Below are 57,412 nucleotides of genomic sequence, written 5' to 3'. Positions count from 1 at the left end.
GTGTCCGGGCGGGTGCTGCGGATGCGCGACTACGGCGGCGTGCTGTTCGCGCAGCTGCGCGACTGGTCGGGTGAAGTGCAGCTGCTGCTGGACAATTCGGTTCTGTCGGAGTTCGGCGAGGCCCGCGCCGCGGACTTCAGCGCGGCGGCCGACCTGGGCGATCTGATCGAGGCGACCGGCCGGATGGGACACAGCCGCAACGGGACACCGTCACTGCTGGTGCAGCACTGGCGGCTGGTCGGCAAGTGCCTGCGGCCGCTGCCCGACAAGTGGAAGGGACTGACCGACCCAGAGGCGCGGGTGCGGACCCGTTATGTGGACCTGGCGATCAACCTCGAGGCGCGGGAGCTCATCACCGCCCGCAGCAACGTGCTGCGCTCCATCCGGGACACCCTGTTCGCCAAGGGTTTCCTGGAGGTCGAGACCCCGATCCTGCAGCAGCTGCACGGCGGGGCCAACGCGCGGCCGTTCGTCACCCACATCAACGCCTACGACCTCGACCTGTACCTGCGAATCGCGCCGGAGCTCTACCTCAAACGACTCTGTGTGGGCGGGGTGGAGCGCGTGTTCGAGCTGGGCCGGGCGTTTCGCAACGAAGGCGTCGACTTCAGCCACAACCCGGAGTTCACCCTGCTGGAGGCCTACCAGGCCCATGCCGACTACCAGGCCTGGATCGACGGGGCGCGCGAGCTGATCCAGAACGCCGCGGTGGCGGCCAACGGCGCGCCGGTGGTGCTGCGGCCGGGACCCGACGGACAGCTGGAAGCGGTGGACATCTCCGGGCAGTGGCCGGTACGTACCGTGCACGACGCGGTGTCGGAGGCCCTCGGCGAACAGGTCGACGCCGCCACCGACCTGGGCACCCTGCGCCGGTTGTGCGACGTCGCCGGGGTCCACTACCTGCGGCAGTGGGATGCCGGGGCGGTGGTGCTCGAACTCTACGAGCACCTCGTCGAAGCCCGCACCGAGCGACCCACCTTCTACACCGACTTCCCCACGTCGGTGTCGCCGCTGACCCGCCCGCACCGCTGCAAGCCCGGGGTGGCCGAGCGGTGGGATCTGGTGGCCTGGGGTGTCGAGCTGGGCACCGCTTACAGCGAGCTCACCGATCCGGTGGAACAACGCCGCCGGCTGCATCAGCAGTCGCTGCTGGCCGCCGGCGGCGACGTCGAAGCCATGGAACTCGACGAGGACTTCCTGCAGGCCATGGAGTACGCGATGGCCCCGACCGGCGGCCTGGGCATGGGCATCGACCGGGTCGTCATGCTCGTCACCGGCCACAGCATCCGGGACACCTTGCCCTTCCCGCTGGCCAAACCACGCTGAGCGCAGGTGAGGTCCATCATGGTGGAGTGATCCTGTCCGCCAGTGAGCACACCTCGCTGATGCACGGCTGGGTTCCGGTGACGGTGCAGGCATTGGCCGCCGTGGTGCTGATGCTGGCCCTCGGCCGGAGCGGCCGCCGCTGGCTGCTGCGGCTGGCGCTGGGCGGCGCGCTGGGGTTGGCGACGGCGGTCTGCGCCTACTGGTTTATCAACGCCGAGGGCCTCTCCGCTGACCCGGCACCAGCGACGCTGTGGATCTGGATCGCCCTAGCCGGAGCCGCGGCGGCGATCCTGATCCTGGGTTGGCGGAGTGCGGCCTGGTGGCGCCGCGGCGCGTCCGTCGTGGCGGTGCCGCTGTGTGTGCTCAGCGCCGGGTTGGCGCTCAACGCCTGGGTCGGCTACTTCCCGACCGTGCAGAACGCCTGGGATCAGCTGACCTCGGGCCCGCTGCCCGACCAGAGCGATCTGGCCGCGGTGAACGCGATGGCTACCGAGGGCAGACCACCCGAACGGGGCCGCGTGGTGCCGGTGACGATTCCGGCCGACGCTTCGCACTTCAAGCACCGCGGCGAGCTGGTGTACCTGCCGCCGGCGTGGTTCAGCCAGAGCCCGCCACCGGCGCTGCCCGCGGTGATGATGATCGGCGGCGAATTCAACACCCCCGCCGATTGGTTGCGGGCTGGCAATGCGATCAATTCCGTCGACGACTTCGCGGCAGCGCACGGCGGCAACGCGCCGGTGCTGATGTTCGTCGACTCCGGCGGCGCGTTCAACACCGACACCGAATGCGTCAACGGCCCGCGCGGCAACGCCGCCGACCACCTGACCGACGACGTGGTGCCCTACGTGATTTCGCACTTCGGGGTCAGTGCCGAACCGTCGCACTGGGGTGTCGCCGGCTGGTCGATGGGCGGTACCTGCGCGCTCGACCTGACCACGATGCACCCCGAGAAGTTCAGCACCTTCGTCGACATCGCCGGAGACCTGGGACCGAACGCTGGAACCCGGGCCCAGACCATCGCGCGACTGTTCGGCGGCAGCGTCGAGGCGTGGGCGGCGTTCGATCCGGCCACGGTGATCACCAGACACGGCCGCTATAGCGGGGTTTCGGGCTGGTTCGCGGTCAACGGCAGTGCCGAGACGTCGGATGCCGGCGGTCAACTCGCCGCCGCGAAGTCGCTGTGCGCCTTGGGTCAGCGCAACGGCATCGACTGCGCCGTGGTGACCGAACCGGGCCGGCATGACTGGCCGTTCGCCGGGCAGGCCTTCGCGACCGCCCTGCCCTGGCTGGCCGGCCGACTGGGCACACAGGGAGTGCCACCCGTTCCGTTTCCCGCGGCGCCGGTCCGGGCCACCGCGGCGGCCCCAACCATGACCTCCGTCCACCCCGCGGGAAGGTGATTGTGGATCACCGACCGGCCCCGAGACACCGCATTACTTCGGCCGCCGCCGGTAACGTGCCGAGCATGGGTGACGATCCGACCGACCCCGGGTTCGACGACTCCGGCGTGCCGACGTTCGACTCGATGCGCGAGAAGATCGAGAACCGGTATCAGACCTCGATCGGCGCGCAGGAACTGGATGCCGAGACGCCCGAGGGCCGCAGCGTCGAGAAGCAGTACGAGCACCGGCAGCGCGCGGCCGCCGATCGACTAGAGCAGATCCGCAAGTCCATGCACGACGGTGAGCACTGACCGGTGCGCAGCTTCACCATCGCCGAACGGCGAAACCGTTTGGCGCGCAGGCATTTTTTGGCCTCTGAAGCCGCAACCGAGCCGATAACTCAGGTGGCGGCCGCGCTGATCGGCCTGCACGCCACCGACCCGGCCACCCCGTATCTGTCCCTGTGGGCGCGATCGTTGCCGTTCGCCGTCGCCGACCTGGACAGTGCGTTGTATGAAAAACGTTCGCTGGTCAAGCATCTGGCGATGCGCCGCACGCTGTGGGTGATCGATCCCGCCGATCTGCCCGGGGTGCAGGCCGCCGCCAGCGACCGGGTGGCCGCCACCGAGCGGCGCCGGCTCATCGCCGATGTCGCCAAAGCCGGTGTGGCGGCCGACGGGGAGCGCTGGCTCGACCGGGCCGGTGCGGCGGTGCTGCGGCACCTCGGAGAACACGGCGCGGCGAGCAGCGCCGAGCTGCGCGCGGCCCTGCCGGAACTGGCCGGGACCTACGATCCGGCGCCCGGCAAGTCCTACGGCGGCCAGACGCACCTGGCTCCGCGGGCGCTGACCGTACTCGGGGTGCAAGGCGACATCGTGCGCGGCCCCAACGACGGCGCGTGGACGTCCTCGCGGCCGCGGTGGGTGACCGCGGCGGATTGGCTCGGCGAACCGGGCGCGCCGATGGCCGCCGAGGCGGCGCAGGCGCACCTGATCACCACCTGGCTGCGGGCCTTCGGTCCCGCCACCGCCGACGACATCAAGTGGTGGTTCGGCACCACCAAGACCGCGGTCCGAAAAGCGTTGAGCGACATGGGCGCCGTCGACGTCGACCTGCACGGCACCCCCGGCTATGCGTTGCCCGATGACCTGGAGCCCGAGCCGGAACCCGCGGTGTGGGGCGCGCTGCTGCCCGGTCTCGACGTCACCACCATGGGCTGGTATCACCGCGACTGGTATCTCGGCGAGCACCGCGGCGAGCTCTTCGACAACAACGGCAACGCCGGCCCCACGGTGTGGTGGAACGGGCGGATCGTGGGCGGCTGGTATCAGAACGCCGCCGCCGAGGTCCAGTTGCAGCTCCTGGAAGACCCCGGCCGCCCGGCGCGCCAGGCGCTGGAGAAGCGGGCCCGCGAACTTACCGAGTGGCTGGACGGCGTACGGGTACCGCCGCGATTCCCGTCACCGCTGGTGCGAGCCGCCCCACGCTGAGACGACAGGCAGTCGCCGGCCGTCAGGCACTCGCCTTGCGCCGCCGTTTGGCGGGTTTGGCCGGTGCGCCGAGGATTTCGGCGAGGAACTTGCCGGTATAGCTCTCCGGCACCGCCACCACGTCCTCGGGTGTGCCGGTGGCCACCACCGTGCCGCCGCCGGCCCCGCCCTCGGGGCCCATGTCGATGATCCAGTCCGCGGTCTTGATCACGTCCAGGTTGTGCTCGATAACGATCACCGTATTGCCTTTGTCGACAAGGCCGTTGATGACACCGAGCAGTTTGGCGATGTCCTCGAAGTGCAGACCGGTGGTGGGCTCGTCGAGGATGTAGACCGTCCGCCCGGTGGAGCGCTTCTGCAGCTCCGAGGCCAGCTTCACCCGCTGCGCCTCACCGCCGGACAGCGTCGGCGCCGGCTGACCGAGTCGCACGTAGCCGAGCCCGACGTCGACCAGGGTGCGCAGGTAGCGGTGGATGCCGGTGATCGGCTCGAAGAACTCCGCCGCCTCCTCGATCGACATGTCGAGCACCTCGGCGATGGTCTTGCCCTTGTAGTGCACCTCGAGGGTCTCCCGGTTGTAGCGGGCGCCGTGGCAGACCTCACAGGGCACGTAGACGTCGGGCAGGAAGTTCATCTCGATCTTGATGGTGCCGTCGCCGGTACACGCCTCACAGCGGCCACCTTTGACGTTGAACGAGAATCGGCCCGGCAGGTAGCCACGCACCTTGGCCTCGGTGGTGGCGGCGAACAGGGTGCGGATCTTGTCGAACACCCCGGTGTAGGTGGCCGGGTTGGACCGCGGGGTGCGCCCGATCGGTGACTGGTCGACCCGCACCAGCTTGTCCAAGTGGTCCAGGCCGGTGATCCGGGTGTGCCGGCCGGGCACCAGCCGGGCGCCGTTGAGCTTGTTGGCCAGCACCGACGCCAGGATGTCGTTGACCAGCGTCGATTTGCCCGACCCGGACACCCCGGTCACCGCGGTGAGCACGCCGAGCGGGAACGCCACGTCGACGCCGGTCAGGTTGTGCTCGCGGGCACCGACCACCCCGAGCTGGCGTTTGGCATCGACTTTCCGCCGAACCACCGGCACCGCAATGCTTTTCGCGCCGGACAGGTAGGCGCCGGTGATCGAGTCGGGGTTGGCCAGCAGTTCGGCGTACGGCCCGCTGTGCACGATCCGCCCGCCGTGCTCCCCGGCGGCCGGGCCGATGTCGACGATCCAGTCGGCGTGGGCGATGGTGTCCAGATCGTGCTCGACCACGATCAGGGTGTTGCCCAGGTCGCGCAGCCGCACCAGGGTTTCGATCAGCCGCCGGTTGTCACGCTGGTGCAGCCCGATCGACGGCTCGTCGAGCACGTAGAGCACCCCGACCAGACCCGAGCCGATCTGGGTGGCCAGCCGGATGCGTTGCGCCTCACCGCCGGACAGCGTTCCGGCGGCGCGCGACAGGGTCAGGTACTCCAGGCCCACGTCGAGCAGAAAGCTCAGCCGCGACTGGATCTCCTTGAGCACCTGGCCGGCGATGGCCTGCTCGCGCGGGCCCAGCGTCAGCGCGTTGAGGAAGTCCGAACATTCCGCGATCGACAGATCGCTCACCTGCGCAATGGATTTGCTGCCGTAGTCTCCGGCGGCCAGCGTCACCGCCAGGATCTCCGGCTTCAGGCGGGTGCCGGCGCATTCCGGGCACGGGACGTCGCGCATGAAGCCGGCGTAGCGTTCCTTCATCTGCTCGGACTCGGTCTGCTCCATCTTGCGCTGCAGGAACGCCATCACACCTTCGAAATCGGTGTAGTAGGAGCGGGTCCGGCCGTAGCGGTTGCGGTAACGCACGTGGACCTGTTCGTCGGAGCCCTCCAAGATCGCCCGCCGTGCCTTGGCCGGCAGCTTGCGCCACGGGGTGTCGACGTCGAAGCCCATCGCCGCACCCAGGCTGGCCATCATCCGGGTGAAGTACTCGCTGGTGGGCCCCATCGACCACGGCGCCACCGCGCCCTCGGCCAGGGTGCGGTCCGGGTCGGGAACCACCAGGTCGGCGTCGACCTCCTTGCGGATGCCCAGCCCGGCGCATTCCGGGCAGGCTCCGTAGGGCGAGTTGAACGAGAACGACCGCGGCTCCAGGTCGTCGACGGACAGCGCGTGGCCGTTGGGGCAGGCCAGTTTCTCGGAGAACCGCTGCTCCCGGTGCGGGTGGTCGTCGTCGCGGTCGACGAACTCGAGCACCACGATGCCATCGGCCAGGCCCAGCGCGGTTTCGATCGAATCGGTGAGCCGCTGCTTGGCGCTGGCCTTAACGGTCAACCGGTCGACGACGACCTCAATGTCGTGCTTCTCCTGCTTCTTGAGCTTGGGCGGATCGGTCAGCGAATGCACCACACCGTCGACCCGGACCCGGCTGTAACCCTGGGTGTTGAGCTTCTCGAACAGGTCGGCGAACTCCCCCTTGCGGGTGCGCACCACCGGGGCCAGCACCTGAAACCGCAGGCCTTCGTCCATGGCCAGCACCTGATCAACGATCTGCTGCGGGGTCTGGCGGGCGATGCGCTCACCACAGACCGGGCAGTGCGGGGTGCCGGCCCGCGCATACAGCAGCCGCAGGTAGTCGTAGACCTCGGTGATGGTGCCGACCGTCGAACGCGGGTTGCGGTTGGTCGACTTCTGGTCGATGGACACCGCCGGCGACAGGCCCTCGATGAAGTCGACGTCGGGCTTGTCCATCTGGCCCAGGAACTGCCGGGCGTAGGCCGACAGCGATTCGACGTAACGACGCTGGCCCTCGGCGAAGATCGTATCGAAGGCCAGCGAGGACTTGCCCGAACCCGACAGCCCGGTGAAGACGATCAGCGCATCGCGAGGCAGCTCCAGGTCCACACTGCGCAGGTTGTGTTCACGCGCGCCCTTGACGATCAGCCGGTCAGCCACCCGTCCATGCTAGGTGGCGCTACCGACACCCAGCTCAGGGCCAGTACGGTGGCGGTTATGACGCCTTCGATCTCGGTTGACGACAGCTACACCGGGCACGTCGAGCCCGGCACCGCGGCCCGCCGCACCCTGCCGGGGGTGTCGATCATCAAGACCTCGGTGGGCCCGATGGACAACAACGCCTACCTGGTGACCTGCACCAATACCGGCAAGACGCTGCTGATCGATGCGGCCAACGACGCCGACAACCTGGTGGCGCTGGTGCGCGAGCACGCCCCGGAGGTGGCGTTGATCGTGACCAGCCACCAGCACTTCGACCACTGGCAGGCCCTCGAAGCGCTCGCCGAGGCGACCGGGGCGCCCACCGCGGCGCACGCCCTGGACGCCGAGCCGCTGCCGGTGACGCCGGATCGGCTGCTGGCCGACGGCGACACCGTAAACGTGGGCGACCTGACCTTCGACGTCATCCACCTGCAGGGCCACACCGAGGGCTCGGTGGCGCTGGCGCTGGACGGCACGGCCACCGGCGGCGTGACGCAGTTGTTCACTGGCGACTGCCTGTTCCCGGGCGGGGTCGGCAAGACCTGGCAGCCCGGGGATTTCGAGCGGCTGCTCGGCGATGTGAGCCGCAAGGTGTTCGACCGGTTCGGCGACGACACCGTGGTCTACCCCGGCCACGGTGACGACACCACGCTGGGCACCGAGCGCCCGCATCTGGCCGAGTGGCGCGAACGAGGCTGGTGACCCCGCAAAACCCCTTGTCAGCTGGTAAAGGCCGCCTATACTAAGGCCCTTCGGGGGTGGGAGGCTGCGGAGGGTCGGGTGACGGCCATACCGGTGTGTGCGACGTGCGGGACCGAGCCGCGGCAGGGTGCGCGGTTCTGCGATGGCTGCGGTTCGCTGATCGTGACGGCCACCGACCACGCCGAGTACAAGCAGGTGACGGTGCTCTTCGCCGACGTGGTGCAGTCGATGCAGCTCGCGGCGACGGTCGGCACCGAGCGGCTGCGCGAAATCATGACCGAGCTGGTGACTCGGGCGGCGGCGGTGGTTCAGCGGTTCGGCGGCACCGTCGACAAGTTCACGGGTGATGGCCTCATGGCGATCTTCGGAGCGCCGGTGGCGTTGGAGGACCACGCGGTGCGAGCCTGTCGCGCCGCCCTGGTAATGCAAGAGCAGGCCGGCGGGCTCGCCGAGCAGCTGCGCCGCCGCGACGGCGTCGACCTGCAGGTGCGCGTCGGGATCAACTCCGGCGAGGTGATCGTCGGCGACATCGGCTCGGGAACACTGGGGTACACCGCGATCGGTGAGCAGGTGGGGCTGGCCCAGCGGATGGAGTCCGTGTCTCCGCCGGGCGGGGTGATGCTCAGCGCGGCCACCGCCCAACTGGTGGCCGCGGTGTCGGTGCTCGGGGAACCGGAGCTGGTGCGCATCAAGGGCGTTGAGGATGCGGTGCCGGCACGGCGGCTGCTGAGCATGATCCCGCGCCGACAGCAGGACAGGTCCGTGGAGTCGGTGTTGGTGGGCCGTGAGTCGCAGTTGGCCACGCTCGAGGCGATGCTGGCCCGGGCCACCACCGGGCACGGGGCGGCGGTGTGCGTGGTCGGCTCTGCCGGGATCGGCAAGACGCGTCTGGTCGACGAGGTCGTGCAGTGCGCGAAAGACCATGGCGTCGAGGTGTTTTCCGCGTTCTGCGAGGCGCACACCACCGATGTCGCGTTCCATGTGGTCGCCGGCCTGCTGGGCGCCGCGGCCCGGGTCGGTGGTCTCGACGACGCGAATATGCGGGCAACGGTGCGGGCCCGGGTACCCGACGCCGACCCCGAAGACATGCTGCTGCTGGACGACCTGCTCGGCATCGTCGAACCCGGGGTGGAGCTGCCGAAAATCGATCCGGACGCGCGGCGACGGCGGCTGACCGCGCTGGTCAACACCGCCCAAGTGGCCCGCATCCATCCCGCGGTCTTCGTCGTCGAGGACGTGCACTGGATCGACGAGGTCAGCGAATCCATGCTCGCGGACTTTCTGACGGTGATCGCCGACACCTGCTCGCTGGTGCTGATCACCTGCCGCCCCGAGTATCAGGGGACGCTGCAGCAGGTGCCCGGGGTTGAGACGATGACCCTGGAGCCGCTGAGCACCCCGGAGACCTCCCTGCTGGTGACCGATTTGGTGGGCACCGACCCCTCGGCGTTCGAGGTCGCCGGGATCATCACCGATCACTCGGCGGGGAACCCGCTGTTCGCCGAGGAGATCACCCGCGAACTCGCCCAGCGCGGCGTGCTGATCGGTGAACGCGGCAGCTATGTGTGCCGCACCGCCGCAGCCCAGATCCATGTGCCGGCCACCCTGCAGGCGACGCTGGCCGCGCGCATCGACCGGCTCGGCGCAAAGGCCAAACATGCCCTGGCAGCAGCCGCGGTCATCGGGTCCCGCTTCAGCGCCGAACTGCTGGCCGGGCTGGGGGTCGATCCGTGCATCGAGGAACTGGTCAGCGCCGAACTGATCGAACCGCTGTCGCCGCCGAACCCGGACGCCGACTACGCGTTTCAGCATCCGCTGATCCGGATGGTCGCCTATGAAGCACAGCTGAAGTCCGGTCGCGCCGACGTACACCGCAGGCTTGCCGCCGCCATCGAATCGCGCGATAAGGCATCGGCCGACTCCAATGCCGCCCTGATCGCCGGACATTGGGAAGCCGCCGGGGAGAGACACGTCGCTTACGGATGGCATCTGCGCGCGGCGGCCTGGGCATTGAACCGCGACATCATCGCGGCACGAATGAGTTGGGAGCGCGCCCAGAAGATCGCCGACACGCTACCCGCCGATGACCCCGACCGGACCGCAATGCGGATCGCCCCGCGCACCATGCTGTGCGGAATCGCTTGGCGCGCAGGCTTGGACGACATACCGTCCCGGTTCGAGGAACTGCGCGAGCTGTGCGACGCCGGCGGGGACAAGCCGTCGTTGGCGATCGCTATGGCCGGTCTGGTGATCGGATATGTGTATCAAGACCGGGTACACGAAGCCTCCGAGCTGGCCTCCGAAACCATGGCGCTGCTGGATTCCATCGGCGACCCGTCCCTGACCGTGGGGCTGTCGTTCGCGGCCATCTACGCCAAGACCGAACTGGACGGTTGGGATGACGTGGCGGAGTGGTCACAACGCGTCATCGACCTGGCCGACGGTGATCCCACGAAGGGCAGTTTCCTGCTCGGCTCGCCGCTGGCGGTCGTGTTGGCCGAGCGCTCCATCGCACGCTGGCGCCTGGGGCATCCCGGGTGGCGCGACGACCAGGAGCGCGCCCTCGCCATGGCCCGCGACACCGACCCGTTGTCCTTTGTCGTTGCGGTGGCATTCACCTACCAGGCCGCGATCGCCTATGGCGTGTTGCGCGCCGACGACGCGGCCGTGCGCACCATCGAAGAAGCCGTGCGGCACGCCGAACGCTTGGGTGACGACTACACCCTGGACAAGGCGCGACAAAGCTTGGGCTTTGCGCTCCTACACCGCCCCACCATCGCCGAGCGCGATCGCGGGCAGCAGATCTTGACCGAAGTCGGCCAGGTGGGCGAGTTCCCGATCACCCTGGTTTTCCTGGCCCGCGAAAGAGCCCGGTGCGGAGACCGCGAGCACGCCCTGGCGCTCATCCGCACCATCGCCGACCAACTGGTCCGCGAGGGCCAGCTGCTGGGGTGGGGCTTTCACGCGACCAACGTGCTGGTGGAGACCCTGCTGGACGGGGCCACCGAAGCCGATCTGGCCGAAGCCGAAGCCGCGATCGAGTCCCTGGCGACCGCCCCTGCCGAAGAGAATCTGGCGATCCGGGATATCTGGCTGCTGCGGCTGCGGGCCCTGCTGGCCAGGGCGCGCGACGACGCAGCCGGGTATGCCTGCTACCGCGATCGCTGCCGCGAGATGGCCGAAACGCTGGGCTTCGGCGGGCATCTCGCCTGGGCCGAGGCGATGCCGTAAGGGCTAGCCGGTGGTGTGCACGATCAGCACGTCGACCTTGGCGCGCCGCGACACGTTGGCCGGCACCGACCCGAGCAGCCGCCCGGCGATCGTGCTCAACCCGACGTTGCCGACCACCAGCAGATCGGCCTTGACCGACTCGGCCAGCTCCACGAGCGCATCGACCGGGGCGCCGACCACAGCCTTCTCCTCCACCTCGTAGGCCCCGGCGGCGATAGCGCGCTCCTTGGCCTCCTTGAGGATGGCGTAGATCGGAGCGTTGCCCGAGGCGATGTAGCCCTCGTCCTTGAGGACGTCGGCGGCCCGCGGGTCGTCCGCGTGCGGCAGGTAAGCGGTGGCGATGACGACCTTCGCGCCCTCCCCAGACGCCAGGTGACCGGCGCGGTCGACGGCACGCAGCGAAGAGTCCGAGCCGTCCGTGCCCACCACCACGGTCTTGTAGCCGCTCATCCGTTAGCCCTCTCGGTGAAAAGTTGCCATGTTCTAAGCCATGGCGACATTAACGCGTCAACGGCCCCGATGGGGGCGATTGGCGTCACATGTCGCCTGCGTGCCTGCCCACACATCCGCCCTGACCGGGCCCGAAACCGGTTTCCGCGGCTGTCGTGACGTAGCTGACACCGCGTTCTGAGCGGTAGCGTGAGAAGTCATTCTCCTCATCCCCGGGCGATAGGGCACGCCGTTGAGCCAGGTATTGACCCGAGTCCCGGTGAGCACGACAGCGGCTCCGCTCCGCCGGCGGCGCCGGCCCTCCGATGCGGTGCTGATCGCGGTGCTGGCCGCGGTCATCAGCGGTATCGGGGCGAGCCGGCCGTCGCTGTGGTTCGACGAGGCGGCCACGATCTCCGCGTCGACGCATCGCTCGCTGCCCGAACTGTGGCACCTGCTGAGCCACATCGATGCGGTGCACGGTCTGTACTACCTGTTCATGCACGGCTGGTTCGCTGTCTTCCCCGCCACCGAATTCTGGGCGCGGGTGCCGAGCTGCCTGGCGGTCGGGGCCGGCGCCGCCGGCGTGGTGGTCTTGTCGCGCCGATTCGCCGGCCGGCGACTGTCGGTGTGCGCAGGCGTGCTGTATGCGGTGCTGCCACGGGTGACGTGGGCCGGCGTCGAAACCCGCCCGTACGCGTTCGCGGCGATGGCCGCGGTCTGGCTCACCGTGCTGTGGGTGAGCGCGGCTCGCCGCGACACGGGCGCCCGGTGGGCGGCTTACGGCGTGGCGGTGGTGGCGTCGACGCTGTTGAACACCTTCACCGTGCTCATGGTGGCGGTGCACGCGGTGTTGTTGTGGGCATCCGGATGCGGACGCTCGGCGAGACGGCGCTTTGCCGCCGCGGCCGGCATCGCGATGGCGGTGCTGGCCCCGTTCCTATGGTTCAGTCAGCGGCAGATCTGGCAGGTCGCGTGGATCGACCCGCTGAGCGGGCACACCGTCATCGAAATCGCGCAGCAGCAGTTCTTCGACAAAAGCGTGCCGTTCGCGATCCTGGCCTGGCTGCTGCTCGCCGGCGCGGCCATCGCTGTGCGGACCGGAGCCCGGCCGGCTCCCGCCGATGGGGTACGACAGCTGCTGATCCTTTGCGCCGCTTGGCTGATCATCCCCACCGCGGTGACCGTGGTCTATTCGGCGATCGGCGAACCCGTCTACTACCCGCGCTATCTGATCAGCACGGGACCCGCGATGGCGATCGCGTTAGCCTTGGCGGTCACCACGATCGCCGAGTCGCGGCGTGCCGTCATCGCTGTCGTCGCCACGCTGGCGGTTGCCGCGGCACCCAATTACGTTGCCAACCAGCGTGATCGGTACACCAAGGAGGGCTGGGACTACAGCGCGGTGGCCGACGTGATCGACGCACATGCCCGGCCCGGGGACTGCCTGCTCATCGACAACACCACCCGCTGGGCACCCGGCCCGATCCGGGCGCTGCCGGCCGGGCGGCCCGAGACGTTCGCGAAGCTGCGGGACCCGGGCCTGGGGCCGCGCCGGCAGGCCCTGGGCCGGCTCTGGGACGGCCACCTGGCGGTCTGGGCAGTGACCGATCAGCTGGCCGACTGCCCGACGATCTGGACGATCACCGATCACGACCGCGCCCTGCCGGCCCATCAGGTCGCCGTGATGCTGCCGATGGGGTCGCGGTTCGCCCGCACCCCCGACGGCCAGGCGTTGCACCAGCTGGGCTTCCGCGTCGTCGAACGCTGGCAGTTCACCTACTCGCAGGTCATCAAGTCGACCGGCGGTTCAGCGAGGCTCGACGAAGGAGAGGCGAAGCTGGAACCGCCGCATGAACCTTGATAAGCCCCTCAGGCGTGGGCGCCGACCAGCGGATCGGCGCCGCGGGCGGCCCGATAGGCCACCACGCACCCCAGGGCGGCCATCACCGCGAAGATCGCGAACAGCCAGCGGGCCGCCGGAAGGCCGGAACTCATCGCGGTGTTGACCACCAGGCCGGCGATACCCGCGCCGAACGCCCCGCCGATCAGCGCGACGGTGTTGATCGCCGCTGCGGCCGTCCCGCCCTCGGCGGGGTCGTCGACGCAGCTCATGGCCCACGCCGACAGGTGTGGCCAGCCGGCACCGACACCGATACCGACCACCAGCAGCGCCAGCGCCCAGATCGCGCCGACCGCAGTGGGGTTATAGCTGCTCATCCGGGCGAACGCGACCACCGCCAGGCCGCCCGACATCACCAGGGGCCCACTGATCACCAGCCCGATGACCACCCGCACCTTGCTGACCGAGGCGCTGGCGATCTCGCTGATCGTCCAGCCGGTCGACAGGGCGGCGCCCAGGAATCCGGCCATCACCGGCGGCAGGTGCGCCAGCCGCTGCCCGAGCAGCGGGATGTACAGGTTGGCCTTGGTGGTGGCCATCAGCAGGCCCAGCGTCAGGTAAATCCACTTCTCCCGGCCCGGGTGGAACGCGCTGGGGGGCAGTACCGCCGCCGACGAGCGCCGGTCCACCACCAGGAACACCCCCAGCAGGGCTGCGCCCGCGATCAGCAGACTGGCGGCACCGAGGAGACTGCGCGGTAGCTGGGCGGTGCTCACCACCAGCGCGGCGCCTCCGAGCAACAGCAGCGAACGCACCGGGACCTTCATCGCATCGTCCTGCTGGCCGCCGCGGCTGGCCCGCAGCACCACGCTCACCGCCACGGCCATCACTCCGGACAGCACCGCCATGATCGCGAACGCCCACCGCCAGATGCCGAACTGGGCGAACAGGCCGCCGGCCGCCGGGCCCACCAGGGTGCCGACACCCCACATCGCCGACACCAGCCCCGACGCGCGGGTCCACAGCCAGCTGGGCAGGACCGCATTGATCAGCGCATACCCGAGCCCGGCCAAGAGACCGCCGCCCATGCCCTGCAGGGTGCGGCCGACCAGCAGGATCTCCATGTGCGGCGCCATGGCGCACACCGTGCCGCCGACGCCGAACGCCAGCAGGCCCAATAGGTAGGCGAACCGGGAACCGATGCGAACCAGCACCGGGTTGGCCGCGGCGGCGGCGATCACCGACCCGACCAGGTACAGCGTGGTGGCCCAGGCGTAATACCGCTCGCCGCCGATCTCTTTGATCGTGCTCGGCAGCAGGCTGATGGTCAGGAATTCGTTGGTGGCGTAGAGGGCCACGCCCCCAGCCAGCACGGCCGAGGTACCTAAGTAGCGCCTTCCGAGCAGCTCATGCCAGCTGCCAGTGTTTACAGCGGCGTCGGTCGGCACCGCTTCAGTCAGATCCACCACCGGTTGCAGTCAATCACGGATCGCCACAACACGCGAAAACGCCCCGCGTGCTGGCGGTCACTTGATTCCGGCCGCGTCCATACCCCGCAATTCCTTCTTCAGGTCGGCGATCTCATCGCGAATCCGCGCGGCAAGCTCGAATTGCAGGTCGCGGGCGGCGTTCATCATCTGCTCGGTGAGTTCTTTGACCAGGTCAGCCAGTTCGGCGCGGGGCATGCTTTTGGTGTCGCGGCCCTCGAACACGCCGGCGCTAACCGCCCGGCCGGGCTCGCCCTGCGCGCGGCGCCCACGCGAGGCGTTGCGCCCCGAACCGGCGACCTCGACACTCTCGCTGTCGGCCGCTTCCCGATACACCTGGTCGAGGATGTCGGCGATCTTCTTGCGCAGCGGCTGCGGGTCGATGCCGTTGGCCTCGTTGTAGGCGATCTGTTTGGCCCGGCGGCGTTCGGTCTCGTCGATGGCCTCTTTCATCGAGTCGGTGATCTTGTCGGCGTACATGTGCACTTCGCCGGAGACGTTGCGGGCGGCGCGGCCGATGGTTTGGATCAGGCTGCGGGTGGACCGCAGGAAGCCCTCTTTGTCGGCGTCGAGGATCGAGACCAGCGACACTTCCGGCAGGTCCAGACCCTCCCGCAGCAGATTGATGCCGATCAGCACGTCATAGTCACCGAGCCTCAGCTGACGCAGCAGCTCCACCCGGCGCAGCGTGTCGACCTCGGAGTGCAGGTAGCGCACCCGGATCCCCATCTCCAGCAGGTAGTCGGTGAGGTCTTCGGCCATCTTCTTGGTCAGCGTGGTGACCAGCACCCGCTCATCGGCCTCGGCGCGCTGCCGGATTTCCCCGATCAGGTCGTCGATCTGACCCTTGGTGGGCTTGACCACGACTTTCGGGTCCACCAGGCCGGTCGGGCGGATCACCTGCTCGACGAACTCACCGCCGGCCTGGCTGAGCTCATAGGGGCCCGGGGTGGCCGACATATAGACCGTCTGCCCGATCCGGTCGGCGAACTCCTCCCAGGTCAGCGGGCGGTTGTCGCAGGCCGACGGCAACCGGAAACCGAACTCCACCAGGTTGCGTTTGCGCGACATGTCGCCCTCGTACATGCCGCCAACCTGCGGCACGGTGACGTGCGACTCGTCGATGATGAGCAGGAAGTCCTCCGGGAAGTAGTCCAGCAGGGTGGCCGGAGGCGTGCCGGCGCCGCGGCCGTCGATGTGCCGTGAATAGTTCTCGATCCCCGAGCAGAACCCGACCTGGCGCATCATCTCGATGTCGTAGTTGGTGCGCATCCGCAGCCGCTGGGCTTCCAGCAGCTTGCCGTGATTCTCCAGCTCGTCGAGCCGGGCGGCCAGTTCCTCCTCGATGGTGGAGATCGCCTGCGTCATCCGTTCTGGGCCGGCCACATAGTGGGTGGCCGGGAAGATCCGCAGCGAGTCGACCTTGCGGACCACGTCGCCGGTGAGCGGATGCAGGTAATACAGCGCCTCGATCTCGTCGCCGAAGTACTCGATGCGGACGGCCAGCTCCTCATAGGACGGGATGATCTCGACGGTGTCGCCGCGCACCCGGAAGGAGCCGCGGGTGAACGCCATGTCGTTGCGGGTGTACTGGACATCAACCAGCAACCTCAGCAGTCCATCCCGCGGCACCTCGGAGCCGACCTGCAGCTCGACGGAGCGGTCCAGGTAGGACTGCGGGGTGCCCAGGCCGTAGATGCACGACACCGACGCCACCACCACCACGTCGCGCCGGGACAGCAGGCTCGATGTCGCCGAATGGCGCAGCCGCTCCACGTCGTCGTTGATGGAGCTGTCCTTCTCGATGTAGGTGTCGGTCTGCGCGATGTACGCTTCTGGCTGGTAGTAGTCGTAGTAGGAGACGAAGTACTCGACGGCGTTGTGCGGCAACATCTCTCGCAACTCGTTGGCGAGCTGCGCGGCCAGCGTCTTGTTCGGCGCCATCACCAGGGTGGGCCGCTGCAGCCGTTCGATGAGCCAGGCCGCGGTGGCCGACTTCCCGGTGCCGGTGGCGCCCAGCAGCACCACGTCCTTCTCCCCCGCCTTGATCCGCCGTTCCAGGTCCTCGATGGCGGCCGGCTGGTCGCCGGCCGGCTGATACTCGCTGACGACATCGAAACGGCCGCCGGTCCGCACGATGCCTTCGACAGCGTCGGCAGGCGGCCGGTACTCCGAATGCGCGACGACAGGGTGTTCCGTTGCGAAAGCCACGAACCCAGGGTAAGCCGGGTGTCTGACACGGAGAGGCGGTCAGCGGTGCATCCACCCAAGCACGAGACCTTTGACCTGGTCGCGTACACCAACACCGACCCGAAAGGGGTGGTGCGCGCCGTCGACATCTATACCGTGCAGCCGTGGGGCCTCTACCTGGCCCGGCCCACCCCGGGCCGGGCCCAGTTCCACTACTTGGAATCGTGGCTGCTGCCCGCGCTGGGGCTGCGCGCGACCGTCTTCCACTTCAATCCGGGCCACGAACGTGACCAGGACTTCTACCTCGACGTCGGTGAGTACACGCCGGGACCGGCGCTGTGGCGCTCCCGGGACCACTACCTGGACCTGGTGGTGCGTACCGGGCGCGACGTCGCTCTCACCGACCTCGACGAGCTGATGGTCGCGGTGCGAGAGGGCCTGCTCAGCCAGGACGACGCCGAACTGGCGGTGGCCCGGTCCGTCGCCGCCGTCGACGGCCTGGCCAGCAACGGCTATGACCTGCAGCGCTGGCTGGCCGGCCAGGGTATGGCGGTGTCCTGGCCGGTCAGCGACGGTATTCCCGGGTCGGCCCCGGAAAGTTAGGTAATCTCGTGAACATGAACGCCAACCTGCGAATCGGTGTCGCCACCGCGACCACCGCGGCCCTGCTCGGGTGCGGTCAGCTGATCCCAGCGCCGGCGGCGGCATCCCAAGAGTTGCACAACGTCACCTACATCGCGCGGGTTGACGCCTGGACCCAAGGCAGTGTCGTCACCTTCATGCTCAACGACACCCAGACCGCCAGCGGCGACATCGACGGCTTCGGCTCGCCGTTCGAGGCCAACGCGGTGTTGTCGGATCCGAGCAAGGCGGGCATGGTGATCCGGCTGCGCTGGCCGTCGTCGGCCAACGTGCACTGCGAGATCCACGTGGATGACATCGTCGCGGTCAAGAGCGACCGCTTCGTCAGCACCTGGAAGGACAGCAGCGATCCGCGCAACGGCGCGATGCTGTGCGGCGCCTTGATCAGCAGCATGGCCTGATCGGCGTTACGGGCGCTACCCGGTCTCGTCGACCCGGAGGTGGACGCCGGTGGGCCGACCCGGGTCGGCGGTGGCGTGAAACCTCTTCTCGCCCAGAGACGCGACCCGCGGATAGCCAGCGGCCAGCAGCGGCTCGGCGAGTTCGTCGGCCACCGACAGGGATTCCACGATGACCTGGACGTCGATGACGTCTAGGGCGTCTGGGGTCTCCGGCCCCTGCACCGCGGTGGGTCCGACGTGCTCGACGCGCAAGGCGCGGTGGCCGCAGGTGGTGCGCAGCCGGGCGATGATCCGCTGGGCCTGGTCGGGCCAGGTCGGGTCGGCCGGCACCGGCTGCGTCGGGAACGGCGCGGGCCGCCGAGCCGCGAGGTTGTCCGCGAACGGCTGGATGCGGTGTTGCCACAGCCGCAGCGCCTGCGCCGCCAGGTCGTCCGGGTCACCGGAGTTGTCCAGCCAGACATCGGCGACCGCGCGCCGCTGCGGCTCGGTGGCCTGGGCGGCCACCCGCGCCCGCGCGTCTTCTTCGGCCATGCCGCGGTACTGCAGGAGTCGGGTTACTCGTGTCTCCACGTCCGCGTGCACCACGATCACCAGCGGGAACATCGGCGCCATCTGCGACTCGACCAGCAGCGGGATGTCCTCGACGATGATGGCGTCCTGACCGGCCGCGGCGATCAGTTCGCTGCGGCGCCGCGCCACCAGCGGGTGCACGATGCCGTTGAGGGTGGCCCGCTTGTCGTCGTCGCTGAAGGCGATCGCGGCCAGCGCCGGACGGTCCAGCGCCCCGTCTTCCAGCAGGATCCCCGGCCCGAAGGCCTCGACCAGTGCGGTCAGGCCTTCGGTGCCGGGTTCCACGACTTCACGGGCGATGACGTCACCGTCGACGACGATGGCGCCGTACCGGCTGAAGGTGGCCGACACCGTCGACTTACCGGCGCCGATCCCGCCGGTCAGACCGATACGCAGCATCGAGCCCCTTCAACGCGCCCGGGAGCGACTAAGCGCTGTTACCGGCGAGCTTCTCCCGCAGCGCGGCGAGCTGCTCGTCGCTGGCCAGCGAACCACCGGCCGGTGCCTCGTCGCGGTGCGACCCGTTGGCCCGGGCGGGCTCGGCGTGCTCGGCAGCGGCGAACTTCTCCATCTGCGCGGTGTGCATCTTGTGACGACGCTCGGCCTCGGCGTAGCGGGCCTCCCACTCGGTGCGCTGCTTGTCGAAACCTTCGATCCACTCGTTGGTCTCGGCGTCGAAGCCCTCGGGGAAGATGTAGTTGCCCTGCTCGTCGTAGCTGTCGGCCATGCCGTACTTCGAGGGGTCGAACTCCTCGGTGTAGTCCTCGTTGGCCTGCTTGAGGCTCAGCGAGATCCGGCGCCGGTCCAAGTCGATGTCGATGACCTTGACCATCGCGTCGTCGCCGACCGCGACCACCTGGTCGGGCACCTCGACGTGCTGCTCAGCCAGCTCGGAGATGTGCACCAGGCCCTCGATGCCCTCCTCGACGCGGACGAACGCACCGAACGGCACCAGCTTGGTGACCTTGCCCGGCACGATCTGGCCGATGGCGTGGGTGCGAGCGAAGTGCCGCCACGGGTCTTCCTGGGTAGCCTTGAGGCTCAACGACACCCGCTCGCGGTCCATGTCGACGTCGAGCACCTCGACGGTGACCTCGTCGCCCACCTGGACCACCTCGGACGGGTGGTCGATGTGCTTCCAGGACAGCTCGGAGACGTGCACCAGGCCGTCCACCCCGCCCAGGTCGACGAACGCGCCGAAGTTGACGATCGAGGAGACGACACCCTTGCGGACGGCGCCCTTCTGCAGCTGGTTGAGGAACTCGCTGCGCACCTCGGACTGGGTCTGCTCCAGCCAGGCGCGGCGGGACAGCACCACGTTGTTGCGGTTCTTGTCCAGCTCGATGATCTTGGCTTCGATCTCGCGACCGATGTAGGGCTGCAGGTCGCGGACCCGGCGCATCTCCACCAGCGAGGCGGGCAGGAAGCCGCGCAGCCCGATGTCGAGGATCAGGCCGCCCTTGACGACCTCGATGACGGTGCCCTTGACGGCCTCGTCCTTCTCCTTGAGCTCCTCGATCGTGCCCCAGGCGCGCTCGTACTGGGCGCGCTTCTTGGACAGGATCAGCCGACCCTCTTTGTCCTCTTTGGTCAGGACCAGGGCCTCGACCTCGTCACCGACGGACACCACCTCGTGGGGGTCGACGTCGTGCTTGATGGACAGCTCGCGGCTCGGGATGACGCCTTCGGTCTTGTAGCCGATGTCGAGCAGGACCTCGTCCCGGTCAACCTTGACGATCGTCCCTTCCACGATGTCGCCATCGTTGAAGTACTTGATCGTTTTGTCGATGGCGGCGAGAAAATCCTCGGCCGAGCCGATGTCGTTGACGGCTACTTGCGGCGAGGTGACGGTGGGACTTGGCATGTGTTGGGTTGCTCCGGACAAGTTGAGGTAGTAGGGACTGGTGTTGTCACGCATGCTGGGCATGCGGTGGCCCACGACTTGGTCTTGTACTAGTCGAGGACTACCTGTCGAGGCTACTCGACGTGTTGCACGCTGGACAAACCGGTGGTCTACGCTGCGTCGCTATGCCTGCGATGCGGAACCGCCGAAAGGTCGGAGCGCCGCTGATCGTCATCGTCCTGCTCAGCATCCTCACCGCGCTGCTGCTCCTGGTGTTCACCGCGGCCAATCCGGCCGGCACGCTGACCGCGCTGGTGCTGGCCAGCCTGTCGATGCTGGTGGTGCTGTTCTGCTACCGGTGGCTGGACCGCTGGGAGCCCGAGCCCCGTCGGCTGCTACAGCTGGCCTTCCTCTGGGGCGCCTCGATCGCGGTGCTGCTGGCCGTGGGCCTGGAGACCTTCGGGTCCTCGGTGGCCACCGTGCGGCCGCTGGTGTCGAAGACCTTCGACATGGCCGCGATCCAGGCGCCGTTCATCGAAGAGGCCGCTAAGGGCCTGTTTCTGCTGATCATGCTGACCGGCCGGCGGCGCCATGAGCTGAACTCGCTGACCGACTGCATGGTGTATGCGGGCATCACGGCGGTCGGGTTCGCCTGGATGGAGGACATCGTCTACATCGCGCCCGCGGAGTCGCCGGCCCAGATGGCTGCGGTGGCCGTCGCGCGGCTGATTTTCGGGCCGTTCGCCCACCCGCTGTTCACCACCATGACCGCGATCGGGGTGTTCGTCGCGCTGCGCCGCCGCACCTTCTGGTCGAAGGCTTTCGTGATCCTGCTGGGCTATCTGGCGGCGGTAATCATGCACGCCTCGTGGAACGCCTCACTGGCCGTCGGCGGCGCCCAGTTCTTCCTGGCGACTTACCTGTTCTGGATGGTTCCGGTGTTCCTGCTGATGGTATTGCTGGGCATCTTGAGCCGCCGGCACGAACAGCAGCTGGTCGCCGGCAAGCTGCCCGCGATGGTGGTCGGTGGCCTGATCAGCCCGAATGAAGAGACCTGGCTGGGATCGATCCGGGCCCGCAAGCAGGCGATCCGCGAGGCGCGGCGGATCGGCGGGCAGCCCGCGGCCCGCAGCGTCAAGAAGTTCGCCGCCCAGGTGGTCGAGCTGGCGTTCGTGCGGGATCGCATCGACCGCGGCTTCGGCGATCCGGAGGTGTTCGCGATGCAGCACGAGGACGCCTACGGGGTGGTGGCCGCCCGAGCGGCGGCACCGGTGCTGCACACGATGGCGGGTTATCGGTCGCCGGCGCTGGTGCGGCGGTAGAAATCCCACTGGGTGTGCGATTTCGTACGCGACGCGCCGGTGTGGGCGTATGGAACCGCACACTCGACGGCTAAGGGCTAGTGCGGGTCGCCGTCAGTGGCGGTAGGGCGGTCGCGCACGTTGTTACCGTTGTTGTGATGACTGGTAGCACCCGCCCGACACTGAACGGCGGCTTCGAGTTCGTCACCGTGGAACCCGGCGTCGACCTCGCGGTGCGCCGATCCGGCCAAGGCCCTCCCGTGCTGCTGATCGGCGGGCTCGGCATGCCGAGCATCACCTGGGACGTCTGTGGCCTTCCGCAGTCCCTCGCCGACGCGGGATTCGAGGTCATCGCCTACAACGCCCGCGGCATCGCGCCGTCCTCGGCGCCGGCCCCGCCGTACTCGGTGGCTGGTTTGGCCCGCGACGCCGCCGCCGTTCTCGACCACTTCGACGTGGGAGAGGCGATCGTCGTGGGCTACTCGATGGGCTGCTACACCGCCCAGACGCTGTACCGCGAGCAGCCTGAGCGAGTGCGCGCGCTGGTCTTGTTCGCCGGGCTGCAACCGTCGCCGATTTCAGAAATTGTCGGTGAAATGGAACTCGGACTGATCGACCGCTACGGCGCAGTGCCGCGCGACGTTTTGGTACTCGAACAGCTGCTGACCAGCCTGCATCCCTCGATGCTGCAAGACCCGGCCACCGTGCGGGCGTGGCATCAGGTGCTATCAGCCGGCTACGACAACGAGCCGGCCCCCCAGCAGGGGTTCATCGGACAACTGACCGCATCGCAGCAATGGATCGCCGCCGGCGAACCCACCGCAGCGCAACTGGCCACGATCGACGTGCCGACGCTGGTGTTGGCCTTCGAATACGACCTGTTCTTTCCGCCGACCATCTGCGAAGCGACGGCCCGGTTCATCCCTACCGCCGAGTTCGCGCAGATCGACGGTGTCGGCCACGGCGGCATCTTCACCGGACCCGGCGACAGCGTCGACCGGATCACCCAGTTCTGCCGCAAACACCGCGCACCCTGATCGCCGACCGGTGGGCCGGCTCAAGAGCCGTCGTCGCCATCCCAATCGTGGTCGTGCAGGAACGCCTCGGGAATGCTCACGCGATACCGTGCGGCAGCGACGAGGATATTTCCCATCGCCAACGGCAGCGCCAAGCTTGGAACCGGGTCGCGGCGGCTGAAGATGATCCCGTCCGTCCGCCGGTAGGTGCGCAGGAAGCGGCGCAACGTATTGCCCTCCAGCGATGATTTGCGCCACCCGTACATCAGCATCCCCGGGCCGATCATCTTGGCCGCACCCGGTGCGGGCGTGATGATGTCGTCGTTGGCGCCGAAAAACGCACGGTCAACCCGTGTTTCCGGGTCGAACAGCAGAATGCCGCTGGTTGTTCGCGGATTGCATTCGACGGTGAAGAGGCCGCGATCGGGCACCTCGATGAAATCGAATGCGATTTGCCCGGTGAAGTTGAATGCCTTGACGAATGTGCGGACCCAGGCGTCGATGGCCTCGTGCTCGATGGAGTCGAAAAGCAGACATGACTGGCCGCCGATGGCGTAGCTCACCGGGTAAGCGACGTGCGCCTTCACTTCGCCGTTGTGACACACCGAATATGAGCAATAGCTGCTGCCGTCGGCCCACTCCTGGGCGATCCAGGGATTTGTCGCGTCGAAACTCAGACCGCGCGGGAGCTCTCCTGGATGCACCTTGTGTACGTCTTGAGAACCGCGCGAAAAGACCCGTTTGAGCGCGAACGGCTTGTCGAAATCCAAGGCCTCCAGCTCTCGATGACTACGGACCAGCGCAAAGTCGAGAGTCGGCATGCCCAGCTCCTGCACGGCGACCTGAAACTCGTACTTGTTCTCCAGTTGGGCCTCCAGATCGAAATGCGGGAAGAACAAGACGCAGTCGCTCGCGAACAGTTCGGGGCGCTGTTTGATCGTGTTCCCCAGGATGGCGCTCCCCTCGTGGATGGGCACGATTAGGTCCACGCCCTCGTCGCGGACGATGTCTGACAAAGCCTGCGCCCACTCGATCGGCTCATACCTGGGCCTTGGCGTGCGGAACGTCCTTGTGACCGATGTGGAGAATTTCGTGATCGGAAAGAGCATCGAGTCCGCGGTCAACACACGGTGACCGGCAGCGCTCAGCAAGCGAGCCAAATGCAGCGCCAGAAAGGACCTGCCGAAGGTGATCAGCACGGTCTTGCCGTGAATTTCGGACATCACGCCTCCCCTCCGGCTTCGACGCCCCTGGGCGTCGCCGACGGCGTCTCCGATAACACCGGTCGCTGCATCACTCCTGCGCGTTTACCCGACGCGGTACCGGTTCACACCGGGGTCAATGCGCGGCGGCGTCCCAGGACCGCCCGTAGCCGACCGCGACCTCCAGCGGGACGCTGAGCTCATAGGCGCCGCCCATCTTGTCGCGCACCAGCTTTTCCAGCGGCTCGCGTTCGCCGTCGGCCACCTCGAACAGCAGCTCGTCGTGCACCTGCAGCAGCATCCGGGACCGCAGGCCGGAGGCCTTCAATGCCTGGTCGACGTTGATCATCGCCACCTTGATGATGTCGGCGGCGCTGCCCTGGATCGGGGCGTTGAGGGCGGCCCGCTCGGCGGACTCGCGGACCTGACGGTTGCTGCTGTCCAGCTCCGGCAGGTAGCGCCGCCGGCCCAGCACCGTCGAGGTGTAGCCGTCCTTGCGGGCCTGCTCGACGACCTGGTGCAGGTAGTCCCGCACCCCGCCGAACCTGTCGAAGTAGGCGTCCATCTGCTCTTTGGCCTCTTCGGTGGAGATCTTGAGCTGCTGGGCCAGCCCGTAGGCGCTCAGCCCGTAGGCCAGGCCGTAGGACATCGCCTTGACCCGCCGCCGCATATCCGCGGTCACCTCGTCGATCGGCACGCCGAATGCCCGCGACCCGACGAACGAGTGCAGGTCCTCGCCGGTGTTGAAGGCCTCGATCAGGCCGGCATCGCCGGACAGGTGCGCCATGATGCGCATCTCGATCTGGCTGTAGTCGACGGTCATCAGCTCGCTGTAGCCATCCCCGACCACGAACGCGTCCCGGATCTGCCGGCCGGCGTCGGTGCGGATCGGGATGTTCTGCAGGTTGGGCTCGGTAGAAGAAAGCCTGCCAGTCGCAGCGATGGTCTGGTTCAGCGTGGTGTGGATACGGCCATCGGAGGCAACGGATTTCAGCAGGCCATCGACGGTCACCTTGAGGCGGGTGACGTCGCGGTGGGTCAGCAGGTGCTCCAGGAACGGGTGGCCGGTCTTGTCGAAGAGCGACTGCAGCGCGTCGGCGTCGGTGGTGTAGCCGGTCTTGGTCTTCTTGGTCTTGGGCATGCCCAGCTCATCGAAGAGCACCACCTGCAGCTGCTTGGGTGAGCCGAGGTTGATCTGCTTGCCGATCACCGCGTAGGCGGCTTCAGCGGCGTCGCGGATCTCGTCGCCGAAGCGGCTCTGCAGCTGGCTGAGGTGATCGAGGTCAACCCCGATCCCGGCGGTCTCCAGGTCGGCCAGCACCCGCTGCAACGGCAACTCGATGTCGTCGAGCAGCCCGCCCGAGTCGATGCGGGCCAGTTCGGCGTCGAGGGCCTCGGCCAGGTCCGTGACGGCGCGGGCCCGCAGCAGTGCGGTCGCGACGGCCTGGTCGTCGACGCCGTCGGTGTCGTCGAGCAGCGAGAGTTGTTGTTGCTCATCTGATTCGGCGCGCAGCTCGCGGCGCAGGTAGCGCACCGACAGGTCGTCGAGGCTGAAGCTGCGCTGCCCGGGCCGGACCAGGTAGGCGGCCAGGGCGGTGTCGGAGGTGACGCCGTCGAGGGCCCAGCCGCGGCCGGCGAGGTCATGCATCGCCAGCTTGGCTTCGTGCAGCGCCTTGGGTTTGTCCGGGTCGGCCAGCCAGGCGGCCAGCGCGGCCTCGTCCTCGGCGGTCAGCGTCGCGGTCTCGAGGTAGCCGCCGTCACCGTCTCCGGCGGCGATCGCCAGCGCGGTGGTGTCACTGTCGAAGCTGCGGTGGCTGCCGATGACGGCCAGCCCGGCACGACGTCCGTCGGCGGCATGGTCTGCCAGCCAGGCTCCGACCGTGCCGGGTTCGAGTGCCCCACCGCGCACCTCGAAGCCCTCGTCCACCTCGGGCTCGGCGGTGGCCAAGGTCTCGAACAGCCGGTCGCGCAGCACCCGGAACTCGAGGTCGTCGAAGAGCTGGTGGATCTGCTCGCGATCCCATGGCACCAGCCGCAGCGTGTCCGGGGTTTGAGCCAGCGGCACATTGCGCACCAGGTCGGTGAGTTCGCGGTTGAGGATCACGGCGGAAAGGTTGGCGCGCAACGCGTCTCCGACCTTGCCCTTGACCGTGTCGACCTTGTCGACCAGCCCCTGCAGCGAGCCGTACTCAACGATCCACTTCGAGGCGGTCTTCTCCCCCACCCCCGGGATGCCGGGCAGGTTGTCGCTGGGGTCGCCGCGCAGTGCCGCGAAGTCCGGATACTGCGCCGGGGTCAGGCCGTACTTGTCCACCACGGCCTCGGGGGTGAACCGGGTCAGGTCGCTGACGCCTTTGCGGGGGTAGAGCACGGTCACGTTGTCGTTGACCAACTGCAGCGCATCGCGGTCACCGGTGACCACCAGTACCCGGTAGCCCTCGGCGTCGGCCTGGGTGGCCAGGGTGGCGATCAGGTCGTCGGCCTCATAGCCGGCCTCGGACAGGGTGGTGATGCCCAGCGCGTTGAGGACTTCCTTGGTGATGTCGATCTGGCCGCGGAACTCGTCGGGAGTGCTCGAGCGGGTCGCCTTGTACTCGGGGAAACGCTCGGAGCGGAAGGTCTGCCGCGAGACGTCGAACGCGGCGGCGACGTGGGTGGGGGTTTCGTCGCGCAGCAGGTTGATCAGCATGGCGGTGAACCCGTAGACGGCGTTGGTGGTCAGACCGCTGCGGGTCTTGAAGTTCTCCGCAGGCAGGGCGTAGAAGGCCCGGTAGGCCAGCGAGTTTCCGTCCAGCAGCAGCAACGTCGGTGTGGTCTGGGTGTCTTGCGCAGCGTCGGTCGGGGCGGTCTTGGCTGGGCTCACGGACCCAACTCTATGCACCCGGCACCGACACCCGTCGGCGCCGGTGGAATTGCAACACGTTTCAGTTTTGCCACCGGGGTTGGGTAGGCTGACCGGGTGCCAGATGTAGCCTCGCAACCGGCCATCGACGGGTGGTACGCCACCGACGACGCCGGCCTTCCCCACCTGATCGGCGCCAAGTGTCCGCAGTGCGCCACCTATGTCTTCCCGCCGCGGGAGAACAACTGCCCCAATCCCGCCTGCGATGGCGACGTGCTGGAGCCGGTTGCCCTGTCGCGGCGCGGCACGATTTGGAGCTACACCGAGAACCGGTACCTGCCTCCGGCGCCGTATCCGCCCAGCGATCCGTTCGAGCCGTTCGCGATCGCCGCGGTCGAGCTGGCTGACGAGGGCCTGATCGTGCTGGGCAAGGTCGTCGAGGGCACGCTGGCCGCGGATCTGAAGGTCGGTATGGAGATGGAGCTGACCACGATGCCGCTCTACACCGACGACGACGGCGCGCAGCGCACCGTTTACGCGTGGAAGAAGGTGGACGCATAATGCCACGTGCCGCGACGATGCAGAGCGGAGCTTGCGGAGCGATGAGGAGGAGCGGCACCAATGGCTGAACCGCTGTACATCCTGGGTGCGGGCATGCACCCGTGGGGCAAGTGGGGCCGCGACTTCACCGAGTACGGCGTGGTCGCCGCCCGTGCCGCGCTGGCCGACGCCGGCCTGAACGCCACGCAGATCCAGTTCATCGCCGGCGCGGACACCATCCGCAACGGCTACCCGGGTTTCATCGCCGGTTCGACGTTCGCTCAGAAGCTGGGCTGGAACGGGGTCCCGGTGTCGTCTTCGTATGCCGCCTGCGCGTCGGGTTCGCAGGCGCTGCAGAGCGCGCGCGCCCAGATCCTGGCCGGGTTCTGCGACGTGGCGCTGGTGATCGGCGCCGACACCACCCCCAAGGGCGCGTTCGCCCCGGTCGGCGGTGAACGCAAGAACGACCCGGACTGGCAGCGCTTCCACTTGATCGGGGCGATGAACCCGGTGTACTTCGCGCTGCTGGCGCGCCGCCGCATGGACCTCTACGGCGCCACCTCCGAGGACTTCGCTCAGGTGAAGGTGAAGAACTCCCGGCACGGTCTGTCCAACCCGAATGCCCGCTACCGCAAGGAATCCGCGGTCGAAGACGTGCTGGCCAGCCCGGTGGTCTCTGACCCGCTGCGCCAGCTCGACATCTGCGCCACCTCCGACGGCGCCGCCGCGCTGATCGTGGCCAGTGCCGAGTTCGCGAAGAAGCACCTGGGCTCGCTGGAGGGTGTGCCGTCGGTGCGCGCGGTGTCCACCGTGACCCCCCGCTACCCGCAGCACCTGCCCGAATTACCGGACATCGCAACGGATTCCACCGCGGTGGTGGCGGCCCCCGAGCGGGTGTTCAAGGACCAGATCCTGGACGCGGCCTACGCCGAGGCCGGGATCGGCCCGGAGGACGTCAGCCTGGCCGAGGTCTACGACCTGTCCACCGCGCTGGAGATCGACTGGTACGAGCACCTGGGGCTGTGCGCCAAGGGCGAGGGCGAGCAGCTGCTGCGCAGCGGCGCCACCACCATCGGCGGCAAGGTGCCGGTGAACCCGTCCGGCGGGCTGGCCTGCTTCGGTGAGGCGATCCCGGCGCAGGCGATCGCCCAGGTGTGCGAGCTGACCTGGCAGCTGCGGGGTCAGGCCGCGGGCCGGCAGGTCGAGGGCGCCACAGTGGGTGTGACGGCCAACCAGGGCCTGTTCGGGCACGGCTCCTCGGTGATCGTCGCCCGGTAGTTTTTCCGCGATGGCAGAAACCGTCGTCGTCAAGGTCAAGCCGGGCAGCCGCAAAGGCCCCCTGGTCGAGACCGACGACGGCCAGCTGACGGTCTACGTGCGCGAGCCTGCGGTGGACGGCAAGGCCAACGCGGCGGTGATCCGGCTGCTGGCCGCGCATTTCGGGCTGCCGCCCAGCCGTGTCGAGCTCGCGTCGGGCGCCGGGGCGCGGGTCAAGCAGTTCCGGATCACCCGCTGACGCCGCTGCCCGCCCGCGAGATTGCGCTCACGCAGGAGCCCACTCGCACTTCTCCTGGTTGCAATCTCGGCGCAGGGCCAGGCCGTCAATCGAGAACCCGCACCGTCCCCTGCGAGCCGTCGATCTCCACCAGCGCGCCATCCGGGATCACCTGGGTGCCGTTGCCGGTCCCGATCACACAGGGGATTCCGAGCTCGCGGGCGATGATCGCCGCGTGTGACATCGTGGCACCCACATCGAGCACCATGCCGGCCACCGTCATGAATGTCGTCACCCAGGACGGGTCGGTGGTCCGGGCGATGAGCACGTCGTCGGCGCCGAGGACGACATTCGTACCTGGACTGATCACCACACGCGCCCGCCCGCGCGCACAACCCGGACTCGCCGCGATACCGGTGATGGCCGAGTGAGGTCCTTCAGCGCCGCCGGGTACCGGCTCGTCCCGTCCCTCGATGATCGACAGGGGCGGCTCTACCGCCGCGAACTGCGACCGAACCCGCTGGCGGACAAGGACCTCCGACGCTGTAAGACACGTCTTGGTCTTGAGCTCGTCGAGCGTGTACCAGACCGCGTCCTCATCGAGGAACGACATCGCATGGCGGACGACATCAAGGTCTTGCAGGAATGCCACTTTGCCCACCTCGCGTCCGACCACAGCTCGGCGGGCCGTGGCGATCAGCTGCGCGACCACCCGTCGGCGCGAACGCGGCCACGATGCAGTCAGTCGCATTTGCGCTGCGCGTCGGTCCGCGCGCCGATTGTCCAATGCCGCACGGGGATCGCGGGAATCGCCCCGGCCGGCCAATGCGCGCGCTACCTGCAGCACCGGCTCGGGATCCTGCCGCCACGATGACGCCGCGACCTCTCCTTCGTCGGGTCCGTGAAATCCGTGCCGGTGGAGGAAGCATTCCAAGGAGATTTGACCGTGGGCCAGCTGCCACAGATCGGTGGCCAGGTGCGCTTCGGGAAGGTCGCCATCCGCCGAGACGAGGTCTATCGCGCGGCCTCCGGCAACGCGCTCGACGGCCTGGTAGAGGTTCTGGCACACATTCGTCTGCATCGAGTGCACGACCATGGTCTCGCCGAATCGCGCCGCGGCCTCGAGCAGAAGCGCCATCGGATCGGCGACGGGCCGCCAGACGTCCCGCTCCCACGACCGGCGTGAGGCCTCGCTCACCGCGCGCAGGCGCCGTTGCAGCAGAGCCAGATTGATCGGTGCCCGGCGCGCCATCCGCAGCGCAGTCGCGATGCGCACCCGTACCGCTGCCGAGTCCACATCTTCTGCCTCACCGAAAAACTGCTCACTGAAAGCACCCGCGTCCATCCCGGGGATCTGGGCGACCTGGCTCACCAGCAGGTCGACCGAGAGCGCCGGCCAGCCACGGACGAGCCTGACGACCTGCGCGTGCCGGTCGTCGTTTTTCGCCACGACACCGAGTCGGATCTGGGATTGCCGGTGACCATTGTTGAGTCCGGCGCTCCAAATCGACCAGGTGAGAGGCGTCGGCACACCGGGCACGGCCTCAGCGATGTTCGCGCGGGTCCAACGGCTTCCGGGTGGTCGCGGTGGATCGTAGAACTCGACCGCGGTTGCTCGGGCGGCGAATGTGTCGAATGCCGTGATCGGGCGTGCTTGCAGAATCCAGGTTCGCCCTTGCTGATCGAAAGCCCACTCGATGTCCTGGGCAACGCCGTACCACTGCTCGATACGCAACGCGTACTCTGCGACTTCGCGAATCTGGTTGGCGGACAATACCGGAGCCGCCAATTCCTGGCTTTCTTCAGTCGCCATGATGGCCATCGAAAGCTTGTCGACGACGACCCGGTCGGGCGGCTCCAGCCCGGCGACAACGGACTGTCCCAGTCCTGAGGCCGCTTCCACGACCAGCCGGTCAGAGCCGCCGGTCACCGGATCTGCGGTGAACACCACACCCGCACTCGCCGAGGCGATCTGGCGCTGAACCACGACGGCGATACCGCAATTCTGCGCCGCCAAGCCCCGCGCACCGATGTACTGATCGACGACCGCCGAGGTCGCCGAGATCCAGCACCGCCGAACAGCGTCGATCAGATCCGCAGTACCCCTGACGTTGAGAACCGTCTCGAAGATACCGGCGTGGGAGGCCGTCACGCCGTCCTCGGCCACGGCCGAGGAACGGACGGCCACGGCAACGTCGTCGCCCATGGCCCGGTAGTTGGCGGCGATGGCATCGCGTAAGGCATCAGACGCCGAGCCCGCCGCGGTGGCTGACCGGTAGGCCGGAACGCCGATCACGAACCCATCCGGCACCGGAAACCCGGCAGCAACCAGCTCACCCAGATTGGCGCCCTTGCCGCCGGCGAAAGCGACGTCGCTCGCGCGGACATCGGCCAGCGGCCTGACAAACGATGTGCTCATGCACCCAACTTGATGATGCGACCCGCCCCGGACATTGCCCTGATCTTTGCGCCCCGTTGGCTATCACGCCAGCCTCTTTTGCATCAAATGGCGCGGTGGCGGGTTTCCCATACGGGCCTTGACACCCGTCAATCTCCTGAGAAGATGGCCCGGCGTTGAACTATTTCACCTCATCGATGTGCAACTAAATACGACTTGCATTCATATTTAATCGCGGCCGTAGGTCCCACGTGCTGCACGTCCCGGCACCACCACGGGCGACCACACGCTAATTACCTGCCGGTAACGCGCGCCTCTCAACCGCCACCGCGCCGCGCCGCAACGCCCCACGCAGCCCGTTTGGAACACGTTCTATTTTTTTGTATGCAAATTAGGTTTTCTTCAGTTAGTCTCATGTTCGTTCGTCACGGTGCTGTGCATCACATACCCGAAGGAGTCCCCTTGCACGCCAAGCTTCGCCCCTACGCCACCGCCGGTGTGGTGATCGCCGGCGCCGGCCTGATCACGGCCACCCCGGCGGCCGCGCCGTTGCCGACCATTCCCGAGGTCCAGTCCCATGCCGTGGCTTTGACCGGTGCGTACCAAGACGTCATCAATGCCGCCTCGGCCAACCTCACCACCATGCTGAACAACTGGTACTTGGCACCCGGGGTGGGAATGCAGCAGTTCTGGGCCAACCAGCTGAGCTACGCCGACCAGTTGGCCAACGACCCGGCCGGCTCCACCAATGCGGTCAACGAGCAGATCCAGTTGCACCTGAACGCGGTGATCTCCGGCTGGGCCCTGCAGGACGCCACCGCGGAGACTCGGACCACAATCCTCAACCACACCATGGACGGCACCCACCAGCTGATGTTCGGCCAAGTCGCCGGGTACCTGCCCGCCGATGTGGACCCCAACCAGATCCTGCCGATCATCGACATGCTGGGCTCGCCGGCCAGCGCGGTCCTGATGGGCATGATCGGCCCGATGATCAGCCCCTGGGTCGCCTTGCTGAACAGCATCACCGACGGCGACAACCTCGGTGACACCCTGACCAACATGTGGGGCGCCACCCTCAATGGCGCCACTCTCAACCTCGACGCCCTGCTGCCGATGATCAACGAGGCCGGGTTCTTCCCGGCCGGCATGAACATGGACCACCTGGACTTCGCCTTCGGCGGGCTGCTGTCCACAGGTGTGGCCGCGGTGAGCTACCAGGTACTCGGCCCCGGCGGTGAGGTCGCTGCCGAGGTGCCCGCGGTCGGCGGCTCGCTCTTCCAAAGTGTCGGTTTGGAATTCAGCGGTGTCCCGGTCCTGGGCACCTTGGACCTCAACAGTGCGGGCATCGGTCCGATCGCCGCGTGGCAGGCCTGGGGCCAAACCGTCGGCGCGCTGCTCGGATCGGGTTGGGACGGCAAAGGGCCGGTGGTCGTCACCCCGCCGTTGGCGGATGCGAATCTGCCGCTGCTGCCCACCGACGCCCTCGATGACGGCGGGACCGGCGCGGCATCCGATGCGTTCGGCTGGCTCGGCGATCTGTTCGGCCTCTGATATCTCCCAACATCTTTAGAAAGGTTTCCCTCACGATGAGTCGTCATCACACCAGCGCCCGCCGCCACTCCCGTGCGGTCGGTGCTGCCAGCGCTGTAGGCGCGTTTCTGGCCTTCGGGATGACCCCCGCCACTGTCGCGACCCCGGCGCACGCCGACGAGTTCGATTGGATCGCTGATCTTTTCGATACCTCGGCGTGGGTGGATCCCGGCCCGGCCGAGGTGGGCTCCTTCGACTGGACCACGACGATCGATCAGTGGTTCTACGACCCGATCCACGACAGTCTGCAGGCCTGGATCACCAGTGACTTCGGCGAGATGGTCAACGGCTGGATCAACACCTCAGCCGGGCAGTTCCTGATCGGCAACGGCGTCGACGGCACCGAGGCCAACCCCGACGGCGGCAATGGCGGACTGTGGTTCGGTGATGGCGGCGACGGCTGGAACAGCACCGAGGCCGGGATCGACGGCGGCAACGGCGGCAATGCGCCGGGCTGGCTCGGCGACGGCGGCAACGGGGGCGACGGTGGAGTAGGCGCCGACGGCGGTGCCGGAGGGGCCGGTGGAAACTGGATGGGCAACGGCGGCAACGGCGGCAACGGCGGCGCCTCCCTCGACCCGAGCGTCAACGGCGGCAACGGCGGCGCCGGCGGCAACGCCTCCGCGTGGTTCTTCGGCAACGGCGGCAACGGCGGCATCGGCGGTGCCGGTACCGATGGAATCGCGGGTACTTTCGCCAACGGCGGTGACGGTAACGGCGGCGCCGGCGGGCTCGGCGGCAGCGGCGGCAGCGGCGGCCGCAGCGGATTCACGTTCGGAAACGGCGGCAACGGCGGCAACGGCGGGGCCAACGGCACTGGCGGCGACGGCGCCGCCGGCACCCTCGAGCACCTCGACGGCGGCAACGGCGGCAACGGCGGCGTCGATTGGAGCGTCGGCCACGGCGGGGCAGCCGGTGCCCGGGGCTCCACCATCTTCACCAGCCCGATGTACGGACAGGCCGGCCAACTCGGTCACGCCTCCGACGGGGGTAACGGCGGCAACGGCGGCAACGCCTACCAAGACGGCAACGGCGAGTATCTCGGCAACGGCGGCAATGGCGGCACCGGCGGTTACGGCGGCGGCTACACCACACCGACCGGGATAGGCGGCGACGGCGGCAACGGCGGCAACGGCGGCGCCGGTATCAACGGCGGCAACGGCGGCAACGGCACCACTGCCAGCAACAGCGACCCACAAACCGGCATCCCCGGCGGCAAGGGCGGCGACGGCGGCAACGGCGGCTTCGCCAGCGCCGGCAAGGGCGGCAACGGCGGCAACGGCGCCACCGGCCGCGGCGGCGGCGGCGGCGAAGGCGGCAACGGCGGCAACGGCGCCACCGATGACCCCACCGTCCAGACCATCGGCGGCAAAGGCGGCAACGGCGGCAACGGGTTCAGCCCGGGCCCCGGTGGCAACGGCGGCAACGGCGGCACCGGCACCTACGCCGGCGGCAACGGCGGCAACGGCGGCAGCGGCGGTAGCGGCGGCGGCCATGCCGGAGGTAACGGCGGAACCGGCGGCACCAGCACCGGCTGGCAGCACGACGGCACCAGCTACAGCCGAGGCGGTGACGGCGGCAACGGCGGGCGCGGCGGTGGCGGCAACGCCACCGCGGATGCCGGGTCTGGTGGTGCTGGTGGCGCCGGCGGCGATGGCGCAACCGGCAACGATGTCGTCAGCGTCGGCGGCAAGGGCGGCAATGGCGGTGACGGCGGCTCCAACTCCGGCAGCATCCTGTCGGGCGGCCGTGCGGGCGGCGATGGCGGTGCCGGCGGGGCCGGCGGCTCAGGAACCGCATCGGGCGGCAATGGCGGCAACGGCGGCAACGGCGGAGCCGGAGCAACAACAGCCGGCAATGGCGGCGCGGGCGGCACCGGCGGGACTAGTGGCGGCGTCGAAACGCCGGTCAACGACCTGGGTATCGGGCCCAGCCATGCGGGCAACGGCGGCGCCGGCGGCAACGGCGGCGTCGGGGGCGGCTACGTCGCCGGCGGTGCTCCCTCCACCGATCCGATCGGCGGGAACGGCGGCAACGGCGGCAACGGCGGCAACGGCGCCGGCGCCGTCAATGGCGGCACGGGCGGCAACGGCGGTGGCGGAGGCGCAGTCGGCGACACCGCGGGCGGGCCCGGCCAGCCCGGCACGGCGCCCACCGGGACGACCGGCGGCACCGGCGGCACCGGCGGCACCGGCGCTCACCCGGCACCCGCGGGGTAGGCCCAGGCGACAAGCGGCGAAGGCCCGGTACGCGACGGCGTGCCGGGCCTTCGCATCGACGGGGCGCGCGCGGCGCGGCGTGGCACTCAGCCGCTCAGCACACCTCGCCGGGTCAACTCGGCGATCACGATCTCCGCCCGCATCTCCGCGCGCGTCATGTTGGCAGCCCGGGCGGCGTCAGGGTCACGCCGGCGAATCGCTGCGGCCTCGGCTTCGTAGGTGGGCAGGAACTCTGCGTGGCCCCTGGGATAGCTGCCCCAGAACCCCCGCGGGGCGAAGACGCGCGCGGCGACAATCGCCGCCTGCAGCGGCGGGCCGGCGTACTCCTCGATGATGATGCTGCGGAACGCATAGGCCGCCTCTTGAAACTCCGCTTGCCCGGTGCCCGCCTGGATGTTCCGCAGCGCCGCATCAAGTTCAGCCAAGACGCGCGGCGTCGGGTTGGTCGCCGCCCTTGCCGCGGCGATGCAGTTCAATGCCCCATGCAACTCGTGCTGCTCGCGGACGACGGCCTCATCGAACCGGCTGACAAAGACACCGCGGTGGTAACGGCTGGCCAACATCCCCTGCTGTTCAAGCTGGTCGATGCCCTGCTGAACCGGCAGCCGACTGACGCCCAGGGCCGTCGCGATCGCGTCACGATTGATCCGGTCGCCGGAGCGCAGCTCGCCGGCCAGCACCAGGTCGACGATGTGATTGACGACCAGGTCCTTGTCTTTGACCCCGTATTTCTTGGGCATCGATGGGCCTAGCCTGGGGCCTCTGCTGACGCTTCCCTCGACGAATCGAGTTGCAGCGGCAACGATTCCAACCCGGTGCGGCCCCGGAAATACATTTCTTGCCCCTAAAGAACCCGACGTTCGATCGACCCACCGTAGCTGGCCTACCAACAGCGAGGCGACCTGTCACTCCGACCGGAACCCGTTGAGCACGCCTCGCATGGACAACTCGGTGAGCACCACCTGGGCTTGCAGGCGCGCTCGGTGCATGCAGGCCGTCCTCGCGGCATCCGGGTCGCGCTGATGGATCGCAGCAGCTTCCGCTTCGTAGCTGGGCAGGAACTCCTCGTGGTCGTTAACGTAGCTCCCCCAGAATCCGCGCGGCATGAAGACCCGTGCCGCGCTGATCGCCGCCTGTAGCGGCGGGCCGGCGTATTCCTCGACGATGATTCGGCGAAAGGCGTAGGCCGCGTCTTGAAACTCGGCCGGCGCCTCATTGGCGCGCAGATCTCGCAGTGCGGCATCCAGTTCGGCCAAAACCCGCGGGGTCGGGCTGGTTGCCGCCCGCACCGACGCGATGGCGTTCAACTCCCCGTGCAACTCGTGCTGTTCGCGGACGACGTCCTCGTCGAACCGGCTGACAAATACGCCACGGTGATAACGGCTGGCCAGCATGCCCTGTTGCTCGAGTTGGTCGATCGCCTGCTGAACCGGCAGCCGACTGACACCCAGCGCCCGCGCGATCGCATCACGATTGACGCGTTCACCGGAGCGCAGCTCGCCGGCCAGCACCAGGTCAACGATGTGATTGACGACCAGGTCCTTCTCTTTGATCCCGTACTTCTTCGGCACCGCAATCCCTAGCCGGAAGCGTCGCCAGATGTCTCCCCCGGCGAATCCGCCTGCGGTAGCAACTCTTCCAGCGTCGCCCGGGCGATCCGGCGGAATGCCCGCTTCGGCCGGTTGGCATCCAAAATGGCCACCTCCAGGGTGCCCGGGCCCAACTCCCGCTGTTCGGCACCGTTGCCGGAGTCGGTCTTCTTCAGCGCGTTGACCGCGATGTGCAGGGCGTCGGCCAACTCGGCGTTCTCGGTGTAGGAGTCCTTGAGCGCGGCGATCACCGGCTCGGTGGTGCCACCCATCACCACGAAGTGCGGTTCATCGGTGATCGACCCGTCGTAGGTGATCCGGTACAGCTCAGGGGCTTTGGTCTGCCCCTGGTAGGCCACCCCGGCCACGCACAGCTCGACCTCGTAGGGCTTGGCCTGCTCGGTGAAGATCGTGCCCAGAGTCTGGGCGTAGACGTTGGCCAGCTGGCGTGCGGTGACGTCACGGCGGTCGTAGGCATACCCGCGGGTGTCGGCGAACTGGATTCCGCCGCGACGCAGGTTCTCAAACTCGTTGATCCGGCCCGCGGCGGCGAACCCGACCCGGTCGTAGAGCTCGCTGATCTTCTGCAGTGAGCGCGAGGGGTTTTCGGCGACGAACAGCACGCCGTCGGCGTAGGCCAGCGCCACCACGCTGCGGCCGCGGGCGATGCCTTTGCGCGCGAGCTCGCCGCGTTCACGCATCGCCTGTTCGGGCGAGATGAAATACGGGAAGCTCATTTCTTACCCGCGCCCTTCTTGTTTGCGCCGGCCTTGGGTGTGGACCCCCCACCGCGAGTACGGCTCTCGATGATCTCCCGAGCCAGTTCGGCGATCCGCTCCTCGGGAACGTCGACAGCACCGTCGGCGCCGATCGTCACCGCAGTCGGGTAGATGCCGCGCACCAAATCCGGTCCGCCGGTGGCCGAGTCGTCGTCGGCGGCGTCGTACAGCGCCTCGATGGCCACCCGCAGCGCCGAATCCGAGTCGGTCACCTGTCCGTAGAGCTTCTTCATCGACGACTTCGCGAACAGCGACCCGGAGCCCACCGCCTGGTAGCCCTCCTCCTCGATGTTCCAGCCCCCGGCGGCGTCGAACGACACGATGCGCCCGGCGTGCTCGACGTCGGCCTCGTCGATGTCATAGGCCACCAGCAGCGGCAGCGCCAGCAACCCCTGCATCGCCGCACCCAGGTTGCCCCGCACCATGATCGCCAGCCGGTTGACCTTTCCGGCGAACGTCAGCGGCACCCCTTCGAGCTTCTCGTAATGCTCCAGCTCGACGGCGTAGAGCCGGGCGAACTCGACGGCGATCGCCGCGGTGCCGGCGATGCCGGTGGCGGTGTAATCGTCGGTGATGTAGACCTTCTGGACGTCGCGCCCGGCGATCATGTTGCCCTGGGTGGAGCGCCGGTCGCCGGCCATCACCACACCGCCGGGGTATTTCAGCGCGACGATCGTGGTGCCGTGCGGCAGCTCAGCGCCTGCGGTCGAACTCAAGCCCGCGCTGCCCGCCGGCAACAGATCCGGCGCCTGGCGGCGCAGGAAGTCCGAGAACGACGACAGGTCTACCGAGTTGGACGGCAGCCCCGGGAGCGTGGATTGGACGGGTAGGCGGTCATGGAAGGGCCAGCTCACTGGCCGCCCTTTTGGACGTACGCGCGCACGAAGTCCTCCGCGTTCTCCTCCAGCACGTCGTCGATCTCGTCGAGCAGGTCGTCGGTCTCCCCGGTCAGCTTCTCGCGACGCTCCTGGCCGGCGGCCGCGGGACCGGTGGGGTCGTCCTCGTCGCCACCGCCACCGCCACGCTTGGTCTGCTCCTGAGCCATCGCTGCCTCCTGCATCTACATCGGCTTGCGCATCACGCGCACGTCGGTTTCTCCACCCTACCGGTCGACACCGCGTCGCCGGCGGGCTTAGGTGGTGAGTTGTTCGACCAGTTCAGCCGCGCTGTCCACCGAGTCCAGCAGCGCCCCGACGTGCGCCTTGCTGCCGCGCAGCGGCTCCAGGGTGGGAATCCGGACCAGCGACTCCCCGCCCAGGTCGAAGATCACCGAGTCCCAGCTGGCCGCGGCGATGTCGGCGCCGAACCGGCGCAGGCACTCCCCGCGGAAGTAGGCACGGGTGTCAGGCGGCGGATTGTCTACCGCGTCGAGCACCTGCTGTTCGGTAATCAGCCGCTGCATGGAGCCGCGGGCGACCAGCCGGTTGTAGAGGCCCTTGTCCAGCCGGACGTCGGAGTACTGCAGGTCGATCAGGTGCAGCCGGGGAGCCGACCAGCTCAGGTTCTCCCGCTGCCGGAAACCCTCCAGCAGGCGCAGCTTGGCCGGCCAGTCCAGCAGGTCGGCGCACTCCATCGGGTCGCGTTCCAGCTGGTCGAGAACCCGCGCCCAGGTCTCGATGATGTGGGTGGCGCGCGGATCGGGATCGCGGGCGTCGACCAGCTTCGCCACCCGGTCCAGGTAGATCCGTTGCAGCGCAAGGGCGGTCATCTCCCGGCCGTCGGCCAGCGCGACGGTGGCCCGCAGCGTCGGATCGCGGCTGATCACGTGCACCGCACGCACCGGCCGGGCCAGAACCAGATCACTCAGGTCGATGCCGTGCTCGGGGCCGTCCTCGATGAGGTCGAGCACCAGCGCGGTGGTGCCGACCTTCAGATACGTCGAGGTCTCGGCGAGGTTGGCGTCGCCGATGATGACGTGCAGCCGGCGATACTTGTCGGCGTCGGCGTGCGGTTCGTCGCGGGTGTTGATGATGCCGCGCTTGAGGGTGGTCTCCAGGCCGACCTCGACCTCGATGTAGTCGGCGCGCTGGGAGAGCTGGAAGCCCGGTTCGTCGCCCGCCGGGCCCAGACCGACGCGACCGGACCCGCAGATCACCTGGCGGGACACGAAAAACGGGGTCAGCCCGGCGATGATCGCCGAAAACGGCGTCTGCCGGCTCATCAGATAGTTCTCATGGGTGCCGTAAGAGGCGCCCTTGTTGTCGATGTTGTTCTTGTAGAGCTGCAGCTTGGCGGCCCCGGGCACACTGGCCACGTGGCGGGCGGCGGCCTCCATCACCCGCTCGCCGGCCTTGTCCCAGATCACCGCGTCCATCGGGTCGGTGACCTCGGGCGCGGAGTACTCCGGGTGGGCGTGGTCGACGTAGAGCCGGGCCCCGTTGGTCAGGATCATGTTGGCCGCGCCGACCTCGTCGGCGTCGATGATCGGCGGGGGCCCGGATGAGCGGCTCAGGTCGAAGCCGCGGGCGTCGCGCAGCGGGGACTCCACCTCGTAGTCCCAGCGCGTGCGCTTGGCGCGCGGGATTCCGGCCGCCGCGGCATAAGCCAGCACCGCCTGAGTGGAGGTCAGGATCGGGTTAGCGGTCGGATCCGACGGCGAAGCAATGCCGTATTCGACTTCCGTCCCGATGATCCGTTGCATGGCCTCAGCCTAGGCGAGGCCATCAGCGGTGCCCGTTGGTGCGTAGGGTCCGGTGGGCCATCTCCTGGGCCGCGGCGATGATGACGTTCGCGTCCGGCTCGGTCTCGCCCAGGTACGCGGCGTTCAACAGGCCGTCGACGGCGTAGTACAAAAGTCCTGCCGTAGTGGGCGGATCGGCCACCGATGCGGCCCCGGCCTTCACCGCGGCGGCGATGGCATCAGCGAGCAGCGTGATGACCTTCGAATCGGCCAGGCGCAGTTGGCGCAACCCGTCGCCGGAGGCTTGTGAGAACACCGCCCGATGCAGGGCCGCATTGGCGATGTCGTAGCGGATCATCTGCTCGATCAGCGCATCGATCGCCGCGGGCCAACCGGGGCCCGGGGGCGTGGCCGTGGTGAGCTGCTCTCGCACGGTCGCCAAGAAGGTCTCCAGGTAGTCGGTCCACAGCCTGGCCAGCAGGTGATCCTTGGAGTCGAAGTACAGGTAGAACGTTCCCTTGGCGACTTGAGCCGCCGCGGTGACTTTTTCCACCGTCAGCTCGGTCGGCCCGTCGGCCAGCAGCAAGCCGCGGGTCACCTCCAGCAACTGACGTTCCCGTTGTTCGGCGGGCAACGTCGTGCGCCGTCTTCGAGATCCCTGCTGCGCCAAGGCACCTCTCCTTTCCGCGACATCGGTGCCGCCGGTGCCGAACACGTTGACAGTGCCGTGAAGCCACCGCTACGGTAACATGACTGACGGTCAGTCACTAGCTTAGCCGGCCGGACGAAGGAGGCTCGCATGGCAACAGCACACGTCACTCAGGACATCGCCGTCGACGAGAGTCGCACCAGCGCCCTGAGCCTGATGGCACTCGGCCGGGTAATCCTCGCCGGCATCTCACTGGTCGCACCGCGGGGATTCGCCAAAATCCTCGGAGTCACGCCCTCCCCCGAACTCACCTACATGACCCGAATCTATGGCGCACGGGCATTCGCGATGGGCCTGGGCTACCTCACCAGCGGCACCACGGAACGCCATCGCTGGAGGCGGCTCGCCCTGGTGGTCGACACCACCGACACCGTCAACGGCTTCGGCCACCTGGTGCGCCGAGATCTGCCGCTGCGGGCGGCTCTGAGCATGGTCGCCCTCACCGGGACCTATGCGGCTATCGGCGCGACCAAAGTCGCAACCGAGCAGTTCCGGTAGATCCGAGGCTTACAGGTACTGGCCCAGGTTCGACTCGGTGTCGATGGCCCGGCTCGCACTGGAGCTCTTGCCGGTGACCAGGGTGCGGATGTAGACGATCCGCTCGCCCTTCTTGCCCGAGATCCGTGCCCAGTCATCGGGATTGGTGGTGTTGGGCAGGTCCTCGTTCTCGGCGAACTCGTCGACGATCGAGTCCAGCAGGTGCTGGATGCGCAGGCCGGGCTGGCCGGTCTCCAGCACCGACTTGATCGCGTTCTTCTTCGCCCGGTCGACGACGTTCTGGATCATCGCCCCGGAGTTGAAGTCCTTGAAGTACATGACTTCCTTGTCACCGTTGGCGTAGGTGACCTCCAGGAACCGGTTGTCGTCGATCTCGGCGTACATCCGGTCGACGACCTTCTCGATCATCGCCTTGATGCACGCGGCACGGTCGCCACCGAACTCGGCCAGGTCGTCGGCGTGCACCGGCAACCCCACGGTCAGGTACTTGGAGAAGATGTCTTGCGCGGCTTCGGCATCCGGGCGCTCGATCTTGATCTTCACGTCGAGCCGGCCAGGACGCAGGATCGCCGGGTCGATCATGTCCTCGCGGTTGGAGGCGCCGATCACGATGACGTTCTCCAGCCCCTCCACGCCGTCGATCTCGCTGAGCAACTGGGGAACCACCGTCGTCTCCACGTCCGAGGAGACACCGGTGCCACGGGTGCGGAAGATCGAGTCCATCTCGTCGAAGAACACGATCACCGGGGTGCCTTCGGACGCCTTCTCCCGGGCCCGCTGGAAGATCAGCCGGATGTGGCGTTCGGTCTCGCCGACGAACTTGTTGAGCAGCTCGGGGCCCTTGATGTTGAGGAAGTACGACTTGGCCTCGTGGGCGTCGTCGCCGCGCACCTCAGCCATCTTCTTGGCCAGCGAGTTGGCCACCGCCTTGGCGATCAGCGTCTTACCGCAGCCGGGCGGGCCGTAGAGCAGCACACCTTTGGGCGGCCGCAGCGCGTACTCCCGGTACAGCTCCTTGTGCAGGAACGGCAGCTCCACGGCGTCGCGGATCTGCTCGATCTGGCGGCCCAAACCGCCGATGTCGCCGTAGCTGACGTCGGGCACTTCCTCGAGAACCAGGTCTTCGACCTCGGCCTTGGGGATGCGCTCGAAGGCGTAGCCGGCTTTGGTGTCGACCAGCAGTGAGTCGCCGGGGCGCAGCTTGCGCGGACGCCAGTCGTCGGACGCCGCATCCGGATTGCTATCGGGCAGATCCGCGGCGACCAACGGCTCGGCCAGCCACACGATGCGCTCCTCGTCGGCGTGGCCCACCACCAGCGCCCGATGCCCGTCGGACAACACCTCGCGCAGGGTTGAAATCTCCCCGACCGATTCGAAGGCGGTGGCCTCAACCACGGTGAGCGCCTCGTTGAGCCGCACCGTCTGGCCCTTTTTGAGCGTGCTGACGTCAATGTTCGGCGAGATGTTCAGCCGCATCCGGCGCCCGGAGGTGAACACGTCGACGGTCTCGTCCTCGTGGCTGGCGAGCAGCACGCCGTACCCGCTGGGCGGCTGTCCGAGCCGGTCGACCTCCTCACGCAGGGCCAGCAGCTGCTGACGTGCGTCTTTAAGGGTGTCCATCAGCTTGGAGTTGCGCGCGGTCAGCGAGTCGATGTGCGATTCGAGCTGCCGCACGTCGCGCCCGACACGGGCGGTGTCCTGCGGGGCGTTGTCCAACTGTTCGCGCAGCACCGCTGCCTCGCGGCGCAGCTCCTCCAGCTCGGCCAGGTCGTCGTCGGGCGCGCCCGTCCCCCCGGACGCATCGAAAGCCTCAGAACGCTTTGAGTCTTCCATGTCGTTCATGTTGCGCTCCTTTCCCGAACTGGAAGTTGAAGCGACGGATACCTCAACGCTACCGGCCATTGTGCATTCGCGTGCGCTGTGGCAATCCGACACACCGGGAAACGCTGTTAGCCTTGGTAACGATTCCAGCCGTCGAAAGGACCTTTGTGACCGCGAAATACCTAGCCACAGGCATCGCAGCAGCCGCGCTCGTCGGGGCGGCCGCAGCAGGTGTGACCTCGGTTGCAACCGTCACCCCGCAGGTGCAGTTGACGGTGTTCGGCGCGCCGCTGCCGCTGGACCCGCCGGCCGCGGTGCCGGCGCCCGAGCAGCTGACCGACATTCTCAACACGCTGGCCGACCCGGGTATCCCCGCCGCCGGCAAGTCGTACCTGATCGAGGGTGGGCTGGGGCCCGTCGAGAGCAGCATCATGGACCGCAAGATGTCCAAGGCCGCCGCGAACGGCAAGTTCCCGCTGGCGATCAGCGTGGCCAACATCTCCCCGGCCGGCCTCGGCGCGGCCACCGCGGACGTCACCGCCTCCGGGCCGCAGATGGAGCCGCGCACGGTCAACCTGACGTTCGTGGACCAGGGCGGCTGGAAGCTGTCCAAGACCTCGCTGATGACGCTGTCGCAGATGACGTCGTCGAACTGATCGCAGCTGGCATGTTCCGGCCGCGCCTCGCCTTGATCACCGCTCTGGCGGCGGTGCTGGCGCTGTCGGGCTGCACCGGCCACCAGTCGGCGCAGGCGCCGGTCGAGGAGCCCTCGACATCGGGGTCGACGTCGACGGCCGCTGCTGCGCCGGTGTCGGCGATGCCGGCGCCTGAGGCACTGACCGACGTGCTCTACCGGCTGTCCGATTCGGAGGTTCCCGGCGCGGAGAAGGTGGGCCTCGTCGAGGGCGCCAAGCCCACCGATGCCGAGACCATCGACAAGTTCGCCACCGCACTCAAAGACGGCGGATATCTACCGCTGAGCCTCGAGGCCGCCGGGCTGACCTGGTCGGACCGCCACCCGGGCAACGTGACCGCCGACGTCACCATCAACACCGCCAACCCCGACACCGGCGCGTTCACGTTCCCGATGGAGTTCACGCCGCACGACGCCGGCTGGCAGCTATCCCAGGAGACCGCCAAGACGTTGCTGGCGTTCGGCAAAGCGCACGCCGACTCATCTGCGCCTCCCGCGCCCTAGCCATGTGGATCGGCTGGTTGGAGTTCGACCTGCTGCTCGGTGACGTGCATTCGCTCAAGCAGAAGCGGTCGGTAGTGCGCCCGATCGTCGCGGAGCTACGTCGCAAGTTCAATGTCTCAGCGGCGGAGGCGGATTCGACTGATCTGCACCGGCGCGCCGGGATCGGTCTGTCCGCGGTGTCCGGCGAGCGAGCCCATCTGGTGCAGGTGCTGGACGCCGCCGAGCGCCTGGTGGCCGACCGCCCGGAGATCGAGCTGCTGTCGGTGCGCCGCGGGCTGAGCCGCAGTGACGACTGAGGCTGCCACGCAAGCGGTTTCACCGGGGTTGAGGAGGCGATCAGACGATGCCGAGTTGGCGTGACACCGTGAGTGAACAGGCGCAGCGCGACCTTGACGAGCTCACCGCCGCTGCAGTCGACTTCGCTCTGGCTGGCATCAAGGCAGGCGGTGAGTTCCGGCCGTTCACGTTGGCGGTGTCCGTCGACGGCGAGGAACAGGTGATCGCCCCCGACTACCCCGCATCGGCCGATCTGACCGTCGTCGAACAACTGGCGGCGCATTGGCGAGCCGTCACCGAGGTCAAGGACAGCCTGCGGGCCGCGGTCGTGGCGCTGAACGTCACCTTGACCGAGCAGCGCTGCGACGGAATCGAGTTCAGCGTCGAGCACCGCGACGGCGCGGCGATAGGACTGATCTTTCCGTACACGATCGGCGCCGACGGTGCCGTGGACGTGGAACCGCCGTCGGAGCATGCGATGAGCCCACGGCTGTGGGGCCCCGAGGCCTGACCGCTCACACCGGGCGTTTTCGCCCCAGCCGGGTCGGGGTCACCGTGCCCGGCGCCAGCCGGCGGGCGGTGACCAGAAACGCGGTGTGGCCGCGCATCGCGTGTTGCGGTCGGACCGCCAGGCCGACGACGTTCCAGCCGCGCTGCAGCGTCTCCCACGCTCGCGGTTCGGTCCAGCACTGCTGTCCGCGCAGCGCCTCCACCACCTCGGAGAGCTGGGTCACGGTGGCGACGTAGATCACCAGAACGCCACCGGGAATCAGCACCCGCGACACCGTGTCGAGCACCTCCCAGGGCGCCAGCATGTCCAGCACCACCCGGTCGATCGATCCGGCCGGCATGTCGCAGTCGGCGACGTCGCCGAGCTTTAGTTGCCAGTTGTCGGGCAGGTGCCCGACGAAGGTCTCGACGTTGCGGCGGGCATGCTCGGCGTGGTCGTCGCGCAGCTCGTAGGAGATCACCCGGCCCTGCGGCCCGACGGCCCGCAACAGCGACAGCGTCAACGCACCCGAGCCGGCGCCGGCCTCCAGCACCCGGGCCCCGGGGAAGATGTCGCCCTCGTGAATGATCTGCGCGGAATCCTTCGGGTAGATCACCTGCGCCCCGCGCGGCATCGACATCACGTAGTCGACCAGCAGCGGCCGCAGCACCAGGAACGGATCGCCGTTGGCGGACTTGACCACGCTGCCGTCCGGCAGCCCGATCACCTCGTCGTGCGGGATGGCGCCGCGGTGGGTGTGGAAGTCGCCGCCGGGGACCAGCACCGTGGTGTAGCGGCGGCCTTTGGCGTCGGTGAACTGGGCCCGGTCACCCGCTTGGAAGATCCCCGATTCGGACACAGCCGCTAACACTAAAGCGTGCGCGACGGACCGGTTGTCGGTGCATGCCCGTATGGTGCCTGAGTATGAGCAGGCCCGCGTTGTCCCCGTCACGCGCGGCTGACTTCAAACAGTGCCCGCTGCTGTACCGCTTCCGGGCGATCGACCGGCTGCCCGAGGCCCCCTCGGCGGCGCAGTTGCGCGGCTCGGTGGTGCACGGCGCCCTGGAGCGGCTCTACGCGCTGCCGGCGCCGCAGCGCGGACCGGAGGCAGCCGTGGAGTTGGTGACCCCGTCCTGGGAGCAGCTGATCAGCACCGAGCCGGGCCTGGCCGAGGGCCTGGACACCGAGAAGCTGCTGGCCGAGGCCCGCAAACTGCTGGCGGGCTACTACCGGCTGGAGGATCCGCGCCGGTTCGATCCGCAGAGCTGCGAGCAGCGCGTCGAAGTCGAGCTGGCCGACGGAACCCTGTTGCGGGGCTTCGTCGACCGCATCGACGTGGCGCCCTCCGGCGGCCTGCGGGTGGTCGACTACAAGACCGGCAGAGCCCCATCGGTCACCGGCCGGCCGTCCGCGGCTTCCGAATCCAAGGCGCTGTTCCAGATGAAGTTCTACGCGGTGGCACTGCTGCGATCACGCGGGGTGCTGCCCGAAAAGCTGCGGCTGATCTACCTGGCCGACGGTCAGATGCTGGACTACTCCCCCGACCACGCCGAGCTGCTGCGCTTCGAGAAGACCTTGATCGCGATCTGGCGGGCCATTCAGACCGCCGGCGCCACAGGCGATTTCCGGCCCAATCGGTCGCGGTTGTGTGACTGGTGCGCGCACCGCGCGCTGTGCCCGGCGTTCGGCGGGACCCCGCCGTCCTACCCCGGCTGGCCGGCCGACGACGCCGCATGACCGGCAGCTACTACCGTCGGGCACCGGGCACCGACGCGGGAGACGTGTTCGAGTCCACGCAGCTCACCGGCAGCGTCTGGGGACCCAATCTGCAGCACGGCTCACCGCCGCTGGCGTTGCTCACTCGCGAAATCGAAAATCTGATCGCGGGCTCCGGCCAGCGGATCGCCCGGCTGGCCCTGGACATTCTGGGCGCGATTCCAGTGGCTCCGGTGCGGGTACACGCGTGGGTGCAGCGCTCGGGCAGGCGGATCCGGCTGCTGGAGGCCGAGATGCGGTCCTGCGACGACGACCGTCCGGTGGCTCGACTGAGCGCGTGGGCGCTGGCGACCACCGACACCACCGTGGTGGCCGCCGATCGGCACCCGCCGCTGCCCGACGGGCCGTCGCTGCCGCCGCCGGCGTGGTTCGCCCAGAGCACCGGCTATGCCCGGTCCGTTCAGTGGCGCGCCCAGCCGAACTCCTCCGACGGCGCCGCGGTGGCCTGGCTGCGTCCCCGGGTACATCTGATCGACGCCGAGCCGACCACCGCCCTGCAGCGGCTGGCGATGGTGGTCGACTCGGCCAACGGCATCGGCGCCGCCCTGGACACCGAGGAATACGTGTTCATGAACACCGACACCGTGGTGCATCTGCACCGGCTGCCGGCCGGAGAAGAATTCGGCTTGCGGGCCCGCGCCTCGATCGGGCCGGACGGCGTGGGCGCGACCACCGCGGAGCTGTTCGACCGCAGCGGGTTCATCGGGACGTCAGCGCAGACGCTGCTGGTGCAGCGACGCTGAACGTCTCACCTCACACGACCGCGGTGAACGCGGCGATCGCGATACCGCCCGCGACCGCGAGACCGTCCTCCAGCAGTGCGATCGGCAGGTCGCGCCCGCGGGATGCGGCCAGGCGGGTGCGGGCCTCATAGCCGCCTAGCGTGCCCAGGACCGCACCGATGACACCCGCCCCGAGCGCCGACCAGGTGTAGGCCCAGGCCGTGCCGATAACGGCGCCCGCAAAGGCGCCCAAGACAAGGCGGGCGGCGAACGACGGCGCTGCCGTGCGGGCCGGTGTCTTGGGAAGTTTGTCGGTGACCAGTTCACCGACTGCCAGCACGGTCAGGATGGCGACGCTCACCGGATGACTCAGCCATTGAACCCAGGTGCCGTCCAAATTGATCCAGTGCAGCGCGGCCGCCCAGGCCACGACCGCCGGCGCCGTCAGCGCACGCAGCCCGGCGACGACTCCGATCAACAACGCGAGCAGCAGCACAAGGAAATGCGTCACTTCGGGCCTCCTAGGATCCCCCGGACGCTAACACGCCGGCACTGCTCAAAATCGGCAGAAGCGAATGTCCGACGCCAGAATGGCCTTGGCTCCGATGGCGGCCAGTTCGTCCATGATCGCGTTGACCTCGCGGCGCGGGACCAGGGCGCGCACCGCCACCCAGTCCGGCTCGGCCAGCGGGGCGATGGTCGGAGACTCCAGTCCCGGGGTGATCGCGGCAGCCTGCTCGAGAGCCGCACGCGGACAGTTGTAATCCAGCATCAGGTACTGCTGGCCGAAAACCACGCCGCGCACCCGGCCCGCCAGCTGATCACGTGCTGCGGCCGTCTGTTGGCTGCGGCCATTCGGCTTGGCGGCCTCGATGAGCACCGCCTCCGAATCGCACAGCGTCTCACCGAAAGCCACCAGGTCATGTTGGCGCAGGGTGCGACCCGACCCGACCACGTCGGCGATCGCGTCGGCCACCCCGAGCTGAATCGAGATCTCCACCGCGCCGTCCAGACGGATGACGGTCGCCTCGATCCCTCTGGCCGCCAGGTCTTTCCGAACGAGGTTGGGATAGGCGGTGGCGATGCGCTTGCCGGCCAGATCCGCCACTGCCCAGTCCCGCCCGGCCGGGGCGGCGTAGCGGAACCGCGACGAGCCGAATCCCAGCGCCAGCCGTTCGCGCACCGGCGCAGTGGATTCCAGCGCCAGGTCCCGGCCGGTGACCCCCAGGTCCAACTCCCCCGACCCGACGTAGATGGCGATGTCCTTGGGCCGCAGGAAGAAGAACTCGACTTTGTTGGTCGGATCGATGACGGTCAGATCCTTGGCGTCGCTGCGGCTGCGGTAGCCGGCCTCGGCCAGCATCGCCGCGGCGGATTCACTGAGCGCCCCCTTGTTGGGGACCGCGACACGCAACATGCTCACAGCTTCCGGTAGATGTCGGACAGCGTCAGCCCGCGCGAGATCATGAGCACCTGGGTCCAATACAGCAGCTGGCTGATCTCCCCGGCCAGGGCGTCGTCGGACTCATGCTCGGCGGCCATCCATACTTCGCCGGCCTCTTCCAGAATCTTCTTGCCGACGGTGTGCACCCCGGCGTCCAGCGCGGCGACGGTGGCGCTGCCGGCCGGCCGGGTGGCGGCGCGCTCACCGAGTTCGGCGAACAGCTCCTCGAAGGTCTTCACGAGCAGGGATTGTTTCATGCGCCATCAGCGGCAGTCACGGCGGTTTCCGGCGCCGGCCCGCTGCGGTCCGGCCAGATCGGCGTGGATTTCGGCCAGGCCCGCCGGCTCGAGACCGGCCAGGGTGGTCACCTGACGACGCCGCGGCCCGGGCGGCACCGGGATCGCATTGGGCGCCACCAGCACCGCGCAGCCGGCCGCCTCGGCCGCCGCCGCGCCGGTCGGCGAGTCCTCCACCGCCAGACACCAGCGCGGATCCAGCTCCAGCAGCTCGGCGGCCCGCAGGTAGGGATCCGGTGCCGGCTTGCCCCTGCCCACCTCATCGCCACAGACCACCGCTGCGAAGTAGTGCCGGCCGATGGTGTTCAGCGCCCGCTCGGCCAGCACCCGCGGGGTGTTGGTCACCAGGGCCATCGGCACCGCCGCCGCGGTCAGTCCGTCGAGCAGCTCGCGGGCACCGTCGCACCAGGGCAGGCCGGCGTCGAAGAGCCCGGCGGTGTAGTCGTGCAGCCAGTGCGCCGACTCCGCCATCGCCGCCGCGTCGAGCGGCAGCCCCAGATCGTCGTAGACGATGCGCATGGTGTTCTCCGCGCAACCGCCGACGGTGGCCGCCCGGACCTCCGGGGTCAGCACCCCGCCGAGGCGGTCATAGAGGGCATCCATCGCGACATCCCACAGCTTCTCGGAGTCGACCAGGGTGCCGTCCATGTCCCAGAGCACCGCGCGCAGAGCTCAGTCCTCCGGGTTGTAGCCGAGGTTGGAGCCAAGCCAGCGCTCGGCTTCGGGCAAAGTCCAACCCTTGCGCTTCGCGTAGTCGGCGACCTGGTCTTGGGCCAACCGGCCGATCACGAAATACTGCGACTGGGGGTGCGAGAAGTACAGGCCGCTGACGGCGGCGCCGGGCCACATCGCCATCGAGTCGGTCAGCTCGATCCGGGTCCGCTCCTGGACGTCCATCAACTTCCAGATCGTCGCCTTCTCGGTGTGCTCCGGGCAGGCCGGGTAGCCCGGCGCCGGGCGGATGCCCTGGTACTTCTCGGCGATGAGTGCCTCGTTGTCCAAGGCCTCGTCCGGCTGGAATCCCCAGAACTCCTTGCGAACCCGCTGGTGCAACCGTTCGGCGAAGGCCTCCGCCAGCCGGTCGGCGACCGACTCCAGCAGGATCGCGCTGTAGTCGTCGAGGTCCGCCTTGAACTCCGCGATCTTCTCGCCGCTGCCGAGCCCCGCGGTGACGGCGAAGGCGCCGATGTAGTCCGCCAGACCCGTTTCCTTCGGGGCGATGTAGTCACCCAGCGACCGGTTCGGGATGCCGGCCCGGTGCGCACCCTGCTGGCGCAGGTTGTGGAACATCGTCAGCACCTCGGTACGGGACTCGTCGGTGTAGACCTCGACATCGTCGCCCACCGCGTTGGCCGGGAAGAACCCGATCACCGCGTTAGCCGTCAGCCACTTCTCCTCGATCGCGCGGTCGAGCATCTGCTGGGCGTCGTCGTACAGCTTGCGGGCGGCCTCACCCGAAGCCGGGTTGTTGAGGATGTCGGGGAAGCGGCCCTTCATCTCCCACGCGTTGAAGAACGGCTGCCAGTCGATGAACTCGCGCAACTCGGCGAGGTCGTAATCCAGGAACTCCCGGACACCGAGGCCCTGGACGGGCACCGGCGGTGTGTAGCCGTCCCACTCGATCGGCGTCCGGTTCGCACGCGCCTTCTCCAGCGGCACCATCGGCCGCTCGTTCTTCTGGGCGTGCCGTTCCCGCAACGACGCGTAGTCGGCCGCGGTCTGCTCCAGCAGCGCCGGCCGCTGCTTGTCGTCGAGCAGCGCGGCAGCGACCGGCACCGAGCGGGACGCGTCTTTGACCCAGATCACCGGACCGCTGCGCCGCGGCGCAATCTTCACCGCCGTGTGGGCGCTCGAGGTGGTCGCGCCGCCGATCAGCAGCGGGATCTGAAGACCTTCGCGTTCCATCTCGGCGGCGAAGCCGGCCATCTCCTCCAGCGACGGGGTGATCAGGCCGGAGAGGCCGACCATGTCGGCGTCGTACTCGTTGACCGCGGCCAGGATCTTGTCGGCGGGCACCATCACACCGAGGTCGATGACGGTGTAGTTGTTGCACTGCAGCACGACCCCGACGATGTTCTTGCCGATGTCGTGGACGTCGCCCTTCACGGTCGCCATCACGATCGTGCCGTTGGTGTGATCGCCCTCGCCGGGCTGCTTCTCCGCCTCGATATACGGCAGCAGGTACGCCACGGCCTTCTTCATCACCCGGGCCGACTTCACCACCTGGGGCAGGAACATCTTGCCCGCACCGAAGAGGTCGCCGACGACGTTCATGCCGTCCATCAACGGACCCTCGATCACCTCGATCGGCCGGCCGCCCGCGGCGGAGATCTCGGCCCGAAGCTCCTCGGTGTCTTCGTCGACGTTTGCGTCGATGCCCTTGACCAGGGCGTGCGTGATCCGTTCGCGGACCGGGAGGCTGCGCCACTCGGCTGCCGCGGGATCTTCGGCCTTCTCGGAGGAGTTGAACCGTTCGGCGATCTCCAGCAGCCGTTCGGCAGCATCCTCGCGACGGTTCAGCACGACGTCCTCGATGCGCTCCCGCAGTTCGGGGTCGATCGAGTCGTAGGGCACCAGCGCTCCGGCGTTGACGATGCCCATGTCCAGGCCGGCCTTGATGGCGTGGAACAGGAACACCGCGTGGATCGCCTCGCGGACCGGGTTGTTGCCCCGGAACGAGAACGACACGTTCGAGATGCCGCCGGAGATGTGCACCCCGGGCAGGTTCTCCTTGATCCAGGCGCAGGCCTCGATGAAGTCGATGCCGTAGGTCGCGTGCTCCTCGATGCCGGTCGCCAGCGCGAAGCAGTTCGGGTCGAAGATGATGTCCTCGGCCGGGAAGCCGACCTGCTCAGTCAGGATCCGGTAGGCGCGCCCGCAGATCTCCTTGCGGCGCTCCAGGTTGTCGGCCTGGCCCTGCTCGTCGAAGGCCATCACGACGACGGCGGCGCCGTACTTGCGGCACAGCCGTGCCTCGCGGATGAACTTCTCCTCGCCCTCCTTCATGGAGATCGAGTTGACGATCGGCTTGCCCTGCACGTTCTTCAGGCCCGCCTCGATGACCTCCCATTTGGAGGAGTCGATCATCACCGGGACGCGGCTGATGTCCGGCTCGGCCGCAACCAGTTTGGTGAACCGGTCCATCGCGGCGACGCCGTCGATCATGCCTTCGTCCATGTTGATGTCGATGACCTGCGAACCGACCTCGACCTGCTGCAGGGCGACCGACAGCGCGGTGTCGTAGTCCTCGGCCTTGATCAGGTTGCGGAACCGGGCGGAGCCGGTGATGTTAGTGCGTTCACCGATGTTCACGAACAGCGAGTCGTCGGTGATGTTGAGCGGTTCCAGGCCCGCGAGCCGGGTGGCCAGCTCGATCCTGGGCAGCGCGCGCGGTGGCTTGCCCTCGACGACCTTGGCGATCTCGGCGATGTGCTCCGGCGCCGTTCCGCAGCAACCCCCAACCAGGTTGACCAGGCCGGCCTCGGCGAAGTCGGCGATGTAGCCGGCCTGACGCTCCGGGGACTCGTCGTACTCGCCAAAGGCGTTGGGCAGCCCGGCATTCGGGTAGCAGGAAATGTGGGTGTCAGCGATCCGCGCCATCTCGGCGATGTAGGGCCTCATCTCCGGCGCGCCCAGGGCGCAGTTGAGGCCCACCGCGATCGGATTCGCATGCCGGATCGAGTTCCAGAACGCCTCGGTGACCTGACCCGACAAGGTGCGCCCGGACGCATCGGTAATGGTGCCGGAGATGATGACCGGCCAGCGGCGTCCGCGGTCCTCGAACAGCGTCTCGACGGCGAACACCGCGGCCTTGGCGTTCAGCGAGTCGAAGATCGTCTCGATGAGAATGATGTCGGCGCCACCGTCGACCAGGCCGTTGGCGGCTTCGAGGTAGGCGGCGACCAGCTGGTCGTAGGAGACGTTGCGGGCACCCGGGTCGTTGACGTCCGGCGAGATCGACGCCGTCCGCGTCGTCGGTCCGAGCGTGCCGGCCACGTAGCGGGGCTTGTCCGGCGTGCTGTATTCGTCGGCCGCCTTGCGGGCCAGGGCGGCACCGGCGTAGTTCAGCTCATAGCTGAAGTCGACCATGTCGTAGTCGGAGAGCGAGATCGCGTTCGCGTTGAACGTGTTGGTCTCCAGGATGTCCGCGCCCGCCTCGAGGTACTCGCGGTGAATGCCCTCGATGATCTGCGGCTGCGTCAGGGTGAGCAGGTCGTTGTTGCCCTGCAGCGGGGACGGCCACTCGGCGAACCGCTCACCGCGGTAACCGGCCTCGTCCGGACGGTCCCGCTGAATCGCCGTGCCCATCGCGCCGTCGATCACCAGGATCCGCGCGCCCAGAGCAGCCGTCAGCTCGTCGGTGGCGTCGGGCCGGATGTTGGGCGCGAAGGTTTCGGGCTCAGGGGCGGTCATGCGGGGTCCTTCCGTGACGGAAGGCGTCCTTAACTCTGTCGAGCGTGGCGGCCACCGGCAGATTCCGGCGAACCGTTGCAACGCCTCTCGACGCAGAAGAGTCTACGTGCTCACCCGGCGCAGGGACGAACGCCCCGATGAACAAGGCGACTCAGCCGGTGGGAGTAGAGCCCGTGATCAGTGCGCACGCCGTAGGCTGACTTTGTGACCCGACCGGATGACGGCACTGCGTTTCCCGAGCTGCACGACACCATTGTGGTGGCCGCATTCGAGGGCTGGAACGACGCCGGCGATGCCGCCAGCGACGCGGTGCAGCACCTGAACGACATCTGGGAGGCCCGGCTCATCGTCGATATCGACGACGAGGCGTACTACGACTATCAGGTCAACAGGCCCGTGATCCGCCAGCTCGACGGCGTCACCCGCGAGCTGGTGTGGCCGTCGATGCGCGTTTCGCACTGCCGGCCGCCGGGCAGCGACCGCGACATCGTGCTGATGCACGGCGTGGAACCGAACATGCGCTGGCGGACGTTCTGCGCCGAGCTGCTGGCGGTCATCGAGCAACTCGACGTCGACACCGTGGTGATCCTCGGGGCGTTGCTGGCCGACACCCCGCACACCCGCCCGGTGCCGGTGTCGGGGGCGGCGTACTCGGCGGAGTCGGCCACCCGCTTCGGGCTGACCGAGACCCGCTATGAGGGTCCGACCGGGATCACCGGGGTATTCCAGGACGCCTGCGTGGCGGCCGGGATTCCGGCGGTGACGTTCTGGGCGGCGGTGCCGCACTACGTCTCGCAGCCGCCCAATCCCAAGGCGACCGTCGCGCTGCTGCGCCGCGTGGAGGACGCCCTGGACGTCGAGGTGCCACTGGGCGATCTGCCGGCCCAAGCCGAGGAGTGGGAGCTGGCGGTCACCGAGATGGCCAGCGAGGACGACGAGATCGCCGACTACGTGGCCTCGCTGGAGGAACGCGGCGACGCCGAGGTCGACATGACCGAGGCGCTGAACAAGATCGACGGCGACGCGCTGGCCGCGGAGTTCGAGCGCTATCTGCGCCGGCGCCGACGCTGAACCGCCGGGCTCATGCGGCGGTCCCAGCTTCGCCTCTCCTACGTCGAGCCTCGCTGAACCGCCGGGCTACTTTTCCTTTTCCCTGGCCTCGTTGTACGCGCTGGTGGAGCGCCCCAGGGCGGCGACTTCGGCGTCCATCCGCGGCACGATGGTGGCAGCGCCCTTGATGAAGGGGGCTTCCACCGGCCGCAGCGTCAACACCGGCTTGAGCCAGCGCAACACCCCCACCCAGCCCGGGCAGTAGACGCGGCGACGACGGCCCTCGATGCCCGCGACGAAGGCGTCGACACACTTGTCGACGGTGGTGGTCTTGTTCAGCGGCCACGGCAGTTTGGCCAGCATCTCGTCGAAGGCCCCCAGATCGGCCTTGGTATCGCGAACCAAGGGGGTGTCGATCCAGCCCATGTGCGCCGAACCGACCTCGACGCCCTGGTAGGCGACCTCCTGGCGCAGCGCACTGGCGAAGTGCTCGACCCCGGCCTTGGCCACGTCGTAGGACGCCATCCCGGCCAGCGGGGTGAACGCCGCCAGCGAGGACACGATCAGCACGTACCCGCGACGCTCGATGACCGACGGCAGTGCGGCGCGCACGGTGTTGAACACCCCGACCACGTCGACGTCGATAACCCGTTTGAACGTCTCGGGATCGACATTCAGCACCGACCCGTAGCTGGCGATGCCGGCGTTGGCCACCACGGTGTCGATGCCGCCGAAACGCTGCACGGCCTGTGCGGCCACCGACTGCATTTCGCCCAGATCCCGCACATCGGCGACCGCGGTCAGCACCCGGTCACCGAGATCATCGGCCAGCTTGTCCAGGGCCGCCCCATCCAGGTCGGTCACCACCACAGAGGCGCCCTGGGAATGCAGCCGGCGGGCCAGCTGCTCGCCGATACCGTGCGCGCCGCCGGTGATGAAGATGACTTGGGAGTGAATCGAAACCATGCGGCCAAACTACCCGCGGCGCGACTCGGGGCTACAGCGCCTAGAGGGATATGCCCAGCAGGGCGTCGACCGCAGTGGCCACAAGGGCGGGCGCGGCGGTGTCGTGACCGCCGTACTCCAGCGCGTCGGTCGCCCAACCATCTACTGCCGCAAGCGCTTTGACGGTGTCCAGGTCATCGGCCAAGTAACGGCGCAGACGCCCGACGACGTCGCCGGCGTCCGGGCCGGCGGGCAGTGCGGTCGCCGCACGCCAGCGCTCCAGCCGGGCTCGGGCGTCCTGCAGCGTCGCTTCGTCCCAGAACCGGTCGCTGCGGTAGTGCCCGGCCAGAAGGCCCAGCCGGATCGCCGCCGGCTCCACGCCCTGGGCGCGCAACTTCGACACCAGCACCAGGTTGCCGCGGCTCTTGGACATCTTGTGCCCGTCCCAGCCGATCATCCCGGCGTGCACGTAGTGCCGGGCGAATCGGCGCTCCCCGGTGAGGGATTCGCCGTGGGCGGCGGAGAACTCGTGGTGCGGAAAGATCAGGTCGGATCCGCCGCCCTGGATGTCGAGGCCGGTGCCGATGCGACTCAGGGCGATCGCAGTGCACTCGACGTGCCAGCCGGGGCGTCCGGCGCCGAACGGCGCGGGCCAGCTGGGTTCGCCCGGCCGGGCGGCACGCCACAGCAGGGCGTCCAGCGGGTCGGTCTTGCCGTCGCGGTCGGGGTCGCCGCCGCGCTCGCCGAACAACTCCAGCATGGTGGCGCGGTCCAGGCCGGATTCGTAGCCGAACTGATCGGTGGCGTCGGCGCGGAAGTAGACGTCCGGGTGCTCGCCCTCGACGATGTAGGCCGATCCGGCGGCCAAGAATTTCTCGACTACCTCGACTACCTCTTCGATGGCCTCGGTGGCCGCCACGTAGTGCTGCGGGGGCAGCACGCGCAGCGCGGCCATGTCGGCGGCGAACAGCTCCACCTGGCTGGCCGCCAGACTCTCCCAGTTCACGCCGTCGCGGTCGGCGCGCTCGAGCAGCGGATCGTCGACGTCGGTGATGTTCTGGACGTAGTTCACCTGATGGCCCGCATCCAGCCAGAGCCGATGAATCAGGTCGAACACCAGGTAGGTGGCGGCGTGGCCGAGATGGGTGGCGTCGTACGGGGTGATGCCGCAGACGTACATGGTGGCCGTCGGGCCCGGCGACACCGGGCGGACCTGCCGGTCGGCGGTGTCATACAGGCGCAGCGCCGGGCCATGCCCGGGCAGGGCCGGAACAGCCGGCGCGGACCACGATTGCATGCCCTCGACTGTAAAGCCCGCTCTCTACAGGACTGTCCGCCGCATCGCGTCCAGCAGCACGGGCGCCACCTCGGGCCGGCACATCAGCAGGTCGGGCAGGTAGGGGTCGGGGCGGTTGTAGCGCAGCGGCGACCCGTCCAGCCGGGTGGCGTGCAGGCCGGCCGCCTGCACCACGCCGGCCGGGGCCGCCGAATCCCACTCCCACTGCCCGCCGGCGTGCAGGTAGGCATCCACGTCACCGCGCACCACGGCCATCGCCTTGGCGCCCGCCGAACCCATCAGCACCGGCTCGACCGGCAGAACCGCCCGGATCAGGCGCACCACCGCGGGCATCCGGGTGGCGCTGACCGCGACCCGGATCGGGATCGGGGTGCCGGCCGGCTCG

The 57,412-nt window shown here is 68.4% G+C and carries 49 protein-coding genes and 1 pseudogene (2 of these 50 running past the window's edge); 24 read left to right on the top strand and 26 right to left on the bottom strand.

The window, feature by feature from the left end:
- The 4 genes from lysX to AC5Y31_RS06180 all read left to right on the top strand — a co-directional run.
- Positions 1–1,326: the 3' portion of a bifunctional lysylphosphatidylglycerol synthetase/lysine--tRNA ligase LysX gene (lysX, locus tag AC5Y31_RS06195; RefSeq protein ID WP_499978892.1), read on the top strand. It extends 2,019 nt beyond the left edge of the window; the window shows 1,326 of its 3,345 coding nt (coding positions 2,020–3,345); the start codon falls outside the window, past its left edge; the stop codon is at positions 1,324–1,326.
- Between the two features lie 59 nt (positions 1,327–1,385).
- Positions 1,386–2,726, top strand: a complete 1,341-nt coding sequence (locus tag AC5Y31_RS06190) for an alpha/beta hydrolase (RefSeq protein ID WP_499979015.1) — start codon at positions 1,386–1,388, stop codon at positions 2,724–2,726.
- Between the two features lie 65 nt (positions 2,727–2,791).
- Positions 2,792–3,019 (top strand): hypothetical protein, encoded by a 228-nt coding sequence (locus tag AC5Y31_RS06185; protein ID WP_499978891.1) that lies wholly within the window; start codon positions 2,792–2,794, stop codon positions 3,017–3,019.
- Between the two features lie 3 nt (positions 3,020–3,022).
- Complete coding sequence (locus AC5Y31_RS06180; RefSeq protein WP_499978889.1) at positions 3,023–4,198, top strand: winged helix DNA-binding domain-containing protein; 1,176 nt, start codon at positions 3,023–3,025, stop codon at positions 4,196–4,198.
- A gap of 22 nt (positions 4,199–4,220) precedes the next feature.
- On the opposite strand, the gene uvrA is transcribed toward AC5Y31_RS06180, so the two are convergent.
- Positions 4,221–7,118 carry an excinuclease ABC subunit UvrA gene (gene uvrA, locus AC5Y31_RS06175; protein WP_499978887.1) on the bottom strand — a complete coding sequence of 966 codons (2,898 nt, stop codon included), beginning with the start codon at positions 7,116–7,118 and terminating at the stop codon, positions 4,221–4,223.
- Positions 7,119–7,175: 57 nt separating this feature from the next.
- Between uvrA and AC5Y31_RS06170 the strand changes: the two genes are divergently transcribed.
- Positions 7,176–7,862 (top strand): MBL fold metallo-hydrolase, encoded by a 687-nt coding sequence (locus AC5Y31_RS06170; protein WP_499978885.1) that lies wholly within the window; start codon positions 7,176–7,178, stop codon positions 7,860–7,862.
- A 78-nt stretch (positions 7,863–7,940) separates the two neighbouring features.
- Positions 7,941–11,093 carry an ATP-binding protein gene (locus AC5Y31_RS06165; RefSeq protein WP_499978883.1) on the top strand — a complete coding sequence of 1,051 codons (3,153 nt, stop codon included), beginning with the start codon at positions 7,941–7,943 and terminating at the stop codon, positions 11,091–11,093.
- 3 nt (positions 11,094–11,096) lie between these two features.
- Here the strand turns inward: AC5Y31_RS06165 and AC5Y31_RS06160 are convergent, their stop codons facing one another.
- Positions 11,097–11,543, bottom strand: coding sequence for a universal stress protein (locus AC5Y31_RS06160; RefSeq protein ID WP_065022573.1), 447 nt, complete (start codon positions 11,541–11,543; stop codon positions 11,097–11,099).
- A gap of 259 nt (positions 11,544–11,802) precedes the next feature.
- Here AC5Y31_RS06160 and AC5Y31_RS06155 point away from each other — a divergent pair, with 259 nt between their 5' ends.
- Complete coding sequence (locus tag AC5Y31_RS06155; protein ID WP_499978881.1) at positions 11,803–13,386, top strand: glycosyltransferase family 39 protein; 1,584 nt, start codon at positions 11,803–11,805, stop codon at positions 13,384–13,386.
- A gap of 8 nt (positions 13,387–13,394) precedes the next feature.
- Here the strand turns inward: AC5Y31_RS06155 and AC5Y31_RS06150 are convergent, their stop codons facing one another.
- Together AC5Y31_RS06150 and uvrB are read right to left on the bottom strand one after the other, a co-directional pair.
- The gene (locus AC5Y31_RS06150; protein ID WP_499978880.1) at positions 13,395–14,834 is read right to left on the bottom strand and encodes an MFS transporter; all 1,440 of its coding nucleotides are present in this window, start codon (positions 14,832–14,834) and stop codon (positions 13,395–13,397) included.
- Positions 14,835–14,891: 57 nt separating this feature from the next.
- Positions 14,892–17,063 carry an excinuclease ABC subunit UvrB gene (gene uvrB, locus AC5Y31_RS06145; RefSeq protein WP_499978879.1) on the bottom strand — a complete coding sequence of 724 codons (2,172 nt, stop codon included), beginning with the start codon at positions 17,061–17,063 and terminating at the stop codon, positions 14,892–14,894.
- 45 nt (positions 17,064–17,108) lie between these two features.
- On the opposite strand from uvrB, the gene AC5Y31_RS06140 reads away from it, so the two are divergent.
- Together AC5Y31_RS06140 and AC5Y31_RS06135 are read left to right on the top strand one after the other, a co-directional pair.
- Entirely contained in the window at positions 17,109–17,645 is a 537-nt protein-coding gene (locus AC5Y31_RS06140; protein ID WP_499979013.1) for a ribonuclease FAU-1 family protein, read from the top strand.
- A gap of 14 nt (positions 17,646–17,659) precedes the next feature.
- Positions 17,660–18,085, top strand: a complete 426-nt coding sequence (locus AC5Y31_RS06135) for a hypothetical protein (RefSeq protein ID WP_499978878.1) — start codon at positions 17,660–17,662, stop codon at positions 18,083–18,085.
- A gap of 30 nt (positions 18,086–18,115) precedes the next feature.
- Here the strand turns inward: AC5Y31_RS06135 and coaE are convergent.
- Both coaE and rpsA read right to left on the bottom strand, forming a co-directional pair.
- Positions 18,116–19,054 (bottom strand): annotated as a pseudogene (gene coaE, locus AC5Y31_RS06130) (dephospho-CoA kinase); the annotation flags it as partial.
- 28 nt (positions 19,055–19,082) lie between these two features.
- Entirely contained in the window at positions 19,083–20,519 is a 1,437-nt protein-coding gene (gene rpsA, locus AC5Y31_RS06125) for a 30S ribosomal protein S1 (RefSeq protein ID WP_065023632.1), read from the bottom strand.
- Positions 20,520–20,692: 173 nt separating this feature from the next.
- Here rpsA and AC5Y31_RS06120 point away from each other — a divergent pair, with 173 nt between their 5' ends.
- On the top strand, positions 20,693–21,820 hold the full coding sequence (locus AC5Y31_RS06120) for a PrsW family intramembrane metalloprotease (protein ID WP_499979011.1): 1,128 nt from the start codon (positions 20,693–20,695) through the stop codon (positions 21,818–21,820).
- A gap of 137 nt (positions 21,821–21,957) precedes the next feature.
- Entirely contained in the window at positions 21,958–22,836 is an 879-nt protein-coding gene (locus AC5Y31_RS06115) for an alpha/beta fold hydrolase (RefSeq protein ID WP_499978876.1), read from the top strand.
- Between the two features lie 20 nt (positions 22,837–22,856).
- On the opposite strand, the gene AC5Y31_RS06110 is transcribed toward AC5Y31_RS06115, so the two are convergent.
- Both AC5Y31_RS06110 and polA read right to left on the bottom strand, forming a co-directional pair.
- Positions 22,857–24,038 (bottom strand): ATP-grasp domain-containing protein, encoded by a 1,182-nt coding sequence (locus AC5Y31_RS06110; RefSeq protein WP_499978873.1) that lies wholly within the window; start codon positions 24,036–24,038, stop codon positions 22,857–22,859.
- A 115-nt stretch (positions 24,039–24,153) separates the two neighbouring features.
- A complete protein-coding gene (gene polA, locus AC5Y31_RS06105) occupies positions 24,154–26,880 on the bottom strand; it encodes a DNA polymerase I (protein WP_499978870.1) in 2,727 nt (908 codons plus the stop codon).
- A gap of 96 nt (positions 26,881–26,976) precedes the next feature.
- Here polA and AC5Y31_RS06100 point away from each other — a divergent pair, with 96 nt between their 5' ends.
- Genes AC5Y31_RS06100 through AC5Y31_RS06090 form a run of 3 tightly spaced genes read left to right on the top strand, consistent with a single transcriptional unit; the run spans position 26,977 to position 28,915 of the window.
- On the top strand, positions 26,977–27,420 hold the full coding sequence (locus tag AC5Y31_RS06100; RefSeq protein WP_065023618.1) for a Zn-ribbon domain-containing OB-fold protein: 444 nt from the start codon (positions 26,977–26,979) through the stop codon (positions 27,418–27,420).
- A 60-nt stretch (positions 27,421–27,480) separates the two neighbouring features.
- The gene (locus tag AC5Y31_RS06095) at positions 27,481–28,677 is read left to right on the top strand and encodes a lipid-transfer protein (protein ID WP_499978867.1); all 1,197 of its coding nucleotides are present in this window, start codon (positions 27,481–27,483) and stop codon (positions 28,675–28,677) included.
- A 10-nt stretch (positions 28,678–28,687) separates the two neighbouring features.
- Entirely contained in the window at positions 28,688–28,915 is a 228-nt protein-coding gene (locus AC5Y31_RS06090) for a DUF167 domain-containing protein (RefSeq protein WP_499978864.1), read from the top strand.
- Positions 28,916–29,000: 85 nt separating this feature from the next.
- Here the strand turns inward: AC5Y31_RS06090 and AC5Y31_RS06085 are convergent, their stop codons facing one another.
- A complete protein-coding gene (locus tag AC5Y31_RS06085) occupies positions 29,001–31,313 on the bottom strand; it encodes a PEP/pyruvate-binding domain-containing protein (protein WP_499978859.1) in 2,313 nt (770 codons plus the stop codon).
- A gap of 441 nt (positions 31,314–31,754) precedes the next feature.
- Here AC5Y31_RS06085 and gjpA point away from each other — a divergent pair, with 441 nt between their 5' ends.
- Positions 31,755–32,846, top strand: coding sequence for an outer membrane porin GjpA (gene gjpA, locus AC5Y31_RS06080; RefSeq protein WP_499978857.1), 1,092 nt, complete (start codon positions 31,755–31,757; stop codon positions 32,844–32,846).
- Positions 32,847–32,881: 35 nt separating this feature from the next.
- Positions 32,882–35,104, top strand: coding sequence for a PGRS repeat-containing protein (locus AC5Y31_RS06075; protein ID WP_499978855.1), 2,223 nt, complete (start codon positions 32,882–32,884; stop codon positions 35,102–35,104).
- An 86-nt stretch (positions 35,105–35,190) separates the two neighbouring features.
- Here AC5Y31_RS06075 and AC5Y31_RS06070 read toward each other — a convergent pair whose 3' ends face one another.
- The 7 genes from AC5Y31_RS06070 to AC5Y31_RS06040 all read right to left on the bottom strand — a co-directional run bounded on the left by AC5Y31_RS06070 (position 35,191) and on the right by AC5Y31_RS06040 (position 40,762).
- The gene (locus AC5Y31_RS06070; RefSeq protein ID WP_499978853.1) at positions 35,191–35,844 is read right to left on the bottom strand and encodes a GntR family transcriptional regulator; all 654 of its coding nucleotides are present in this window, start codon (positions 35,842–35,844) and stop codon (positions 35,191–35,193) included.
- A 165-nt stretch (positions 35,845–36,009) separates the two neighbouring features.
- Positions 36,010–36,675: a GntR family transcriptional regulator gene (locus AC5Y31_RS06065; RefSeq protein WP_499978851.1), complete on the bottom strand. Its 666-nt coding sequence runs from the start codon at positions 36,673–36,675 to the stop codon at positions 36,010–36,012.
- Positions 36,676–36,683: 8 nt separating this feature from the next.
- Positions 36,684–37,430, bottom strand: coding sequence for a proteasome subunit alpha (gene prcA, locus AC5Y31_RS06060; protein WP_499978849.1), 747 nt, complete (start codon positions 37,428–37,430; stop codon positions 36,684–36,686).
- A complete protein-coding gene (gene prcB / locus AC5Y31_RS06055; RefSeq protein WP_499978847.1) occupies positions 37,427–38,326 on the bottom strand; it encodes a proteasome subunit beta in 900 nt (299 codons plus the stop codon). The genes prcA and prcB overlap by 4 nt, the downstream gene beginning before the upstream one ends.
- On the bottom strand, positions 38,323–38,517 hold the full coding sequence (locus AC5Y31_RS06050; protein ID WP_013828730.1) for a ubiquitin-like protein Pup: 195 nt from the start codon (positions 38,515–38,517) through the stop codon (positions 38,323–38,325). Before AC5Y31_RS06050 ends, prcB begins: the two co-directional genes overlap by 4 nt.
- 87 nt (positions 38,518–38,604) lie before the next feature.
- The gene (gene dop, locus AC5Y31_RS06045) at positions 38,605–40,113 is read right to left on the bottom strand and encodes a depupylase/deamidase Dop (protein WP_499978842.1); all 1,509 of its coding nucleotides are present in this window, start codon (positions 40,111–40,113) and stop codon (positions 38,605–38,607) included.
- A 22-nt stretch (positions 40,114–40,135) separates the two neighbouring features.
- Positions 40,136–40,762 carry a TetR/AcrR family transcriptional regulator gene (locus AC5Y31_RS06040; RefSeq protein ID WP_499978840.1) on the bottom strand — a complete coding sequence of 209 codons (627 nt, stop codon included), beginning with the start codon at positions 40,760–40,762 and terminating at the stop codon, positions 40,136–40,138.
- A gap of 129 nt (positions 40,763–40,891) precedes the next feature.
- On the opposite strand from AC5Y31_RS06040, the gene AC5Y31_RS06035 reads away from it, so the two are divergent.
- Complete coding sequence (locus tag AC5Y31_RS06035) at positions 40,892–41,299, top strand: hypothetical protein (RefSeq protein WP_499978839.1); 408 nt, start codon at positions 40,892–40,894, stop codon at positions 41,297–41,299.
- Positions 41,300–41,308: 9 nt separating this feature from the next.
- On the opposite strand, the gene arc is transcribed toward AC5Y31_RS06035, so the two are convergent.
- On the bottom strand, positions 41,309–43,132 hold the full coding sequence (gene arc, locus AC5Y31_RS06030; RefSeq protein WP_065023630.1) for a proteasome ATPase: 1,824 nt from the start codon (positions 43,130–43,132) through the stop codon (positions 41,309–41,311).
- Positions 43,133–43,287: 155 nt separating this feature from the next.
- Here arc and AC5Y31_RS06025 point away from each other — a divergent pair, with 155 nt between their 5' ends.
- The 4 genes from AC5Y31_RS06025 to AC5Y31_RS06010 all read left to right on the top strand — a co-directional run bounded on the left by AC5Y31_RS06025 (position 43,288) and on the right by AC5Y31_RS06010 (position 45,105).
- On the top strand, positions 43,288–43,776 hold the full coding sequence (locus AC5Y31_RS06025) for an MTB12 family secreted protein (protein WP_499978837.1): 489 nt from the start codon (positions 43,288–43,290) through the stop codon (positions 43,774–43,776).
- Positions 43,777–43,787: 11 nt separating this feature from the next.
- Positions 43,788–44,318 carry a lipoprotein LppK gene (lppK, locus tag AC5Y31_RS06020; RefSeq protein ID WP_499978835.1) on the top strand — a complete coding sequence of 177 codons (531 nt, stop codon included), beginning with the start codon at positions 43,788–43,790 and terminating at the stop codon, positions 44,316–44,318.
- 2 nt (positions 44,319–44,320) lie between these two features.
- Positions 44,321–44,614, top strand: a complete 294-nt coding sequence (locus AC5Y31_RS06015; protein ID WP_065023606.1) for a DUF503 domain-containing protein — start codon at positions 44,321–44,323, stop codon at positions 44,612–44,614.
- A 68-nt stretch (positions 44,615–44,682) separates the two neighbouring features.
- Positions 44,683–45,105, top strand: a complete 423-nt coding sequence (locus AC5Y31_RS06010; RefSeq protein WP_499978833.1) for a hypothetical protein — start codon at positions 44,683–44,685, stop codon at positions 45,103–45,105.
- Positions 45,106–45,109: 4 nt separating this feature from the next.
- On the opposite strand, the gene AC5Y31_RS06005 is transcribed toward AC5Y31_RS06010, so the two are convergent.
- Complete coding sequence (locus AC5Y31_RS06005) at positions 45,110–45,943, bottom strand: tRNA (adenine-N1)-methyltransferase (protein ID WP_065023604.1); 834 nt, start codon at positions 45,941–45,943, stop codon at positions 45,110–45,112.
- A 65-nt stretch (positions 45,944–46,008) separates the two neighbouring features.
- Here AC5Y31_RS06005 and AC5Y31_RS06000 point away from each other — a divergent pair, with 65 nt between their 5' ends.
- On the top strand, positions 46,009–46,821 hold the full coding sequence (locus tag AC5Y31_RS06000; RefSeq protein ID WP_499978829.1) for a RecB family exonuclease: 813 nt from the start codon (positions 46,009–46,011) through the stop codon (positions 46,819–46,821).
- Entirely contained in the window at positions 46,818–47,603 is a 786-nt protein-coding gene (locus AC5Y31_RS05995; protein ID WP_499978827.1) for a thioesterase family protein, read from the top strand. The genes AC5Y31_RS06000 and AC5Y31_RS05995 overlap by 4 nt, the downstream gene beginning before the upstream one ends.
- A gap of 10 nt (positions 47,604–47,613) precedes the next feature.
- Here AC5Y31_RS05995 and AC5Y31_RS05990 read toward each other — a convergent pair whose 3' ends face one another.
- Genes AC5Y31_RS05990 through metH form a run of 5 tightly spaced genes read right to left on the bottom strand, consistent with a single transcriptional unit; the run spans position 47,614 to position 53,735 of the window.
- A complete protein-coding gene (locus tag AC5Y31_RS05990; RefSeq protein ID WP_499978824.1) occupies positions 47,614–48,093 on the bottom strand; it encodes a glycine zipper 2TM domain-containing protein in 480 nt (159 codons plus the stop codon).
- Between the two features lie 45 nt (positions 48,094–48,138).
- The gene (gene hisG, locus AC5Y31_RS05985) at positions 48,139–48,999 is read right to left on the bottom strand and encodes an ATP phosphoribosyltransferase (RefSeq protein WP_109470691.1); all 861 of its coding nucleotides are present in this window, start codon (positions 48,997–48,999) and stop codon (positions 48,139–48,141) included.
- A 2-nt stretch (positions 49,000–49,001) separates the two neighbouring features.
- Positions 49,002–49,283 (bottom strand): phosphoribosyl-ATP diphosphatase, encoded by a 282-nt coding sequence (locus AC5Y31_RS05980; RefSeq protein WP_065023599.1) that lies wholly within the window; start codon positions 49,281–49,283, stop codon positions 49,002–49,004.
- A gap of 6 nt (positions 49,284–49,289) precedes the next feature.
- Positions 49,290–49,991 (bottom strand): HAD family hydrolase, encoded by a 702-nt coding sequence (locus tag AC5Y31_RS05975; protein ID WP_499979010.1) that lies wholly within the window; start codon positions 49,989–49,991, stop codon positions 49,290–49,292.
- 3 nt (positions 49,992–49,994) lie between these two features.
- Positions 49,995–53,735, bottom strand: coding sequence for a methionine synthase (gene metH, locus AC5Y31_RS05970; RefSeq protein WP_499978822.1), 3,741 nt, complete (start codon positions 53,733–53,735; stop codon positions 49,995–49,997).
- 204 nt (positions 53,736–53,939) lie between these two features.
- Between metH and AC5Y31_RS05965 the strand changes: the two genes are divergently transcribed.
- Positions 53,940–54,806, top strand: coding sequence for a PAC2 family protein (locus AC5Y31_RS05965; protein ID WP_065023596.1), 867 nt, complete (start codon positions 53,940–53,942; stop codon positions 54,804–54,806).
- Positions 54,807–54,872: 66 nt separating this feature from the next.
- Here AC5Y31_RS05965 and AC5Y31_RS05960 read toward each other — a convergent pair whose 3' ends face one another.
- The 3 genes in view from AC5Y31_RS05960 to AC5Y31_RS05950 are tightly spaced (at most 40 nt apart) and all read right to left on the bottom strand, a layout consistent with a single transcriptional unit that may run on beyond the window.
- Positions 54,873–55,751 (bottom strand): SDR family oxidoreductase, encoded by an 879-nt coding sequence (locus AC5Y31_RS05960; RefSeq protein ID WP_499978818.1) that lies wholly within the window; start codon positions 55,749–55,751, stop codon positions 54,873–54,875.
- A gap of 40 nt (positions 55,752–55,791) precedes the next feature.
- Complete coding sequence (gene mshC / locus AC5Y31_RS05955) at positions 55,792–57,027, bottom strand: cysteine--1-D-myo-inosityl 2-amino-2-deoxy-alpha-D-glucopyranoside ligase (protein WP_499978816.1); 1,236 nt, start codon at positions 57,025–57,027, stop codon at positions 55,792–55,794.
- Between the two features lie 24 nt (positions 57,028–57,051).
- Positions 57,052–57,412 carry the final stretch of a 3'(2'),5'-bisphosphate nucleotidase CysQ gene (locus AC5Y31_RS05950; protein ID WP_082966333.1) on the bottom strand. The gene runs 413 nt beyond the window's last position, so the window shows 361 of its 774 coding nt (coding positions 414–774); the start codon falls outside the window, past its right edge — the gene reads right to left on this strand; its stop codon occupies positions 57,052–57,054.

It is taken from the genome of Mycobacterium sp. NGS18 (genome assembly GCF_059813185.1).
This window is presented reverse-complemented; position numbering and strand designations above follow the sequence as displayed.

What these genes read in the sequence shown, in the direction of transcription:
- AC5Y31_RS05995 (WP_499978827.1), top strand. Translation starts at nt 46,818, where the DNA reads ATGACCGGCAGCTACTACCGTCGGGCACCGGGCACCGACGCGGGAGAC.
- prcA (WP_499978849.1), bottom strand. Translation starts at nt 37,430, where the DNA reads ATGAGCTTCCCGTATTTCATCTCGCCCGAACAGGCGATGCGTGAACGC.
- AC5Y31_RS06190 (WP_499979015.1), top strand. Translation starts at nt 1,386, where the DNA reads ATGCACGGCTGGGTTCCGGTGACGGTGCAGGCATTGGCCGCCGTGGTG.
- AC5Y31_RS06015 (WP_065023606.1), top strand. Translation starts at nt 44,321, where the DNA reads ATGTGGATCGGCTGGTTGGAGTTCGACCTGCTGCTCGGTGACGTGCAT.
- AC5Y31_RS05960 (WP_499978818.1), bottom strand. Translation starts at nt 55,751, where the DNA reads ATGGTTTCGATTCACTCCCAAGTCATCTTCATCACCGGCGGCGCGCAC.
- AC5Y31_RS06160 (WP_065022573.1), bottom strand. Translation starts at nt 11,543, where the DNA reads ATGAGCGGCTACAAGACCGTGGTGGTGGGCACGGACGGCTCGGACTCT.
- AC5Y31_RS06170 (WP_499978885.1), top strand. Translation starts at nt 7,176, where the DNA reads ATGACGCCTTCGATCTCGGTTGACGACAGCTACACCGGGCACGTCGAG.
- AC5Y31_RS06075 (WP_499978855.1), top strand. Translation starts at nt 32,882, where the DNA reads ATGAGTCGTCATCACACCAGCGCCCGCCGCCACTCCCGTGCGGTCGGT.
- rpsA (WP_065023632.1), bottom strand. Translation starts at nt 20,519, where the DNA reads ATGCCAAGTCCCACCGTCACCTCGCCGCAAGTAGCCGTCAACGACATC.
- lppK (WP_499978835.1), top strand. Translation starts at nt 43,788, where the DNA reads ATGTTCCGGCCGCGCCTCGCCTTGATCACCGCTCTGGCGGCGGTGCTG.
- AC5Y31_RS06050 (WP_013828730.1), bottom strand. Translation starts at nt 38,517, where the DNA reads ATGGCTCAGGAGCAGACCAAGCGTGGCGGTGGCGGTGGCGACGAGGAC.
- AC5Y31_RS05980 (WP_065023599.1), bottom strand. Translation starts at nt 49,283, where the DNA reads ATGAAACAATCCCTGCTCGTGAAGACCTTCGAGGAGCTGTTCGCCGAA.
- AC5Y31_RS06090 (WP_499978864.1), top strand. Translation starts at nt 28,688, where the DNA reads ATGGCAGAAACCGTCGTCGTCAAGGTCAAGCCGGGCAGCCGCAAAGGC.
- arc (WP_065023630.1), bottom strand. Translation starts at nt 43,132, where the DNA reads ATGGAAGACTCAAAGCGTTCTGAGGCTTTCGATGCGTCCGGGGGGACG.
- dop (WP_499978842.1), bottom strand. Translation starts at nt 40,113, where the DNA reads ATGCAACGGATCATCGGGACGGAAGTCGAATACGGCATTGCTTCGCCG.
- metH (WP_499978822.1), bottom strand. Translation starts at nt 53,735, where the DNA reads ATGACCGCCCCTGAGCCCGAAACCTTCGCGCCCAACATCCGGCCCGAC.
- AC5Y31_RS06070 (WP_499978853.1), bottom strand. Translation starts at nt 35,844, where the DNA reads ATGCCCAAGAAATACGGGGTCAAAGACAAGGACCTGGTCGTCAATCAC.
- AC5Y31_RS06120 (WP_499979011.1), top strand. Translation starts at nt 20,693, where the DNA reads ATGCGGAACCGCCGAAAGGTCGGAGCGCCGCTGATCGTCATCGTCCTG.
- AC5Y31_RS06000 (WP_499978829.1), top strand. Translation starts at nt 46,009, where the DNA reads ATGAGCAGGCCCGCGTTGTCCCCGTCACGCGCGGCTGACTTCAAACAG.
- mshC (WP_499978816.1), bottom strand. Translation starts at nt 57,027, where the DNA reads ATGCAATCGTGGTCCGCGCCGGCTGTTCCGGCCCTGCCCGGGCATGGC.
- AC5Y31_RS06035 (WP_499978839.1), top strand. Translation starts at nt 40,892, where the DNA reads ATGGCAACAGCACACGTCACTCAGGACATCGCCGTCGACGAGAGTCGC.
- AC5Y31_RS06095 (WP_499978867.1), top strand. Translation starts at nt 27,481, where the DNA reads ATGGCTGAACCGCTGTACATCCTGGGTGCGGGCATGCACCCGTGGGGC.
- AC5Y31_RS06135 (WP_499978878.1), top strand. Translation starts at nt 17,660, where the DNA reads ATGAACGCCAACCTGCGAATCGGTGTCGCCACCGCGACCACCGCGGCC.
- AC5Y31_RS06115 (WP_499978876.1), top strand. Translation starts at nt 21,958, where the DNA reads ATGACTGGTAGCACCCGCCCGACACTGAACGGCGGCTTCGAGTTCGTC.
- AC5Y31_RS06110 (WP_499978873.1), bottom strand. Translation starts at nt 24,038, where the DNA reads ATGTCCGAAATTCACGGCAAGACCGTGCTGATCACCTTCGGCAGGTCC.
- AC5Y31_RS06185 (WP_499978891.1), top strand. Translation starts at nt 2,792, where the DNA reads ATGGGTGACGATCCGACCGACCCCGGGTTCGACGACTCCGGCGTGCCG.
- AC5Y31_RS06085 (WP_499978859.1), bottom strand. Translation starts at nt 31,313, where the DNA reads ATGAGCACATCGTTTGTCAGGCCGCTGGCCGATGTCCGCGCGAGCGAC.
- hisG (WP_109470691.1), bottom strand. Translation starts at nt 48,999, where the DNA reads ATGTTGCGTGTCGCGGTCCCCAACAAGGGGGCGCTCAGTGAATCCGCC.